At 72.0% G+C, this 56,558-nt stretch carries 52 protein-coding genes (1 of these 52 running past the window's edge); 15 read left to right on the top strand and 37 right to left on the bottom strand.

The genetic code is table 11. From position 1 onward, the window contains the following. Positions 1–1,049, bottom strand: partial view of a hypothetical protein gene (locus AB0398_RS19890; protein ID WP_366376778.1) — the 5' portion only. Its footprint begins 415 nt before the window's first position; the window shows 1,049 of its 1,464 coding nt (coding positions 1–1,049); the start codon lies at positions 1,047–1,049; its stop codon lies off the left edge, out of view. A 222-nt stretch (positions 1,050–1,271) separates the two neighbouring features. Between AB0398_RS19890 and AB0398_RS19885 the strand changes: the two genes are divergently transcribed. After that, positions 1,272–3,107: an endonuclease/exonuclease/phosphatase family protein gene (locus AB0398_RS19885; protein ID WP_366376776.1), complete on the top strand. Its 1,836-nt coding sequence runs from the start codon at positions 1,272–1,274 to the stop codon at positions 3,105–3,107. A gap of 15 nt (positions 3,108–3,122) precedes the next feature. Here AB0398_RS19885 and AB0398_RS19880 read toward each other — a convergent pair whose 3' ends face one another. Beyond that, positions 3,123–3,689 carry an antibiotic biosynthesis monooxygenase gene (locus AB0398_RS19880; RefSeq protein ID WP_366376774.1) on the bottom strand — a complete coding sequence of 189 codons (567 nt, stop codon included), beginning with the start codon at positions 3,687–3,689 and terminating at the stop codon, positions 3,123–3,125. 178 nt (positions 3,690–3,867) lie between these two features. Here AB0398_RS19880 and dapA point away from each other — a divergent pair, with 178 nt between their 5' ends. Then, complete coding sequence (gene dapA, locus AB0398_RS19875) at positions 3,868–4,761, top strand: 4-hydroxy-tetrahydrodipicolinate synthase (protein WP_366376772.1); 894 nt, start codon at positions 3,868–3,870, stop codon at positions 4,759–4,761. Here dapA and AB0398_RS19870 read toward each other — a convergent pair. From AB0398_RS19870 to AB0398_RS19855, 4 genes are all read right to left on the bottom strand, one after another. Then, a complete protein-coding gene (locus AB0398_RS19870) occupies positions 4,740–4,949 on the bottom strand; it encodes a hypothetical protein (protein ID WP_366376770.1) in 210 nt (69 codons plus the stop codon). The genes dapA and AB0398_RS19870 overlap by 22 nt on opposite strands. A 167-nt stretch (positions 4,950–5,116) precedes the next feature. Next, positions 5,117–6,100: a 2,3,4,5-tetrahydropyridine-2,6-dicarboxylate N-succinyltransferase gene (dapD, locus tag AB0398_RS19865; RefSeq protein WP_366376769.1), complete on the bottom strand. Its 984-nt coding sequence runs from the start codon at positions 6,098–6,100 to the stop codon at positions 5,117–5,119. Positions 6,101–6,144: 44 nt separating this feature from the next. Then, the gene (locus tag AB0398_RS19860) at positions 6,145–6,762 is read right to left on the bottom strand and encodes a TetR family transcriptional regulator (protein WP_366376767.1); all 618 of its coding nucleotides are present in this window, start codon (positions 6,760–6,762) and stop codon (positions 6,145–6,147) included. Continuing rightward, a complete protein-coding gene (locus tag AB0398_RS19855) occupies positions 6,762–7,082 on the bottom strand; it encodes a multidrug efflux SMR transporter (RefSeq protein ID WP_366376765.1) in 321 nt (106 codons plus the stop codon). Before AB0398_RS19855 ends, AB0398_RS19860 begins: the two co-directional genes overlap by 1 nt. Positions 7,083–7,166: 84 nt before the next feature. Between AB0398_RS19855 and AB0398_RS19850 the strand changes: the two genes are divergently transcribed. Further along, positions 7,167–8,210, top strand: a complete 1,044-nt coding sequence (locus AB0398_RS19850; protein ID WP_366376763.1) for an oxidoreductase — start codon at positions 7,167–7,169, stop codon at positions 8,208–8,210. Between the two features lie 29 nt (positions 8,211–8,239). Here AB0398_RS19850 and AB0398_RS19845 read toward each other — a convergent pair whose 3' ends face one another. From AB0398_RS19845 to AB0398_RS19805, 9 genes are all read right to left on the bottom strand, one after another. Next, positions 8,240–8,605 carry a VOC family protein gene (locus tag AB0398_RS19845; protein ID WP_366376761.1) on the bottom strand — a complete coding sequence of 122 codons (366 nt, stop codon included), beginning with the start codon at positions 8,603–8,605 and terminating at the stop codon, positions 8,240–8,242. Between the two features lie 62 nt (positions 8,606–8,667). Then, positions 8,668–9,006 carry a metal-sulfur cluster assembly factor gene (locus AB0398_RS19840; protein WP_366376759.1) on the bottom strand — a complete coding sequence of 113 codons (339 nt, stop codon included), beginning with the start codon at positions 9,004–9,006 and terminating at the stop codon, positions 8,668–8,670. Next, complete coding sequence (sufU, locus tag AB0398_RS19835) at positions 9,003–9,476, bottom strand: Fe-S cluster assembly sulfur transfer protein SufU (protein WP_366376757.1); 474 nt, start codon at positions 9,474–9,476, stop codon at positions 9,003–9,005. Before sufU ends, AB0398_RS19840 begins: the two co-directional genes overlap by 4 nt. A 9-nt stretch (positions 9,477–9,485) precedes the next feature. After that, entirely contained in the window at positions 9,486–10,754 is a 1,269-nt protein-coding gene (locus AB0398_RS19830) for a cysteine desulfurase (protein WP_366376755.1), read from the bottom strand. Beyond that, complete coding sequence (gene sufC, locus AB0398_RS19825) at positions 10,751–11,515, bottom strand: Fe-S cluster assembly ATPase SufC (protein WP_366376753.1); 765 nt, start codon at positions 11,513–11,515, stop codon at positions 10,751–10,753. Before sufC ends, AB0398_RS19830 begins: the two co-directional genes overlap by 4 nt. 7 nt (positions 11,516–11,522) lie before the next feature. Continuing rightward, on the bottom strand, positions 11,523–11,840 hold the full coding sequence (locus AB0398_RS19820; protein WP_030205123.1) for a bifunctional 3-phenylpropionate/cinnamic acid dioxygenase ferredoxin subunit: 318 nt from the start codon (positions 11,838–11,840) through the stop codon (positions 11,523–11,525). Further along, entirely contained in the window at positions 11,840–13,021 is a 1,182-nt protein-coding gene (gene sufD, locus AB0398_RS19815) for a Fe-S cluster assembly protein SufD (protein WP_366376751.1), read from the bottom strand. The genes AB0398_RS19820 and sufD overlap by 1 nt, the downstream gene beginning before the upstream one ends. Positions 13,022–13,083: 62 nt before the next feature. Then, positions 13,084–14,499 carry a Fe-S cluster assembly protein SufB gene (gene sufB / locus AB0398_RS19810; protein ID WP_053642064.1) on the bottom strand — a complete coding sequence of 472 codons (1,416 nt, stop codon included), beginning with the start codon at positions 14,497–14,499 and terminating at the stop codon, positions 13,084–13,086. Further along, positions 14,496–15,221, bottom strand: coding sequence for a metalloregulator ArsR/SmtB family transcription factor (locus tag AB0398_RS19805; protein WP_366376749.1), 726 nt, complete (start codon positions 15,219–15,221; stop codon positions 14,496–14,498). Before AB0398_RS19805 ends, sufB begins: the two co-directional genes overlap by 4 nt. A 180-nt stretch (positions 15,222–15,401) precedes the next feature. On the opposite strand from AB0398_RS19805, the gene AB0398_RS19800 reads away from it, so the two are divergent. From AB0398_RS19800 to AB0398_RS19790, 3 genes are all read left to right on the top strand, one after another. Beyond that, entirely contained in the window at positions 15,402–16,340 is a 939-nt protein-coding gene (locus AB0398_RS19800; protein WP_366376748.1) for an ABC transporter ATP-binding protein, read from the top strand. Between the two features lie 88 nt (positions 16,341–16,428). Beyond that, a complete protein-coding gene (locus tag AB0398_RS19795) occupies positions 16,429–17,193 on the top strand; it encodes an ABC transporter permease (protein WP_366376746.1) in 765 nt (254 codons plus the stop codon). Between the two features lie 73 nt (positions 17,194–17,266). Further along, positions 17,267–18,226, top strand: a complete 960-nt coding sequence (locus AB0398_RS19790; RefSeq protein WP_366376744.1) for a COX15/CtaA family protein — start codon at positions 17,267–17,269, stop codon at positions 18,224–18,226. Positions 18,227–18,326: 100 nt separating this feature from the next. Here the strand turns inward: AB0398_RS19790 and AB0398_RS19785 are convergent, their stop codons facing one another. Both AB0398_RS19785 and AB0398_RS19780 read right to left on the bottom strand, forming a co-directional pair. After that, the gene (locus AB0398_RS19785) at positions 18,327–18,671 is read right to left on the bottom strand and encodes a hypothetical protein (protein WP_366376742.1); all 345 of its coding nucleotides are present in this window, start codon (positions 18,669–18,671) and stop codon (positions 18,327–18,329) included. Between the two features lie 97 nt (positions 18,672–18,768). Continuing rightward, positions 18,769–19,716 (bottom strand): heme o synthase, encoded by a 948-nt coding sequence (locus AB0398_RS19780; RefSeq protein WP_366376740.1) that lies wholly within the window; start codon positions 19,714–19,716, stop codon positions 18,769–18,771. Between the two features lie 312 nt (positions 19,717–20,028). Between AB0398_RS19780 and tkt the strand changes: the two genes are divergently transcribed. From tkt to pgl, 5 genes are read left to right on the top strand one after another with little or no spacing between them, the layout of a single operon-like run. Then, on the top strand, positions 20,029–22,116 hold the full coding sequence (gene tkt, locus AB0398_RS19775; RefSeq protein ID WP_366376738.1) for a transketolase: 2,088 nt from the start codon (positions 20,029–20,031) through the stop codon (positions 22,114–22,116). Positions 22,117–22,153: 37 nt separating this feature from the next. Then, a complete protein-coding gene (tal, locus tag AB0398_RS19770) occupies positions 22,154–23,272 on the top strand; it encodes a transaldolase (protein ID WP_366376736.1) in 1,119 nt (372 codons plus the stop codon). 4 nt (positions 23,273–23,276) lie between these two features. Continuing rightward, positions 23,277–24,809, top strand: a complete 1,533-nt coding sequence (gene zwf / locus AB0398_RS19765; RefSeq protein WP_366376734.1) for a glucose-6-phosphate dehydrogenase — start codon at positions 23,277–23,279, stop codon at positions 24,807–24,809. Then, positions 24,806–25,894 (top strand): glucose-6-phosphate dehydrogenase assembly protein OpcA, encoded by a 1,089-nt coding sequence (gene opcA / locus AB0398_RS19760; protein WP_366376732.1) that lies wholly within the window; start codon positions 24,806–24,808, stop codon positions 25,892–25,894. Before zwf ends, opcA begins: the two co-directional genes overlap by 4 nt. Next, positions 25,891–26,673, top strand: coding sequence for a 6-phosphogluconolactonase (gene pgl, locus AB0398_RS19755; RefSeq protein WP_366376730.1), 783 nt, complete (start codon positions 25,891–25,893; stop codon positions 26,671–26,673). The genes opcA and pgl overlap by 4 nt, the downstream gene beginning before the upstream one ends. Positions 26,674–26,707: 34 nt before the next feature. Here the strand turns inward: pgl and AB0398_RS19750 are convergent, their stop codons facing one another. The 15 genes from AB0398_RS19750 to AB0398_RS19680 all read right to left on the bottom strand — a co-directional run bounded on the left by AB0398_RS19750 (position 26,708) and on the right by AB0398_RS19680 (position 44,536). Next, positions 26,708–28,249 (bottom strand): PH domain-containing protein, encoded by a 1,542-nt coding sequence (locus tag AB0398_RS19750; RefSeq protein WP_366376728.1) that lies wholly within the window; start codon positions 28,247–28,249, stop codon positions 26,708–26,710. Continuing rightward, complete coding sequence (locus AB0398_RS19745; protein WP_366376726.1) at positions 28,246–28,746, bottom strand: PH domain-containing protein; 501 nt, start codon at positions 28,744–28,746, stop codon at positions 28,246–28,248. Before AB0398_RS19745 ends, AB0398_RS19750 begins: the two co-directional genes overlap by 4 nt. A 5-nt stretch (positions 28,747–28,751) precedes the next feature. After that, positions 28,752–30,404, bottom strand: coding sequence for a glucose-6-phosphate isomerase (gene pgi / locus AB0398_RS19740; RefSeq protein WP_366376916.1), 1,653 nt, complete (start codon positions 30,402–30,404; stop codon positions 28,752–28,754). 198 nt (positions 30,405–30,602) lie between these two features. Next, positions 30,603–30,938: an RNA polymerase-binding protein RbpA gene (locus AB0398_RS19735; protein ID WP_003976875.1), complete on the bottom strand. Its 336-nt coding sequence runs from the start codon at positions 30,936–30,938 to the stop codon at positions 30,603–30,605. A 77-nt stretch (positions 30,939–31,015) separates the two neighbouring features. Beyond that, positions 31,016–31,246 (bottom strand): preprotein translocase subunit SecG, encoded by a 231-nt coding sequence (secG, locus tag AB0398_RS19730; RefSeq protein WP_030205174.1) that lies wholly within the window; start codon positions 31,244–31,246, stop codon positions 31,016–31,018. Positions 31,247–31,343: 97 nt separating this feature from the next. Continuing rightward, positions 31,344–32,120, bottom strand: a complete 777-nt coding sequence (gene tpiA, locus AB0398_RS19725) for a triose-phosphate isomerase (protein ID WP_366376724.1) — start codon at positions 32,118–32,120, stop codon at positions 31,344–31,346. Between the two features lie 7 nt (positions 32,121–32,127). Beyond that, entirely contained in the window at positions 32,128–33,339 is a 1,212-nt protein-coding gene (locus AB0398_RS19720) for a phosphoglycerate kinase (protein WP_366376723.1), read from the bottom strand. Between the two features lie 106 nt (positions 33,340–33,445). After that, a complete protein-coding gene (gene gap, locus AB0398_RS19715; protein WP_366376721.1) occupies positions 33,446–34,456 on the bottom strand; it encodes a type I glyceraldehyde-3-phosphate dehydrogenase in 1,011 nt (336 codons plus the stop codon). Positions 34,457–34,711: 255 nt separating this feature from the next. After that, positions 34,712–37,660: a M14 family zinc carboxypeptidase gene (locus tag AB0398_RS19710; protein ID WP_366376720.1), complete on the bottom strand. Its 2,949-nt coding sequence runs from the start codon at positions 37,658–37,660 to the stop codon at positions 34,712–34,714. Positions 37,661–37,899: 239 nt separating this feature from the next. Continuing rightward, positions 37,900–38,889, bottom strand: coding sequence for a DNA-binding protein WhiA (whiA, locus tag AB0398_RS19705; protein ID WP_366376718.1), 990 nt, complete (start codon positions 38,887–38,889; stop codon positions 37,900–37,902). Further along, entirely contained in the window at positions 38,880–39,905 is a 1,026-nt protein-coding gene (gene yvcK / locus AB0398_RS19700; RefSeq protein ID WP_366376716.1) for a uridine diphosphate-N-acetylglucosamine-binding protein YvcK, read from the bottom strand. Before yvcK ends, whiA begins: the two co-directional genes overlap by 10 nt. After that, a complete protein-coding gene (gene rapZ, locus AB0398_RS19695; RefSeq protein ID WP_366376715.1) occupies positions 39,902–40,810 on the bottom strand; it encodes an RNase adapter RapZ in 909 nt (302 codons plus the stop codon). Before rapZ ends, yvcK begins: the two co-directional genes overlap by 4 nt. Then, complete coding sequence (gene uvrC, locus AB0398_RS19690) at positions 40,807–42,912, bottom strand: excinuclease ABC subunit UvrC (protein WP_366376714.1); 2,106 nt, start codon at positions 42,910–42,912, stop codon at positions 40,807–40,809. Before uvrC ends, rapZ begins: the two co-directional genes overlap by 4 nt. Before the next feature lie 158 nt (positions 42,913–43,070). Continuing rightward, on the bottom strand, positions 43,071–43,952 hold the full coding sequence (locus AB0398_RS19685) for a hypothetical protein (RefSeq protein WP_366376712.1): 882 nt from the start codon (positions 43,950–43,952) through the stop codon (positions 43,071–43,073). Further along, on the bottom strand, positions 43,949–44,536 hold the full coding sequence (locus tag AB0398_RS19680) for a papain-like cysteine protease family protein (protein WP_366376710.1): 588 nt from the start codon (positions 44,534–44,536) through the stop codon (positions 43,949–43,951). Before AB0398_RS19680 ends, AB0398_RS19685 begins: the two co-directional genes overlap by 4 nt. 225 nt (positions 44,537–44,761) lie before the next feature. Here AB0398_RS19680 and AB0398_RS19675 point away from each other — a divergent pair, with 225 nt between their 5' ends. Continuing rightward, the gene (locus tag AB0398_RS19675) at positions 44,762–45,691 is read left to right on the top strand and encodes a hypothetical protein (RefSeq protein WP_366376708.1); all 930 of its coding nucleotides are present in this window, start codon (positions 44,762–44,764) and stop codon (positions 45,689–45,691) included. Positions 45,692–45,733: 42 nt separating this feature from the next. On the opposite strand, the gene AB0398_RS19670 is transcribed toward AB0398_RS19675, so the two are convergent. Both AB0398_RS19670 and uvrA read right to left on the bottom strand, forming a co-directional pair. Next, positions 45,734–46,159: a Rieske (2Fe-2S) protein gene (locus tag AB0398_RS19670; protein WP_366376706.1), complete on the bottom strand. Its 426-nt coding sequence runs from the start codon at positions 46,157–46,159 to the stop codon at positions 45,734–45,736. A gap of 231 nt (positions 46,160–46,390) precedes the next feature. Continuing rightward, a complete protein-coding gene (gene uvrA / locus AB0398_RS19665) occupies positions 46,391–49,432 on the bottom strand; it encodes an excinuclease ABC subunit UvrA (protein ID WP_366376704.1) in 3,042 nt (1,013 codons plus the stop codon). A gap of 165 nt (positions 49,433–49,597) precedes the next feature. Here uvrA and AB0398_RS19660 point away from each other — a divergent pair, with 165 nt between their 5' ends. From AB0398_RS19660 to AB0398_RS19650, 3 genes are all read left to right on the top strand, one after another. Continuing rightward, complete coding sequence (locus AB0398_RS19660) at positions 49,598–50,296, top strand: maleylpyruvate isomerase family mycothiol-dependent enzyme (protein ID WP_366376702.1); 699 nt, start codon at positions 49,598–49,600, stop codon at positions 50,294–50,296. A 9-nt stretch (positions 50,297–50,305) separates the two neighbouring features. Continuing rightward, positions 50,306–50,962: an MBL fold metallo-hydrolase gene (locus AB0398_RS19655; protein WP_366376700.1), complete on the top strand. Its 657-nt coding sequence runs from the start codon at positions 50,306–50,308 to the stop codon at positions 50,960–50,962. Positions 50,963–51,094: 132 nt separating this feature from the next. Continuing rightward, complete coding sequence (locus AB0398_RS19650; RefSeq protein WP_366376914.1) at positions 51,095–52,375, top strand: MFS transporter; 1,281 nt, start codon at positions 51,095–51,097, stop codon at positions 52,373–52,375. 83 nt (positions 52,376–52,458) lie between these two features. Here the strand turns inward: AB0398_RS19650 and AB0398_RS19645 are convergent, their stop codons facing one another. The 3 genes from AB0398_RS19645 to AB0398_RS19635 form a co-directional block, all read right to left on the bottom strand. After that, a complete protein-coding gene (locus AB0398_RS19645; RefSeq protein ID WP_366376698.1) occupies positions 52,459–53,466 on the bottom strand; it encodes a TerC family protein in 1,008 nt (335 codons plus the stop codon). A 231-nt stretch (positions 53,467–53,697) separates the two neighbouring features. Continuing rightward, a complete protein-coding gene (locus AB0398_RS19640; RefSeq protein ID WP_366376696.1) occupies positions 53,698–55,770 on the bottom strand; it encodes a TerD family protein in 2,073 nt (690 codons plus the stop codon). Between the two features lie 164 nt (positions 55,771–55,934). Next, positions 55,935–56,513, bottom strand: coding sequence for a TerD family protein (locus AB0398_RS19635; RefSeq protein WP_366376694.1), 579 nt, complete (start codon positions 56,511–56,513; stop codon positions 55,935–55,937). Positions 56,514–56,558 lie beyond the last annotated feature (45 nt).

The following is a 56,558-nucleotide window of genomic DNA, read 5'->3' as shown; positions in this document are numbered from 1 at the left end:
GCGTCGGAGCCCCGGGCGGCGTGCAGCAGTTCGCGGGCCGCGCCGAGGGCGTCGCGGCCGGCCAGCCAGACGGCGGTCTCCTCGCGGGCCGCGGCCTCCGGGTAGCCGGCGATGCCGTCGAGGAGGGCGTCGGCGCCCTTGTCGGCCAGGTCGCCGACGGCGGGCGCGTCGACGCCGGCCTCCAGCATCCGGGCCCGGACGCCGTAGAGGCCGAGCGGGGTGAGCCGGACCATGCCGTAGCGGGTGACGTCCTCGTCGTCGACGGAGACGGCGGGCTCCTCGCCCTCCTCGACCATCAGGGCCTCGTCGAGGGGCTGGTACTCGACGAGCCCGATCGGCTCGAACAGCCGGAACTGCTCGTCGAGCCGCATCATCGCGTCGGAGACGCGCTCCAGGACGTCGTCGGTGGGCTCGCCCATGTCGTCGGGGACGACCATCGACGCGGCGAGCGCGGGCAGCGGCACCGGGCCCTCGCCGGGCCCGCCCTCGCTGACGGTCAGCAGGTAGAGGTTGCCGAGCACGCCCTCCAGGAACTCGGCCTCGGCCTCGGGGTCCCAGTCGAGGGCGTCGACGTCGATCTCGCCGTCCTCCCCGATGAGTTCGTCGAGGTCGTCGAGGACGGGGGCGACGGCGTCCGCGAAGACGGTGTCGAAGCCGTCCAGCCAGAGCGCGAGGACGTCCCGGGGCGCACCGCCGGTGAGGAGCGCCAGGTTCTCGCCGGGCGCGGCCCGCCCGGGGACGTCCTCCTCCCCGGCCGCTCCGGCCGCCTCGCCGTCCTCGATCTCCACGAGGCCGGTGTCGACCGCGAGCCGCCAGGCGTCGCCCGCCCGGAACTCGCCCTCCTCGCCGGCGGGGAGGCCCAGGACCCCGGCCGCCGCCGGGAGCTGCTCGTCGACGAGTTCGCCGCCCGCGTCGACCCGGGTGTCGGGCCCGGCCCAGCGGGCGAGCCGTGCCGCGTCGGCGAGGAGGGGGGCGGCCAGGGCGTCCCGCGCCAGCTCCGCGTCCGCACGCAGCCGAACGGGGGGAAGGGTGGGGTGGTCCGCTGACATCTGGGGGCTCCTCGGCGCGTGCGGGGTGAGCGGGTGGAAGGGGCTCGGAGAGTGGTCTCGGAGAGCCGTCCCAGCGTAGACGCATCCGGGAGGGCGTCCGCCGGTTCACGGTTCCGTCAGCCTTCGTACACCCGTCGACCCTTGACAAGTGGGGTGCCCTGCCAAGAGATTGACGCGCGTAGATCCATCTGCCGTTCCTCCCAAGCACCCTCGGAGTCCCTGATGTCTTCCTCCATACCGAGAAGCGCGGCCGTCGCCGCCGTCGTGTCCGCCGCCCTGGCCGCCGGCCTGCTCGCCGGTTCGGCGAGCGCGTCCGCCGAGGAGGGCGCCGGCGTCCGCATCCACGACATCCAGGGCACGACCCGCGTCTCGCCCCTGGTCGGGCAGCAGGTCACCGGTGTCACGGGCGTCGTGACCGGCGTCCGCACCTACGGCTCGCGCGGCTTCTGGATCCAGGACACCGCCCCCGACGCGGACCCCGCCACCAGCGAGGGCCTCTTCGTCTTCACCAGCTCCGTCCCGACCGTCGCGGTCGGCGACGCGGTGAGCGTGAACGGCACGGTCACCGAGTACGTCCCCGGCGGCCTCGCCTCCGGCAACCAGTCGCTGACGCAGCTCTCCAAGCCCGTCGTCACCGTCGTCTCGCAGGGCAACCCGGTGCCGGCCCCGGTGACGATCTCGTCCTGGTCCGTCCCCGGCGCGTACGCCCCGGAGGGCGACCCGGCCGCGGACGGCTCGATCAACGGCCTGACCCTGAAGCCCCGGAAGTACGCCCTGGACTACTACGAGTCCCTGGAGGGCACCAACGTCCGGATCGGCACCTCGCGGGTGGTCGGCGCCACCGACCCGTACTCCGAGCTGTGGGTCACGGTGAAGCCGTGGGAGAACGCCAACCGGCGCGGCGGCACGGTCTACGGCTCGTACGAGGACCAGAACACCGGCCGTCTCCAGGTCCAGTCGCTGGTCCCGACCGCCCAGCAGCCGTTCCCGAAGGCGAACGTGGGCGACGTGCTCGCCGGCGCCACCGAGGGCCCGCTCGACTTCAACCAGTACGGCGGCTACACCCTGACCGCCCGCACCCTCGGCACGGTCGTGGACCGGGGCCTGGAGCGCGAGACCACGGACGGGCAGCGCAGGAACGAGCTGGCCGTGGCGACGTACAACGTCGAGAACCTCGACCCGGGCGACCCGCAGGAGAAGTTCGACGCGCTCGCCGAGGCGGTCGTGGAGAACCTCGCCTCGCCCGACGTCATCGCCCTGGAGGAGATCCAGGACGACAACGGCGCCAAGAACGACGGCACGGTGAGCGCCGCCCAGACGGTGAAGAAGTTCACCGACGCGATCGTGGCCGCCGGCGGCCCGGCGTACGACTGGCGCTCGGTCGACCCGGAGAACAACAAGGACGGCGGCGAGCCCGGCGGCAACATCCGTCAGGTCTTCCTCTTCAACCCGGCGCGGGTCTCCTTCACCGACCGCCCGGGCGGCGACGCCACCACCGCGACCGGCGTCACCGGCCGCAAGGGGCACGCGGCGCTGACCGTCTCCCCCGGCCGGATCGACCCGGCGAACGCGGCCTGGGCGGACAGCCGCAAGCCGCTGGCGGGCGAGTTCGTCTTCCGGGGCCGCACGGTCTTCGTGATCGCCAACCACTTCGGCTCGAAGGGCGGGGACGAGTCGATCGTCTCCCACCACCAGCCGCCGAACCGTTCCTCCGAGGCCAAGCGCCTGCTCCAGGCCCAGGCCGTCAACGGCTTCGTGAAGCAGCTCCTCGCGGTCGAGAAGCAGGCCGACGTACTGGTGGTCGGCGACATCAACGACTTCGAGTTCTCCGGCACCACGAAGGCGCTGACGGACGGCGGCGCGCTGTACCCGGCGGTGAAGTCGCTGCCGCGAAGCGAGCGCTACTCGTACGTGTACCAGGGCAACAGCCAGGTCCTCGACCAGATCCTGACCAGCCCGGGGATCCGCCACTTCGAGTACGACAGCGTCCACATCAACGCGGAGTTCGCCGACCAGGACAGCGACCACGACCCGCAGGTCCTGCGCTTCCGCCCGTAAGCACCCCGCAGGTCCCTACACGCCCGCGTCGAGGCTCAGCGCGGGCGTGTACCACCGGGCGCCGGCGGGCCCGGCGGGCGGGACGTCCTCCCACTCGGTGAGGACGAGCACGCGGTCGCCGTCGGCGGACCGGTGGACATGGGCCCCGATCCCGCCGACGGCGACCGCGCCCTCACCCTCGGACTCGACGACCGAGACGGCCCCGGGCAGCGCGTCCGGGCCGGTCGCGCCGGCCGGGCGGGGCGGCGCGTAGCGGTGCAGGACGACCCGCTCGATGCCGGGCACGGCCGCGTCGATCTCGGCGTTCCGGCCGTCGCGGTGGGTGCGGACGAAGTCCTCGTAGACCTCCTCGCCCGTCCACTGCGAGTAGTGCAGCAGCGTGTCCCCGTCCGTCCCGGCGTAGACGCTGTACGAGAGCAGCCCCGGGTCGGGCCACTCCCGGCCCTCCCAGGCCCTGCGGACGGCCTCGACGGCGGCCCGCTGCCGCTCGGGCGTGCCGACCCGCCAGGTGCTGACGAGGACGGCGCCGACTCCGGGGCGGTAGAGGTCGGGGCGGGCGTGGGGGTGCGCGACGGCGTGCATGGAAGGGTCTCCCGTTCTCGGAACTCCGTGTCGTGCGGAACGGCTCCACCGTCTTCCCTCAACCGGACTTGAGGTCAAGGGCGTCCAGGCACGGGTGCGCACCCTTCAGCGACCCTTACCTTTCCGGCCAAGAAGATCTAAGTGGACCTTCAGCGTCCGCCCCGCCCAGACTTCCGGCATGACCACCGCACCGCCTTTCGGCCGCGCGCTCTGCGCGATGATCACCCCGTTCGCCCCCGACGGCGCGCTCGACCTCGACGCGGCGGGCGCCCTCGCCGTCCGCCTCGTGGCGGAGGGCTGCGACGGCCTCGTCCTCAACGGCACCACCGGCGAGTCCCCGACCACCACCGACGCCGAGAAGACGGCGCTGGTCCGCGCCGTCCGGGAGGCCGTCGGCCCCGGCCCCTCGGTGCTCGCGGGCGTCGGCAGCGCCGACACCGCGCACACCGCCGCACTGGCCCGCGCGGCCGAGGAGGCGGGGGCGGACGGGCTGCTCGTCGTCACCCCGTACTACAGCCGCCCTCCGCAGGCGGCCGTCGAGGCGCACTTCCTGAAGGTGGCGGACGCGACGGGCCTGCCGGTGATGGTCTACGACATCCCCGTCCGCACCGGCACCCGCGTCGAGCCCGCCACCATGCGACGGCTCGCCGCGCACCCGCGGATCGTGGCGGTGAAGGACTGCGCGTACGACCTGCTGGGCTCGGCCCGGCTGATCGCGGAGACCGGGCTCGCGTACTACTCGGGCTGCGAGGAGCTGAACCTGCCGCTGTACGCGGTGGGCGGCGCCGGCTACGTCAGCACGGTGGCGAACGTGGCGCCCCGTCAGCTGCGCGCGGTCCTCGACGCCTTCGACGCGGGCGACACCGCCGGGGCGGCCCGGCTCAACGCCCGGCTGCTGCCGCTCGCCGAGCGGATGATGGCCTCGGGCCTGCCGGGCACGGTGACCGCCAAGGCCCTCCTCGGCGGCCCGGTGCGGGAGCCGCTGCTGCCCGCCGACCGGGAGACGGCCGACGGGCTGCGCGCGCTCCACGAAGCGCTGCTGGAGGCGGATCAGGCGGAGTCGGCGCTGTAGGTGCCGCCGAGGATCGCGGCGTGCTCCAGGACGTCCTCCAGCGGGTCGTCGATCTGCCCCGTGGAGATCAGGGAGACGTGCGGGCCGTTGTGCGAGTGGAGGTGCGTCTCGTCCGCCGCCGCCGTTCCGGCGGACAGCAGGACCGCCACCGCCGCGAACACCCCGGTGGCCGTGTGCCTCGTCCTCATGTCGACTCCTCGCCTCGTCTGCGTACGGGACGCTCCGCCCCGCCCTGATAACGCGGCGTGACCGGATCGGTTGCCGTGCGACGGGAGTTCCACGGCCCCGCGCGGAAAACGACCGACCGCCCCGCCGGCCGTCCGACGACGGGGCGAGGGCGGTCGCTCACGGGGCCTCAGTTGTGGCTGTGCAGGACCTCGTTGAGGCCGCCCCAGACCGCGTTGTTCGGGCGGGCCTCGACGGCGCCGGTGACCGAGTTGCGGCGGAAGAGGATGTTCGAGGCGCCGGAGAGGTCGCGGGCCTTCACGATCTCGCCGTCGGGCATCGTCACCCGGGTGCCGGCCGTGACGTACAGGCCGGCCTCGACGACGCACTCGTCGCCGAGCGCGATGCCGACGCCCGCCTCGGCGCCGATCAGGCAGCGCTCGCCGATGGAGATGACGACGTTGCCGCCGCCGGAGAGGGTGCCCATGGTGGAGGCGCCGCCGCCGATGTCGGAGCCGTCGCCGACGACGACGCCGGCGGAGATGCGGCCCTCGACCATCGAGGTGCCGAGGGTGCCGGCGTTGAAGTTGACGAAGCCCTCGTGCATGACGGTGGTGCCGGCGGCGAGGTGGGCGCCGAGGCGGACGCGGTCGGCGTCGGCGATCCGGACGCCGGCGGGCGCGACGTAGTCGGTCATGCGGGGGAACTTGTCGATCGAGGTCACCTGGAGGTGCAGGCCCTCGGCGCGCGCGTTGAGCCGGACCTTCTCGACGTCGTCGACGGCGACCGGGCCGAGCGAGGTCCAGGCGACGTTGGCGAGGAGGCCGAAGACGCCGTCCAGGCTCTGGCCGTGCGGCTTGACCAGGCGGTGGCTGAGCAGGTGCAGGCGCAGGTACGCGTCGTGGGCGTCGAGCGGCTTCTCGTCGAGCGAGGCGATGACGGTGCGGACGGCGACCACCTCGACGCCCCGGCGGGCGTCCACGCCGAGGGCCTTGGCGGCGCCCTCGCCGAGGGCGTTGACGGCCGCGTCGGGGTCGAGCCGCTCGGTGCCGGCGGGGCCGGGCGCGTCGGTCAGCTCGGGGGCGGGGAACCAGGTGTCGAGGACGGTGCCGTCGCCGGCGATGGTGGCGAGGCCGGCGGCGACGGCGCCGGTGGTGCGAGGAGCAGTGGTCATGACGGAAAACCTAACCGGCGGGTGCCCGCCCGGGCCAACCGGTCTCAGGTGTCGGTCCGGCGCGCCGTCGGTTCGGACGAGCCGTGACGAGGGGGTTTCGGCGCTTCGTCCGGCTCCCGGGGGTCCAGGATCCGGCCCAGCATCGCGCGCGTGTACTCCTCGTCGTACGCCCCGTCGGTGAGCAGCACCTGGAGGCAGACGCCGTCCACGAGGGCGACCAGGGCGCGGGCGGTGGCGGGGTCGGTGCGGGGCGCCAGGACGGCGGTGACGGCCTCGGTCCACTCGGCGGCGACCGGGCGCAGGGCGGGGCGGCGCAGGGCGGCGAGGTAGAGCTCGTACTCCAGCTCCACGCCGGTGCGTTCGCCGCCGAGCCACTCCCCCAGGAAGCGGGCGAGGACGGCGGCGAGGTCGGCGTCCGGGCCCGTGCGGGCGGCCCGCTCGCGCAGTCGGCACCCGAAGTTCTCGTTGGCCTTGCGGAGGGCCGCGACGAGGAGTTCGTCGAGGGAGGCGAAGTGGTACGTGGTGGAGCCCAGCGGCACGTCCGCCTCGGCGGCCACCGTGCGGTGGCTCAGTCCGGCGATGCCGGACCGTCCGACGACCCGGAGGGCGGCGTCCACGATCCGCTCGCGGCGGTCGGGGTCGTGGCGGCGGGGCCGGGCCATCAGTGGGCGCCGCCGAGGTTGAGGACGGCGACCCCGGCGACGATGAGGACGATCCCGGCGATCTTGGCGAGGCTGAGGCTCTCGCCGAGGAAGAGGACGCCGATGGCGGCGACGGCGGCGGTGCCGACGCCGGACCAGATGGCGTACGCGGTGCCGACCTGGAGCGTCTTGAGCGCCTGCGCCAGGAGCGCGAAGGCGATCAGGTAGCCGACGCCGGTGACGAGCGAGGGCCAGAGCCTGCTGAAGCCGTCACTGTACTTCATCGAGGTGGTGGCGAGGATCTCCGCCGCTATGGCACCCGCCAGCAGTCCGTAACCCATGCGTACGAGCGTACACATCGTTGCGCACGGGCGTACGCGCAATTCCGTACGGGCGTGCGAGGACCGACCGATACGGTGTCGCCCATGACCTATCCCACGGGGCCCTACGGCTACGGCCACACTCCTCCGCCTCAGGCGCCGGAGCCCGGCGTGATACCCCTGCGGCCGCTCTCCCTCAGCGAGATCCTGACGGGCGCCTTCAACACCTTCGGACGCCACTGGAAGCAGCTCGTCGGCGTCACCGCCGTCGCCTACGGGTTCGCCCTCCTGCTGACCGCCGCGGCGATCGGCGTCGGCTACCTGGCCGTCGCGGACCACGTGTCCGCCGTGCTCGACCTGCCGAGGGGCGAGGAACCGTCGCCGGACGACCTCCTGCCGATGCTGATCGCGTTCGGCTGCGTCTGGCTGGTCCTGGTGATCGGCGCGCTGGTCGCGAGCGCCGTGGTGTCGGCGGCGGTGCCCGTGGTCCTCCAGGAGGCGGTCCTGGGCGGCCGCGTCGCGTTCGGGACCGTGTGGGGGCGCGCGTGGGCGCGGATGCCCGCGGTCCTCGGCACGGTCGTCCTGACCGCGCTGTCCATGCTGGCGCCCCTCCTGCTCTTCGCCGTGCTGGCCGCCGGCCTGATGGCCCTGGTGATCGCCAACGACGCCGGCCCGGCCGCGTCGTTCCTTTTCCTCCCCCTCCTCCTGCTGGTCCTCCCGCTCGGCGCCTGGCTCTGGGTGAAGCTCTCCCTCGCCCCGACGGCGGCGGTGATCGAGCGCCAGGGCGCCGCGGCGTCCCTGCGGCGGTCCTGGCGCCTGGTCACCGGCTCGTGGTGGCGGACCTTCGGCGGCCTGCTGGTGGCCGGCCTGATCTCGGCCTTCGTCAGCGCGATCTTCCAGCAGCTACTCGGCACGCTGGTGAGCGTGCCCCTCGCCAGTGGTCCGACGCCGGAGACGGCCGAGGAGTTCGTCGCCCTGATCGTGCCGGCGGCGATCGTCATGGGCGTCGGGTCGCTCGTCGCCCAGGTGTTCTCCGCGATCTTCCCGCCGCTGGTGTCCGGGCTGCTCTACATCGACCAGAGGATCCGCCGGGAGAACCTGGCGCCGGTGCTCGCCCAGACCGCAGAGGCGCGGGCGTACGGCTCCTGACGGTCCCCGGCGGGACCCGGGCCCGCCGCTCAGTCCGTGAGCGACCGCTTCGGCCGCAGCACGCAGAACTCGTTGCCCTCGGGGTCCGCGAGGGTCACCCAGGTCGCGTCCTCGCCCTGCCCGACGTCGATCCGGGTGGCCCCGAGGGCGAGGATCCGCTCCACCTCGGCCGCCTGGTCGTCGGGCGTGAGGTCGATGTGCAGCCGGTTCTTGACGCTCTTGGACTCGGGCACGGGCAGGAAGCACATCCCGGGCAGGCTGTACTCGTCGGCCCCGATGACGACCTCGTGCCCGTCCTCGTAGAGGACCTTCCAGTCGAGGACCGCGGCCCAGAAGCGGGCCTGGGCGGAGAGGTCGTGGGCGTCGACGGCGAGGTGGTACATGCGAACGGCCATGCTCCCCAGTCTGTCAGGGGAGCACGGCCGTTCGTGCGAGGGGCTCGCTCAGGCGTTGGAGCTCAGACGTTGAAGCCGAGCGCGCGGAGCTGCTCGCGCCCGTCGTCCGTGATCTTGTCCGGGCCCCACGGCGGCATCCAGACCCAGTTGATCTTCAGCTCGCTGACGATGCCGTCCGTGGCGGACTTCGCCTGGTCCTCGATCACGTCGGTCAGCGGGCAGGCCGCCGACGTCAGGGTCATGTCCAGCGTCGCGATGTTCGCGTCGTCGATGTGGATCCCGTAGATCAGGCCCAGGTTGACGACGTCGATGCCCAGCTCGGGGTCGACGACGTCGTACAGCGCCTCACGGACTTCTTCCTCGGAGGCCGGCTTCATGGTGGCCCCGGCGTTCTCGGTCATGCCGACTTCCTCTCGGACTTCTGGTCGTCGTCCCCCAGCGCCTGGGCGGTCGCGTCCTTCCACGCCATCCAGCTGAGCAGCGCGCACTTCACGCGGGCGGGGTACTTGGAGACCCCGGCGAACGCGACCGCGTCCTCCAGGACCTCCTCCATCGCCTCGTCCGGCTCGATCCGGCCCTTGGACTGCATCAGCTCCAGGAAGGTGCCCTGGATCTTCCGCGCCTCGGCCAGCTCCTTGCCGACGAGCAGCTCGTTGAGGACGGAGGCCGAGGCCTGGCTGATGGAACAGCCCTGGCCCTCGTACGACACGTCCTCGATGCGCGAGCCGTCGTACTTCACGCGGAGCGTGATCTCGTCGCCGCACGTCGGGTTGACGTGGTGCACCTCGGCGTCGCCGTCCCGGAGACCGCGCCCGTGCGGGTGCTTGTAGTGGTCCAGGATGACGTCCTGGTACATCGAATCCAGCTTCACGAGCGTCTCCTAGCCGAAGAAGTTCCGTACGTGCTCCAGTCCCTCGACCAGGGCGTCGACCTCGGCCGGGGTGGAGTACAGATAGAACGACGCCCGCGTGGTCGCGGGAATTCCGTAGCGGAGGCAGACCGGCCGCGCGCAGTGGTGGCCGACCCGGACCGCGATGCCCTGCTCGTCGAGGACCTGGCCCACGTCGTGCGGGTGGATGTCGCCGAGCGTGAAGGAGATCGCCGCGCCGCGGTCCTCGGCCGTGGTGGGGCCGATGATCCGCAGGTCCGGAACCTCCTGGAGGCGCCGGACGGCGTACTCGGTGATCGCGTGCTCGTGGCGCGCGATGTTCTCCATGCCGATCGCGGACAGGTAGTCCACGGCCGCGCCGAGGCCGACGGCCTGCGCGATCGGGGGCGTGCCCGCCTCGAACTTGTGCGGGGCCGGCGCGTAGGTGGAGGAGTGCATCGAGACGGTCTCGATCATCTCGCCGCCGCCGAGGAAGGGCGGCAGGTCCTCCAGGAGCTCCTGCCGTCCCCACAGCACGCCGATGCCGGTCGGGCCGCACATCTTGTGGCCGGTGAAGGCCACGAAGTCGGCCTGGAGCGCCTGCACGTCCAGGACCATGTGCGGGGCCGCCTGGGAGGCGTCGATGCAGACGAGCGCACCGACCTCCTGGGCCCGGCGGATGATCGTCTCGACCGGGTTGAACGTGCCGAGCAGGTTCGAGACCAGGGTGAAGGAGACGATCTTGGTCTTCTCGGTGATGACCTCTTCGATGTTCGAGAGGTCGAGACGCCCGTCGTCGGTGAGGCCGAACCACTTCAGCTTCGCGCCCGTGCGCTGCGAGAGCAGCTGCCACGGCACGATGTTGGAGTGGTGCTCCATCTCCGTGATGGCGATCTCGGTCTCGTGGTCCACCCGGTAGGGCTCGTCGGCCCAGCCCAGCATGTTGGCCACGAGGTTGAGCGACTCGGAGGCGTTCTTGGTGAAGATCACCTCGTCGCGGCTCGGCGCGTTGATGAAGGCCGCGACCTTGTCACGGGCGCCTTCGTAGAGCGCCGTCGCCTCCTCGGCGACCGTGTAGACGCCGCGGTGGACGTTGGCGTTGTGGCGCTCGTAGTACGTGTTGAGCGCGTCGAGGACCTGGCGCGGCTTCTGCGAGGTCGCCGCGGAGTCGAGGTACACGATCTTCTTGCCGTCGTGGACCGTGCGATCCAGGAGCGGGAAGTCCTTGCGGATCGCCTCGGTGTCGAGGAGGCCGGAGAGCCCCTGATGGGCAGAAGTCACGCGGACGCGCCACCCTTCACGTACTTGTCGTAGCCCTCGTTCTCCAGCTGGTCGGCGAGCTCGGCGCCGCCGGACTCGGCGATGCGGCCGTTCGCGAAGACGTGCACGAAGTCGGGCTTGATGTAGCGCAGGATGCGCGTGTAGTGGGTGATCAGCAGGGTGCCGACCTCGCCGGTCTCGCGGACGCGGTTGACGCCCTCGGAGACGATGCGGAGCGCGTCGACGTCGAGGCCGGAGTCGGTCTCGTCGAGGATCGCGATCTTCGGCTTGAGGAGCTCCAGCTGGAGGATCTCGTGGCGCTTCTTCTCACCGCCGGAGAAGCCCTCGTTGACGTTGCGCTCGGCGAAGGCCGGGTCCATCTGGAGCTGCTCCATCGCGGACTTGACCTCCTTCACCCAGGTGCGCAGCTTGGGCGCCTCGCCGCGGACGGCGGTGGCGGAGGTGCGCAGGAAGTTGGAGACCGAGACGCCGGGGACCTCGACCGGGTACTGCATGGCCAGGAAGACGCCGGCGCGGGCGCGCTCGTCGACCGACATCTCCAGGACGTCCTCGCCGTCGAGGGTCACGGTGCCGCCGGTGATCGTGTACTTCGGGTGGCCGGCCAGCGAGTACGCCAGGGTCGACTTGCCGGAGCCGTTGGGGCCCATGACGGCGTGGGTCTCGCCCTGCTTGATGGTCAGGTCGACGCCCTTGAGGATCTCGCGGGGGCCGTTCTCCGCCTCGACGGAGACGTGCAGGTCGTGGATTTCAAGCGTAGCCATGGGTGACTCAGGACTCCTGGGTGACGGAGACGAGCACATCGTCCCCTTCGATCTTTACGGGGTATACGGGGACGGGGCGCGTCGCGGGAAGGCCCGAGGGCTTGCCCGTGCGCAGGTCGAAGCTGGAGCCGTGCAGCCAGCACTCGATGGCGCAGTCCTCGACCTCGCCCTCCGAGAGGGAGACGTTCGCGTGCGAGCAGATGTCGTTGATCGCGAACACCTCGCCCTCGGTGTGCACGACCGACACCGGCGTGCCGTCGACCTCGACCCGCTTCGGGGTGTCGGTCTCCAGCTCGCTCAGCGCGCAGACTCGGACGAAGGCCATCAGACGGAGGCCTCCAGCTCGGCCTCGATCTTGGCGATCAGACGCTCCTGGACGTCGGGCAGACCGATCTGCTGGACCAGCTCGGCGAAGAAGCCGCGGACGACGAGGCGGCGGGCCTCGGTCTCCGGGATGCCGCGGGCCATCAGGTAGAAGAGCTGCTCGTCGTCGAAGCGGCCGGTGGCCGAGGCGTGACCGGCGCCGGCGATCTCGCCGGTCTCGATCTCCAGGTTCGGCACGGAGTCGACCCGGGCGCCGTCCGTGAGGACCAGGTTCCGGTTCAGCTCGTACGTGTCGGTGCCCTCGGCGGCGGCCTGGATGAGCACGTCGCCGATCCAGACGGCGTGCGCGTCCTGGCCCTGCAGCGCGCCCTTGTAGGCCACGTTGGACTTGCAGTGCGGGGTGTTGTGGTCGACCAGGAGGCGGTGCTCCTGGTGCTGGCCCGCGTCGGTGAAGTACAGGCCGAAGAGCTCGGCCTCGCCGCCGGGGGCCGCGTACGCCACGCGCGGGTGGATGCGGACGACGTCGCCGCCGAAGGTGACGACGACCGACTTGAAGGAGGCGTCGCGGCCGACCAGCGCGTTGTGCTGGGCGACGTGGACGGCCTTCTCGTCCCAGTCCTGGACGGAGACGACGGTGAGCTTCGCGCCGTCGCCGAGGACGTAGTCCACGTTGGCGGCGAGGACGGCGTCACCGGTGTGGTCGATGACCACGACGGCCTCGGCGAAGGCGCCGAGCTCGATCACCTGGTGGCCGAAGGCGGTCCCGCCCTGGCCGTGCACGGCGATGCGGATCGGCTCGGTGAGGACGGCGTCCTTGGCGACGGTGACGACCGAGGCCTTCTCGAACGAGGAGTACGCCTGGGCGGCGACCCGGTCGACGGGCTTGCCGGCCCGGCCGAGGCGCTCGTCGTCACGGCCGACGGTCTCCACGGTGACGCCCTCGGGGGCCTCGATGTCGACCTTGACGCCCTCGCCGGTGGCGACGGCGGTGCCGTCGTGCAGACCGCGCAGGCGCTCCAGCGGGGTGAACCGCCACTCCTCCTCGCGGCCGTGCGGGACGGGGAAGTCCGCGACGTCGAAGGACGGGGGCGCGCTCATGCGCGTGGCGACGGTGGACTCGGCGGCCACCGCGATCGAGCCGGCAGTGGTCGAACCTGCCGGGATGTACTGAGCCTCAGCCATGGCTGTCGTCTTGCTCTCTTCCTGCGTACGGGGAAACGGTCGCTGCGGGTGGGCGGAGGGCCTTAGCCGACCGAGCCCTCCATCTGCAGCTCGATCAGCCGGTTGAGCTCCAGGGCGTACTCCATCGGGAGCTCCTTGGCGATGGGCTCGACGAAGCCGCGGACGATCATCGCCATGGCCTCGAACTCGGTGAGGCCGCGGCTCATCAGGTAGAAGAGCTGGTCCTCGGAGACCTTGGAGACGGTGGCCTCGTGGCCCATGGAGACGTCGTCCTCGCGCACGTCCACGTAGGGGTACGTGTCGGAGCGGGAGATGGTGTCGACGAGCAGCGCGTCGCAGAGCACGTTGGACTTGGCGCCCGGGGCACCCTCGCCGATCTCGATGAGACCGCGGTAGGAGGTGCGGCCGCCGCCCCGCGCCACCGACTTGGAGACGATGTTCGAGGAGGTGTTCGGGGCCATGTGGACCATCTTGGCGCCGGCGTCCTGGTGCTGGCCCTCGCCCGCGAAGGCGATGGACAGGGTCTCGCCCTTGGCGTGCTCGCCCATGAGGTAGACGGCCGGGTACTTCATGGTGACCTTGGAGCCGATGTTGCCGTCGACCCACTCCATGGTGGCGCCCTCGTAGGCGACGGCGCGCTTGGTCACCAGGTTGTAGACGTTGTTCGACCAGTTCTGGATGGTCGTGTAGCGGCAGCGGCCGCCCTTCTTCACGATGATCTCGACCACGGCGCTGTGCAGCGAGTCCGAGGAGTAGATCGGGGCGGTGCAGCCCTCGACGTAGTGGACGTAGGCGTCCTCGTCGACGATGATCAGCGTCCGCTCGAACTGGCCCATGTTCTCCGTGTTGATGCGGAAGTAGGCCTGGAGCGGGATCTCGACGTGCACGCCCTTCGGCACGTAGATGAAGGAGCCGCCGGACCACACGGCCGTGTTCAGCGAGGCGAACTTGTTGTCGCCGACCGGGATGACGGTGCCGAAGTACTCCTTGAAGAGCTCCTCGTGCTCCTTCAGGGCGGTGTCGGTGTCGACGAAGATGACGCCCTGCTCCTCCAGGTCCTCGCGGATCTGGTGGTAGACGACCTCGGACTCGTACTGGGCGGCGACGCCGGCGACGAGGCGCTGCTTCTCCGCCTCCGGGATGCCGAGCTTGTCGTACGTGTTCTTGATGTCCTCGGGCAGTTCCTCCCAGGAAGCGGCCTGCTTCTCGGTGGAGCGCACGAAGTACTTGATGTTGTCGAAGTCGATGCCGGAGAGGTCGGAGCCCCAGGTCGGCATGGGCTTCTTGCCGAAGAGACGCAGACCCTTGAGACGCAGCTTCAGCATCCACTCGGGCTCGTTCTTCTTCGAGGAGATGTCGCGGACGACGTCCTCGTTCAGTCCGCGCTTGGCGGTGGAGCCGGCGGCGTCGGAGTCGGCCCAGCCGTACTCGTACCGACCCAGGCCCTCGAGCTCGGGGTGGCTGATCTCGGTGGTCATGCGGGGTTCCTCCCGGCCGTGCTTGCGGATGCTGATTCGGTGGTCTGTGGAGCGCCGTGCGGGATGAACGTGGTGCAGACGCCGTCACCATGGGCGATGGTGGCCAGGCGCTGGACGTGCGTTCCCAGGAGGCGGGAGAAGAATTCCGTCTCCGCCTCGCACAGCTGGGGGTACTGCTCGGCGACGTGGGCGACCGGGCAGTGGTGCTGGCAGAGCTGCTCGCCGACCGGCGCGTTCCGCGCAGTGGCAGCGTACCCGTCCGCCGTGAGGGCCTTGGCGAGCGCCTCGGTCCGCCGCGCGGGCTCGGCCGCCTCGACGGCCTCGCGGTACGCGCCGCCCTGGCTCTCGATCCGGTCCCGGGCGAAGGCGGCGACGGCCTCCTCGCCCCCGGCGTTGCGCTCGATCCAGCGGAGCGCCTCGACGGCGAGCGAGTCGTACGACTGGTCGAAGGCGTCCCGGCCGCAGTCGGTCAGCGCGAAGACCTTCGCGGGGCGGCCCCGGCCGCGGTTGCCGTAGACGCGCTTCTCGCGCGCCTCGACCACGTTCTCCGCGACCAGCGAGTCGAGGTGGCGGCGGACGGCCGCCTGGGTGAGGCGGAGCCGTTCGGCCAGGTCGGCGACGGTCGACGGCCCGTGGTCCAGGATCGACCGCGCGACCCGGTTGCGCGTGGAACGCTCCCGGGTCGCGAGTTCCTCCACCGGAGCCGCTCCCACGTTTTTCACAACACCATTGTTGCGTAATTAATCGGGGAGTGACAAGCCGGGCCCGACACGCGGACGGTGCCGTACGTCACTCAGGTAAGGCTTACCTGACCTGCGACGATGATCATTCATGGGATGAATTCGACCACTCTTCGGGACCCGCGCCCGAAGGACCCCGGGTCGCTCTCTAGACTTCCCGGCATGCACGGGAAGCCCACGAGTGAGTCCGTCGTCCAGGTCCGCGGCCTGGTCAAGCGGTACGGAGACAAGACCGCCGTCGACGGCCTGGACCTCGACGTACGGGCCGGCACCGTCACCGCCGTCCTCGGCCCCAACGGGGCCGGCAAGACCACCACGATCGAGACCTGCGAGGGCTACCGCAGGCCCGACGGCGGCACCGTCCGGGTCCTCGGCCTCGACCCGGTCGCCGACGCGGCCGCCCTGCGCCCCCGGATCGGCGTCATGCTCCAGTCCGGCGGCGTCTACTCCGGCGCCCGCGCCGACGAGATGCTCCGGCACATGGCGAAGCTGCACGCCCACCCGCTGGACGTGGACGCCCTGATCGAGCGCCTCGGCCTCGACTCCTGCGGCCGCACGACCTACCGGCGCCTCTCCGGCGGCCAGCAGCAGCGCCTCGCGCTCGCCATGGCCGTCGTCGGCCGCCCCGAGCTCGTCTTCCTCGACGAGCCCACCGCCGGGCTCGACCCGCAGGCCCGCCGCGCCACCTGGGACCTAGTCCGCGAGCTGCGCGCCGACGGGGTGACCACGGTCCTCACCACCCACTTCATGCAGGAGGCGGAGGAGCTGGCCGACGACGTCGCCATCGTCGACGCCGGTCGGATCGCCGCCCAGGGCAGCCCCGAGGAGCTGTGCCGCGGCGGCGCCGAGAACACCCTGCGCTTCACCGGCCGCTCCGGGCTCGACCTGGGCTCCCTGCTCAAGGCCCTCCCGGACGGCACCGCCGCGGCGGAGACGCTCCCGGGCACGTACCGGATCACCGGCGACGTCGACCCGCAGCTCCTCGCCACGGTCACCAGCTGGTGCGCCCAGCACGGTGTGATGCCGGACGGCATCGCGGTCGAGCGCCACACCCTCGAAGACGTCTTTCTGGAGCTCACGGGCAAGGAGCTGAGGTCATGAAGCCGGCCATCGACGAGATCTGCCGGGGGTCCGGGGGTCGCCCCCCGGGTCGGCACAGCCTCGAACTCACGGGCAAGGAACTGCGGTCATGAGCACGGGCACCCACTCCCCCCGGCCCGGCGCCGCCCCCGTCGGGCGGATGATCGCCGCGCAGACCGCCCTGGAGACCAGGATGCTGCTGCGCAACGGCGAGCAGCTGCTCCTGACGGTGATCATCCCCTCGCTGCTCCTGGTGCTGTTCTCCACCGTCGACGTCGTCGACACCGGGGCCGGGAAGCCCGTCGACTTCCTCACGCCCGGCGTCCTCGCGCTCGCCGTGATGTCCACCGCCTTCACCGGCCAGGCCATCGCGACCGGTTTCGAGCGCCGGTACGGGGTGCTCAAGCGGCTGGGGGCCTCGCCGCTCCCCCGCTGGGCCCTGATGACCGCCAAGACGCTCTCCGTCCTGGTCACCGAGGTCCTCCAGATCGCGCTCCTGACGGCGATCGCGCTCGCGCTCGGCTGGTCCCCGCAGGGGAACCCGCTCTCGGTGCTGCTGCTCCTGGTCCTCGGCACGGCCGCCTTCTCCGGCCTCGGCCTGCTGATGGCCGGCACGCTCAGGGCCGAGGCGACCCTGGCCGCCGCCAACCTGGTCTTCCTGCTGCTCCTGGTGGGCGGCGGGGTGATCGTGCCCCTGGAGAAGTTCGGCGCCGCGGGCGACGTGCTCGCCCTGCTGCCGATCGCGGCCCTCTCGGACGGCCTGCGGGACGTCCTCCAGGGCGGGGCGACGATGCCATGGGGCGACGCGCTGGTCCTCGCGGTCTGGGCGGTCCTGGGGCTCGGGGCGGCGGGGAAGTTCTTCCGCTGGGAGTAACCGTAAGGTTCCGTTCGGCCACATACGCCCCCCTCGTGAAAGCGCGCACAAGCGCCGTCCTACGATAGGGCCCGTGCTGAACCCCCTCGCCCTCATCGCCCGGCGCTGGACCCCGTCCCCCCGGACGCTCCGGCGCGCCGCACTCTCCGCCGTCGTGATGAGCGTGCTCATCATCGTCACCGGCGGCGCGGTCCGGCTGACCGGTTCCGGTCTCGGCTGCGACACCTGGCCCAAGTGCACGGACGACAGCCTCTTCGCCACGCCCGCGCAGGGCCTCCACGGCGCCATCGAGTTCGGCAACCGGCTGCTGACGTACGTCCTGTCGGCGGCCGTCGGCTGGGCCATCATCGCCGTGCGCTCGGTCAAGCCGCGCCGGCGCGGCCTCACCCGGCTCGCCTGGGTCCAGTTCTGGATCGTGCTGAGCAACGCCGTCCTCGGCGGCATCACGGTGTGGATGGGCCTCAACCCGTGGACGGTCGCCGGCCACTTCCTCGCCGCGAACGCGCTGCTCTCGGTCGCCGTCGTCACCTGGCACCGGACCGCCGAGGGCGACACCGCCCCCCGCCCGCGCGTGCCGCGCCCGGTCCGCAGGCTGTCCTGGGCGATCACGATCACCTCGGGCCTGCTGATCGCGCTCGGGACCACCGTGACCGGCGCCGGCAAGCACGCCGGCGACAGCAGCGACGTCCCGCGCATGCCGTGGGACTGGACGAACGCCGCGCACCTGCACGCGATCGCCGCCTGGATCGTCTGCGCGCTCGCGGTCGCGATGTGGCTGGTCCTGCGCGCGGTGGACGCCCCGGACGACACCCGGGCCCGCGCCCGCGACCTGCTGATCGTGCTGCTCGCCCAGGGCGGCATCGGCTACGTCCAGTACTTCACCGGGGTCCCCGAGCTCCTGGTCGCCGCCCACATGCTCGGCTCCGCGCTGATGTGGATCGCGGTCGTGCGGCTCGCCCTGAGCATGCGCGAGCGCCCGCCGAGCACACCGGCGATCCCGGCCCAGGCCGACCCGGAGCTCGCGAAGGCCTGAGGCCCCGCCCGCTCCCGTACGCGCGCACGTACACGTACGCAGAAGGGCCCACCGGTTCCCGCGAGCCGGTGGGCCCTTTCGCGTGTGCGCCCGCGCCGCTTCAGCGGTCGGAGGGGCCGCCGATCTGGATGCCCGCCATCCGGGTCCACTCGTACGGACCGGTGACGACCTTCGCGGCGAACTCGCCGTCGAACTCCTCGTGGAGCGTCAGCCCGGCCTTCTCGGCGGCCCGCTCCGCGAGCGCGTACGTCGGGGCGACCAGGTCGCCCCAGAGGCCGTCCGCGCCGACGAGGACGATCCGGGTGCCCGCCTGGCCGATGTGCTCCAGGTGTCCCTCGGAGCCGCCGTGCTCCTCGGAGAAGGCCTGGATCTGCTTGGTGAGCCGGGCGACCCTGCGCTCGTCCTTCTTCGTGCCTGCCGTCGTGTCTGCCGTCGTGTCTGCCATGGCAAGGATGCTACCGACGGGTAGATCGAACGGCGACGGCCGGGCCGCGTGGCGTTTCCCACGCGGCCCGGCCGTCGCCGAGCGGTTCTGACGGAGGTCAGCGGAGGAAGGGGTCCACCGCGACCGCCACGAAGAGCAGCGAGACGTAGGTGATGGACCAGTGGAAGAGCCGCATCTCCTTGAGCTTGGCGCCCGTCGCGCCGTCCTTGGCGCGGTTCAGGAGCCCGTGCGCCTCCCAGAGCCACCAGCCGCCGGTGACCAGGGCCACGGCGGTGTAGAACCAGCCCGTGTAGCCCAGCGGGGTGAGCAGCAGCGAGACGGCGACCATGACCCAGCTGTAGGCCACGATCTGCTTGGCGACGACCTTGTTGGAGGCGACCACCGGGAGCATGGGCACGCCCACGCGCGCGTAGTCCTCCTTCACCTTCATCGACAGCGGCCAGTAGTGCGGCGGCGTCCAGAAGAAGATGACCATGAAGAGGATGACGGCGGCCCAGGACATCGAGTTCGTGACCGAGGACCAGCCGATGAGCACGGGCATGCAGCCGGCGATGCCGCCCCAGACGATGTTCTGCGCGGTCCGCCGCTTCAGGATCATCGTGTAGACGACCACGTAGAAGAGGAGCGCGCCGAGCGAGAGCCAGGCGGAGAGCCAGTTGACCAGCAGGCCGAACCAGAGGGTGGAGACCACCGCGAGGGTGAGGCCGAAGACCAGGCCCTCGCGCGGCGACACCATGCCGGTGACCAGCGGACGCTGCGACGTGCGGTCCATCAGGGCGTCGATGTCGCGGTCGATGTACATGTTCAGCGCGTTCGCGCCGCCCGCCGACAGGTAGCCGCCGAAGCAGGTGGCGAGCACCAGCCAGAGGTTCGGCACGCCCTGCTCGGCGAGGAACATCACCGGGACGGTCGTGATGAGCAGCAGCTCGATGATCCGCGGCTTGGTCAGCGCCACGAATGCCTTGACGCGGGCCCCGAACGGCCGATGGCCCCCCGGGCTGGGAGTCAAGACGACCCCTGCGGGTCGGGACTCGACGGCCGTCACGCACACCCCTGACAGAGAAATCCCAGCAAGCTCCCCGGATGAAAGCGGGGTGAAGCTTGCGCGTACCACGCCACTCTAGACGTTGCCCAGACGCCGATCTTCGCGGGGGTGGGGTCGTGTTGAAGGGGTACGTCCCAAGGGGTGGACGCGGTTCGGGAGGCGAAGTGCCACGGCCACCGGCAGTCTTGCCATGTGCGCTCATTTGAGGGGCATGAGCACGAAAAGAGGGCCGTCCGACGGGGGTAGGCTCGACACCGCCGGTACACCCTCAGTCACCGGCTTCAGACATGTGGAGAGGAGCCCTGACCCAGGGTGAGCACTAAGCCGACCACCACAGACCTCGAGTGGACCGAATTGGACCAGCGGGCCGTAGACACCGCCCGCGTCCTGGCCGCGGACGCCGTACAGAAGGTCGGCAACGGCCATCCCGGTACGGCGATGAGCCTGGCGCCCGTCGCGTACACCCTCTTCCAGAAGGTGATGCGCCACGACCCGGCCGACCCCGAGTGGGTCGGGCGCGACCGGTTCGTCCTCTCCGCCGGCCACTCGTCCCTGACCCTCTACACCCAGCTCTACCTGGGTGGCTTCGGTCTCGAACTGGACGACCTGAAGGCCTTCCGCACCTGGGGTTCGAAGACCCCGGGCCACCCGGAGTACGGCCACACCGCCGCCGTCGAGACCACCACGGGCCCGCTGGGCCAGGGCGTCGCCAACGCCGTGGGCATGGCGATGGCCGCCCGCTTCGAGCGCGGCCTGTTCGACCCGGAGGCCCCGGCCGGCACCTCGCCGTTCGACCACCACGTCTACGCGATCGCCGGTGACGGCTGCCTCCAGGAGGGCATCTCCGCCGAGGCGTCCTCGCTGGCCGGCCACCAGAAGCTCGGCAACCTGATCCTGCTGTGGGACGACAACCACATCTCGATCGAGGGCGACACCGAGACGGCCGTCTCCGAGGACACACTGAAGCGGTACGAGGCGTACGGCTGGCACGTGCAGCGCGTCGAGCCGCAGGAGAACGGCGACCTGGACCCGGCCGGTCTGTACGCGGCGATCAGGGCCGCCGAGGCCGAGACCGGGCGCCCGTCGTTCATCGCGATGCGCTCGATCATCGCCTGGCCCGCGCCGAACGCACAGAACACCGAGGCCGCCCACGGCTCGGCGCTCGGCGACGACGAGGTCGCGGCCACCAAGCGCGTCCTGGGCTTCGACCCGGAGAAGACCTTCGAGGTCTCCGACGAGGTCATCGGGCACACCCGCGCCCTCGGCGAGCGCGGCCGCGAGGCGCGCGCGCAGTGGGAGAAGCAGCTCTCGGAGTGGCGTGCGGCCAACCCGGAGCGCGCGGCGGAGTTCGACCGCATCGAGGCCAACGAGCTGCCCGCGGGCTGGGCGGAGAAGCTCCCGGTCTTCGAGCCGGGCAAGGGCGTCGCCACCCGTGCCGCCTCGGGCCAGGTCCTCAAGGCGCTCGGCGCGGTCATCCCGGAGCTGTGGGGCGGCTCGGCCGACCTCGCCGGCTCGAACAACACGACGATCGACAAGGACTCGTCGTTCCTGCCCGAGGGCAACCCGCTGCCGGAGGCCGACAAGTACGGCCGCACGATCCACTTCGGCATCCGCGAGCACGCCATGGCCGCGGAGATGAACGGCATCGCGCTGCACGGCAACACGCGCATCTACGGCGGCACCTTCCTGGTGTTCTCCGACTACATGCGCAACGCGGTGCGCCTCTCGGCCCTGATGCACCTGCCGGTCACCTACGTCTGGACCCACGACTCGATCGGCCTGGGCGAGGACGGCCCGACGCACCAGCCGGTGGAGCACCTGGCCTCGCTGCGCGCGATCCCGGGTCTGAACCTGGTCCGTCCGGCCGACGCCAACGAGACCGCCCTCGCCTGGCGCGAGATCATGCAGCGCCACACCAAGGTCTACGGCAAGGGCGCCCCGCACGGTCTGGCGCTCACCCGCCAGGGCGTGCCGACGTACGCGCCGAACGAGGACACGGTCAAGGGCGGCTACGTGCTGTTCGACGCCGAAGGCGGCGAGGCGGAGGTCGTGCTGATCGCGACCGGCTCCGAGGTCCACCTGGCCGTCGAGGCCCGCGAGCAGCTCCAGGCCGCCGGCACGCCCACCCGTGTGGTGTCGATGCCGTCGGTGGAGTGGTTCGAGGAGCAGGACCAGGCGTACAAGGACTCCGTCCTGCCGCCGTCGGTCCGCGCCCGGGTCGCGGTCGAGGCCGGCATCGGCCTGACCTGGCACAAGTACGTCGGTGACGCCGGCCGGATCGTCTCCCTGGAGCACTTCGGCGCCTCGGCGGACGCGAAGGTTCTCTTCCGCGAGTTCGGTTTCACGCCCGAGGCGGTCGTCGCCGCCGCGCGGGAATCGATCGACGCCGCCGCGCGCTGACCCCGATACGTACGACTTAATTGGAGATGCAACTCTCATGACAGACGCACTCAAGCGCCTCTCCGACGAAGGCGTCGCGATCTGGCTGGACGACCTCTCGCGCCAGCGGATCACCTCCGGCAACCTGGCGGAGCTGATCGACCAGAGCCACGTGGTCGGGGTCACCACCAACCCGTCGATCTTCCAGAAGGCGATCTCCGAGGGCCACGGCTACGACCAGCAGCTCTCCGACCTCGCCGCCCGCCGGGTGACGGTCGAGGAGGCGATCCGGATGATCACGACGGCGGACGTCCGCGACGCCGCCGACATCCTGCGTCCCGTCTTCGACGCGACCGACGGCCAGGACGGCCGGGTCTCCATCGAGGTCGACCCCCGTCTGGCGCACGACACCAAGGCGACGGTCGCCGAGGCCAAGCAGCTCGCGTGGCTGGTGGACCGGCCCAACGCGCTGATCAAGATCCCGGCCACCGAGGCGGGTCTGCCGGCGATCACCGAGGTCATCGGCCTCGGCATCAGCGTCAACGTGACGCTGATCTTCTCCCTGGAGCGCTACCGCCTGGTCATGGACGCCTACCTGGCGGGTCTGGAGAAGGCCCGCGAGCGCGGCCTGGACCTGGCCAAGATCCACTCGGTGGCCTCCTTCTTCGTCTCCCGCGTGGACACGGAGATCGACAAGCGCCTGGACGGCATCGGCACCGACGAGGCCGAGGCGCTCAAGGGCAAGTCCGCCCTCGCCAACGCCCGTCTGGCCTACGAGGCGTACGAGGAGGTCTTCTCCGGCGAGCGCTGGGAGGCCCTCGACAAGGCGCACGCCAACAAGCAGCGCCCGCTGTGGGCCTCGACCGGCGTGAAGGACCCGGCGTACAAGGACACCCTGTACGTGGTGGACCTGGTCGCCCCCGGCACGGTCAACACCATGCCCGAGGCCACCCTGGAGGCCACCGCCGACCACGGCGAGGTCGCCGGCGACACCATCCGGGGCACGTACGACGACTCCCGCGCGGTCCTGGAGGCCGTCGCGAAGCTGGGCATCGGCTACGACGAGGTCGTCCAGCTCCTGGAGGACGAGGGCGTCGAGAAGTTCGAGGCGTCCTGGAACGACCTGCTCAAGTCCACCGAGGCGGAGCTGAAGCGCCTCGCACCTTCGGAGGCGTAACACCTTGAGCGCAGCACACGGAGCCAACCCGCTCCGTGACGCCGCAGACCGACGGCTCCCGCGCATCGCGGGGCCGTCGGGTCTGGTGATCTTCGGCGTCACGGGCGATTTGTCCCGAAAGAAGCTGATGCCCGCCGTCTACGACCTGGCCAACCGCGGCCTGCTGCCGCCGGGCTTCTCGCTCGTCGGCTTCGCCCGGCGCGAGTGGCAGGACGAGGACTTCGCGCAGGAGGTCTACGAGGCCGTCAAGCAGCACGCGCGCACCCCCTTCCGCGAGGAGGTATGGCAGCAGCTCATCCAGGGCATGCGGTTCGTCCAGGGCGACTTCGACGACGACGAGGCCTTCGAGCAGCTGAAGACCACCGTCGAGGAGCTCGACAAGGCCCAGGGCACCGGCGGCAACTTCGCCTTCTACCTGTCGGTCCCGCCGAAGTTCTTCCCCAAGGTCGTCCAGCAGCTCAAGAAGCACGGGCTCGCCGACCAGAAGGACGGCTCCTGGCGCCGCGCGGTCATCGAGAAGCCCTTCGGGCACGACCTGGCCTCCGCCAAGGAGCTCAACGAGGTCGTCCACGAGGTCTTCCCGCCGCACGAGGTCTTCCGGATCGACCACTACCTCGGCAAGGAGACCGTCCAGAACATCCTGGCGCTCCGCTTCGCCAACACCCTCTTCGAGCCGATCTGGAACCGGTCGTACGTCGACCACGTGCAGATCACCATGGCCGAGGACATCGGCATCGGCGGCCGCGCCGGCTACTACGACGGCATCGGCGCCGCCCGTGACGTCATCCAGAACCACCTGCTCCAGCTGCTCGCGCTGACCGCGATGGAGGAGCCCGCCTCCTTCGACGCCGACGCGCTGGCCGCCGAGAAGACCAAGGTCCTCGGCGCGGTGAAGGTGCCCAGGGACCTGGGCGCCTCCACGGTCCGCGGCCAGTACGCGGCCGGGTGGCAGGGCGGCGAGAAGGCCGTCGGCTACCTCCAGGAAGACGGCATCGACCCCCAGTCGAAGACCGACACCTACGCGGCCGTGAAGCTGGAGATCGACAACCGCCGCTGGGCGGGCGTCCCCTTCTACCTGCGCACCGGCAAGCGCCTGGGCCGCCGCGTCACCGAGATCGCGGTCGTCTTCCAGCGCGCCCCGCACTCCCCCTTCGACCACACCGCGACTGAGGAGCTCGGCCGCAACGCCATCGTCATCCGGGTGCAGCCGGACGAGGGCGTGACGGTGCGGTTCGGCTCCAAGGTGCCCGGCACCCAGATGGAGATCCGGGACGTGTCGATGGACTTCGCGTACGGCGAGTCCTTCACCGAGTCCAGCCCGGAGGCGTACGAGCGGCTCATCCTCGACGTCCTGCTCGGCGACTCGAACCTTTTTCCGCGCGTGGAGGAGGTCGAGCTGTCCTGGAAGATCCTCGACCCGATCGAGAGGTTCTGGGACGAGCACGGCAAGCCCGCGCAGTACCAGTCCGGGACCTGGGGTCCGGTCGAGGCGGACGAGATGCTCGCACGAGACGGCAGGAGCTGGCGCCGGCCATGAAGACCGACCTGACGGACACCACGTCCTCCAAGATCAACAAGGCGCTGGTGCTCGGGCGGCGGGCGATCGGCGCACCGGCCGTCGGCATGGTGCTCACCCTCGTCATCGTCACCGACGAGGAGAACGCCTACGACGCGCTGAAGGCGGCCAACGAGGCGTCCCGCGAGCACCCCTCGCGGACCCTCGTCGTCATCAAGAGGGTCTCGCGCTCGCCGCGGGACCGCGCCAAGGCGCGGCTCGACGCCGAGGTCCGCCTCGGCGCCGACGCCAGCGCCGGCGAGACGGTGGTGCTCCGGCTGTACGGCGAGGTCGTCGACCACGCCCAGTCGGTGGTGCTGCCGCTGCTGCTCCCCGACGCCCCGGTCGTCGTCTGGTGGCCGGTGGACGCGCCGACCGACCCGGCGAAGGACCCGCTGGGCGCGCTCGCCCAGCGCCGGGTGACCGACACGTACTCCTCCGAGCAGCCCATCGAGGAGCTGACGGCGCGGGCGGAGACCTACACCCCGGGCGACACGGACCTGTCCTGGACCCGGATCACCCCGTGGCGTTCGATGCTGGCCGCCGCGCTCGACCAGGTCGCGTGCGAGGTCAGCGCCGCCGAGGTGGAGGGCGAGGAGTTCAACCCGAGCGTGGAACTGCTCGCCATGTGGGTGGCGGACCGGCTGAAGGTGCCGGTGCGGCGCTCGAAGTCGGCGGGGCCCGGCCTCACCTCCGTACGCCTGGAGACCGACTGCGGGCCGATCGTGCTCGACCGGCCGGACGGCTCGCTCGCCACGCTCTCCATCGAGGGGCAGCCGGACCGCGGGGTGGCGCTCAAGCGCCGCGAGACGGCCGAGCTGATCGCGGAGGAGCTGCGCCGGCTCGACCCGGACGACACCTACGCGGCGGCGCTGAAGTTCGGCGTCGAGCGGCTCGACGAGCGGGCGGCGGTCACCGCGCCTGAGCCGGAGGAGGAGGTCGAGGTCTCCGTGGAGACAGAGACCTCCGAGACCGCTTCCGAGGCCTCCCCCACGGAGGAGAAGGCCGCTCCCGCCGCCAAGTCCGCCGCGAAGAAGGCCCCGGCCAGGAAGGCGGCGGCCAAGTGAGCGCCCCGCAGCTCGTCGTCCACCGCGACAAGGAGCTGATGGCGCAGGCCGCCGCCGCCCGGCTGATCACCCGGATCGTGGACGCCCAGGCCTCCCGGGGCTCCGCCTCGGTGGTGCTGACCGGCGGGCGCAACGGCAACGGGCTGCTCGCGGCGCTCGGTTCGGCGCCCGCGCGGGACGCGGTCGACTGGTCGCGGCTCGACCTGTGGTGGGGCGACGAGCGGTACCTGCCCGACGGGGATCCGGAGCGGAACGTCACCCAGGCCCGCGAGGCGCTGCTCGACCGGGTGCCGCTGGACCCCGCGCGGGTGCACGCCATGCCCGCCTCGGACGGACCGTATGGCGACGACGTCGAGGCCGCCGCCGCTGCCTACGCGGAGGAGCTGGCCGCCGCGGCCGGTCCCGTCGGCCACAGCGGCGTGCCGGCCTTCGACGTGCTGATGCTCGGCGTCGGCCCGGACACGCACGTGGCCTCGCTCTTCCCCGAGCTGCCCGCCGTGCGCGAGACCGAGCGGACGGTGGTCGGGGTGCGCGGCGCGCCGAAGCCGCCGCCGGTCCGGATCTCGCTGACGCTCCCGGCGATCCGGGCGGCGCAGGAGGTCTGGCTGCTCGCGGCCGGTGAGGACAAGGCGAAGGCGGCGGCGATCGCGCTGTCCGGCGCGGGCGAGGTGCAGGCCCCGGCGGCCGGCGCCCGCGGCCGCGCGCGCACGCTGTGGCTGCTCGACTCGGCGGCGGCCTCGGAGCTGCCGCGGAGCCTGTATCCGCCGGCCACGGCCTGATCCTCCCCAGATCGGCGTCGATCGGAGGCCCGGTTCACCCCTCGGTGGACCGGGCCTCCGGCGTCTCCGGGGTGTCCACGGGCTCCAGGAAGGGCGTGAGGAGACCCGGTACGGCCTCGGCGGCGAAGCTCAGGCCCTGGCTCCGGCCGGCGTCGAGGATCTCGTACGCGCCCGATCCGGCCGCCGTCGTGGCGGCGAGGGTGAGGAGGCCGGCGCGGCGCTGGAAGTACGACTGCTTGACGGTCCAGCCGATGACGCCGGAGCGCTGGAGGGCGACCGTGGCCCGCCGGACCGTACCCGAACGGGTCACCAGGTACGCCCCGCTGACGCCGTGTCCGAGGTTGCGGTGGGCGTCGAGGGCGAGGAGCAGGGCGAGCGGGGTGAGGACGACGGTCCAGCCGGCCGCCACGTACAGCAGGACCGGGGTGAGCAGGAGGCCGAGGACGGCGAGGAGCGCGGCGGGGGCCAGGGCGCTCCACAGGGCCCAGCGGATCCGCCGGTTCCGGGCGGCCCGGGGGTGGGCGGCGAGCGGCGCCCCGGTGGGGGGTTCGGGCTCGCGCAGGACCTGGGCGGCGACCCGGTCGGCGAACGGCCGGGGGACGGCCGGCACCAGGTTCTTGAGGTCGCCGTGCTTGTCCTCGTCCTTCTCGGCGAGGCCGGTGGCGACGGCGTCGACGCGGGCCGCCCCGAAGAGGCGCACGCCGAGCGGTTCGACGAGCTCGACGCCGCGCAGCCGCCGCTCCTCGATGGAGACCGAGCGGGCGGTGAGGAGGCCCCGGGTGACGCGCAGGGTGCCGCCGGGCTCGCGCTCCAGGCGGTGGTTCCACCACATCTCGACCCAGAGGCCGAGGGCGCCGACGGCCCCGACGGCGAGGGCGACGAGCACCAGCCAGAGGATCATCCAGGGGATGGCGACGGAGTCGAAGCGCTCCCCTATCCAGTCGATGACCTCGCCCTGGGCGCCGAACCACTCGCTGACCTGCATGACCGCTCCGGCGGCGGCGCCGCCGAGGGCGGGGGCGACGAAGGAGACGGGGGCGTAGCGGATCCAGCGCGGGTCGAGGGAGGCGAGGGCGCCGTCGTGGCGGGGGTCGCCGGATCCGGTGGCGCGGGTGAGGAGGGCGCGGCGGAGCCGTTCGCCCTCGGCGCGGGCGACCAGGTCGAGTTCGAGGGCGGCGTCGCCGCCGCTGTGCTCGCCGGTCCCGATGCGGACCTTGACCAGGCCGAGGACGCGCTGGAGGGGGTTGGCGGTGAGGTCGACGCTGCGGATGCGCTCGCGGGCCAGGGACCGGCGCTTGAGGTGGAGCAGGCCGGTGTGGAGGTCGACCCGCTCGGGGCCGACGCGGTAGCGGGTGCGGCGCAGGCGGACGGAGTCGGCGCCGGTGCCGCCGATGACCAGGAGCAGGGCGCCGGCGAGGACCCAGGCGAGGGCCTGCCAGAGGGGCCGGGAGCCGGCGAGGCCGAGGGCGACGGGGAGCCCGGCGCCGCCGGCCACCCCGCACAGGACGGCGGCGGTGGCGAGCAGGGTGCGCGGATCGAGCCGCCGCCACTCCGCCTCGGGGGCCGGCTCGTTCACGTGGCGTCCCCGGGTGTGGCCTGGGTGACGGCGGTCAGCCGTTCGGCCAGGTCGGCGGCCCGTTCGTGGTCCAGGCCCTCGATCCGGATCGCGCCCTCGGAGGAGGCCGTGGTCACGGTGACGGTGGCGAGCCGGAAGTACTGCTCCAGGGGCCCGCGCGAGGTGTCGACGGTCTGGATCCGGGACATCGGGGCGATCCGCCACTCCTGCCAGAGGGCCCCGGTGCGCACGTAGACGGCCTCGTCGGTGACCTCCCAGCGGTGCACCCGGAACCACCAGGCGGGGAGGAACGCGGTGCAGGCCAGGCCCGCGGCCGCCACGGCACCGGCCGCGACGAGCAGCCAGGCCCTGGCGGGTCCGATCAGCGCGCCGAGGACGGCGAGGACCGCCACCGGCAGGACGGTGGTCACCAGGAGCTGGGTCCGCCACCAGGCGACGGCCCGTCCGTCCACGGCGTTCCTCGGCGGCCTCAGCCGCACCGCGTTCTCCCCCCGCACCGCTTCTACCGTCCGCGCAGCGAACGGTAGACGGTGACCAGCCCTGCGGTGGAGCCGTCGAGCTCCTCCGCGCCCTCCCCGGTCGTCAGGACCGGTTCGATCCGCTTGGCGAGGACCTTGCCGAGCTCGACGCCCCACTGGTCGAAGGAGTCGATGTTCCAGATCGCGCCCTGGACGAAGACCTTGTGCTCGTAGAGCGCGACCAGCTGTCCGAGGACGGACGGGGTGAGCGCGTCGGCGAGGATCGTGGTGGTGGGGTGGTCGCCCCGGAAGGTCTTGTGGGGGACGAGCTCCTCGGGGACGCCCTCGGCCCGTACCTCCTCGGGCGTCTTGCCGAAGGCCAGCGCCTGCGTCTGGGCGAAGAAGTTGGCCATGAGCAGGTCGTGCTGGGCGACGAGGCCGGGCTCCAGGTCGTCGACGGGCCGGGCGAAGCCGATGAAGTCGGCCGGGATCAGCTTGGTGCCCTGGTGGATCAACTGGTAGTACGCGTGCTGGCCGTTGGTGCCGGGGGTGCCCCAGACCACGGGCCCGGTCTGCCAGTCGACCCGGTTCCCCTCGCGGTCCACCGACTTGCCGTTGGACTCCATGTCGAGCTGCTGGAGGTAGGCGGTGAACTTCGACAGGTAGTGGGAGTACGGCAGGACGGCGTGCGACTGGGCGTCGAAGAAGTTGCCGTACCAGACGCCGAGGAGGCCGAGGAGGAGCGGCGCGTTCTCCTCGGGCGGGGCGGTGCGGAAGTGCTCGTCGACGAGGTGGAAGCCGTCGAGCATCTCGCGGAAGCGCTCCGGGCCGATGGCGATCATCAGGGAGAGGCCGATGGCGGAGTCGTAGGAGTAGCGGCCGCCGACCCAGTCCCAGAACTCGAACATGTTGGCGGTGTCGATGCCGAACTCCTCGACCTTCTCGGCGTTGGTCGAGAGGGCGACGAAGTGCTTGGCCACGGCCTCCTGGCCGGCGCCGAGGCCGGCCAGGAGCCAGTCGCGGGCGGAGGTGGCGTTGGTGATGGTCTCGATGGTGGTGAAGGTCTTCGACGCGACGACGAACAGCGTCTCGGCGGGGTCGAGGTCGTGGACGGCCTCGTGGAGGTCGGCGCCGTCGACGTTGGAGACGAAACGGAGCGTCAGGTCCCGCCGGGTGTAGGCGCGCAGGACCTCGTGGGCCATGGCGGGGCCGAGATCGGAGCCGCCGATGCCGATGTTCACGACGTTCTTGACGGGCCTGCCGGTGTGGCCGGTCCACTCGCCCGCGCGGACCTCGTCGGCGAAGGCGCCCATCCGGTCGAGGACGGCGTGGACGCCGGGGACGACGTTCTCCCCGTCGACCTCGATCACGGCGTCGCGGGGGGCGCGCAGCGCGGTGTGGAGGACCGCCCGGTCCTCGGTGGTGTTGATCTTCTCGCCGCGGAACATGGCGTCGCGCAGCTCGGCCACGCCGGTGGCGGCGGCCAGCTCCCGCAGCAGCGTCAGCGTCTCGTCGGTGACGAGGTGCTTGGAGTAGTCCAGGTAGAGGTCGCCGACCCTCAGGGTGAGGTCGGTGCCGCGCGTCGGGTCGGCGGCGAACAGCTCGCGCAGATGGGGCTCGCCCAGCTGCTCGCGGTGCTTGCCGAGGGCCGCCCACTCGGGCAGCCGGTTGAGCCTCGTACGTCCTTCGCCAGTCATCTCGGACATCGCCCTCTTCTTCTTCGTACGTATCTGCCCCGCTGCCCCTCCAACCTAATTGATCAGGGGGACCGGCGGCGCGACGACGAGCGCGAGGACGGTCGCGGCGGGGGACGCGGGGTCCGGGACGACGGAACGGGCCCGGCCCGCGAATCGAGTTCGCGGGCCGGGCCCGTTCGTCACACCGTCACGCCCTGCTCAGATCTCGCCGCGGAGCTTGGCGAGGGCCTCGGCGAGGATCGCCTCGCCGTCCGCGTCGCTGCGCCGCTCGCGCACGTACGCGAGATGGGTCTTGTACGGCTCCGTGCGCGGCGGGTCCGGCGGATTGTCCCGGTCCTGTCCGGCCGGGAAGCCGCAGCGCGGGCAGTCCCAGGTCTCCGGGACCTGTGCGTCGCTGGCGAAGCTCGGCTGCGTCTCGTGCCCGTTCGAGCACCAGAAGGAGATGCGGAGGCGCGGCGCCGACTCGCCCCGCTCGGCCTCGCCCATCGGCCCCGCTCCGACCCGGCTTCCCCGAATCGCGTTGCCACTTGCCACGGTCGTAACTCCCTGCGTGATGGTGCTCGAAGATGCCCCAGTCTACGTAAGGCCCAACGCGCGTCCAGTGATTGGAGTTACCCGTCCAACTTCATCAGCAGACCGAGCACCACAATGCAGGCGAACCAGAGCAGACCGACCACGACGGTGATGCGGTCCAGGTTGCGCTCGGCGACCGAGGAGCCGCCGACGGAGGACTGCATGCCGCCACCGAACATGTCGGAGAGGCCGCCACCCTTCCCCTTGTGCATCAGCACGAGCAGCATCAGCAGCGCGCTGAAGACGATCAGGGCGATCGAGAACCCCATAACCACGGCTGGACCAACTTCCTCGGACTTATACGGACGGGGGCCGGGCGCCTGCCCGACCCCCGCAAGGGTACGACGTAACTCCGCTACCGCATACTCACTGGTCGCGGAAGCGGACGATCTTGACGAACTCGTCGGCGTCCAGTGCCGCGCCGCCCACCAGGGCGCCGTCGACGTCCGGCTGGGCCATGATCGCGGCGACGTTCCCGGACTTCACCGAGCCGCCGTACTGGATGCGGACCTTGTCGGCCAGCTCCTGGGAGTACAGCTCGGCGAGGCGGCCGCGGATCGCCCCGCAGACCTCCTGGGCGTCCTCGGGGGTGGCGACCTCGCCGGTGCCGATGGCCCACACCGGCTCGTACGCGATCACGATCGTCTCGGCCTGCTCGGCCGGGACGTCCTTGAGGCCGCCGTCGAGCTGGGCGAGGGTGTGCTCGACCTGCCGGCCGGCCTTGCGGACGTCGAGGCCCTCGCCGACGCAGAGGATCGGGGTGATGCCGTGCTTGAAGGCGGCCTTCACCTTGGCGTTGCAGACCTCGTCGTCCTCGGCGTGGTACTGGCGGCGCTCGGAGTGGCCGACGGCCACGAAGGCGGCCTTGAGCTTGGCCAGCATCAGGCCCGAGATCTCGCCGGTGTAGGCGCCGGAGTCGTGCGCCGAGATGTCCTGGGCGCCGTACTCGATCTTGAGCTTGTCGCCGTCGACCAGGGTCTGGACGGACCGCAGGTCGGTGAAGGGGACCAGGACGGCGACCTCGACCGCGTCGTAGTCCTTGTCGGTGAGGGCGAAGGCGAGCTTCTGGACGTGGGCGATGGCCTCCAGGTGGTTGAGGTTCATCTTCCAGTTGCCCGCCATCAGCGGGGTGCGGGTGGTCATAAGGGGGTCAGTCCTCCAGTGCGGCGAGGCCGGGAAGCGTCTTGCCCTCGAGGTATTCGAGGGAGGCGCCGCCGCCGGTCGAGATGTGTCCGAACGCGTTCTCGTCGAAGCCCAGGATGCGGACCGCGGCGGCGGAGTCGCCGCCGCCGACCACGGTGAAGGCCGGGGAGTCGACGAGCGCCTGGGCGACGGCCTTGGTGCCCTCGGCGTAGTCGGGGTGCTCGAAGACGCCCATCGGCCCGTTCCAGAAGACGGTGGCCGCGTCGGCGAGCTTCGAGGCGTAGAGCTTACGGGTCTCGGGGCCGATGTCGAGGCCCTCCTCGTCCGCCGGGATGGCGTCCGCGGCGACCGTGGTGGGGTTCGCGGGGGCCTTGGTCTTCAGGTCCGGGAACTCGGACGAGACCAGGACGTCGACGGGGAGCACGAACTCCACGCCGCGCTCCTTCGCCCGCGCCAGGTACTCCTGGACCGCCGGGACCTGGTCCTCCTGGAGCAGCGAGATGCCGACCTCGTGGCCCTGGGCCTTGAGGAAGGTGTACGCCATGCCGCCGCCGATGAGGATGCGGTCGGCCTTCTCCAGGAGGTGGTCGATCACGCCGAGCTTGTCGGAGACCTTGGCACCGCCGAGGGCGACCACGTACGGCCGCCGGACGTCGTCCGTCAGCTTCTTCAGGACGCCGACCTCGGTGGCGATGAGGTAGCCGGCGGCGTGCGGGAGGCGCGCCGGGAGGTCGTAGACCGAGGCGTGCTTGCGGTGCACGGCGCCGAAGCCGTCGCCGACGTAGAGGTCGGCGAGGGCGGCGAGGCGGTCCGCGAAGGCGCCGCGCTCGGCGTCGTCCTTGGAGGTCTCGCCGGGGTTGAAGCGGAGGTTCTCCAGGACGGCGACCTGGCCGTTCCCGAGGCCCGCGACGGTTCCGGTGGCGGAGTCGCCGACCGTGTCGGTCGCGAACGCCACGTCGGCGCCGAGCAGTTCGCCGAGGCGGGCGGCGGCCGGGGCGAGCGAGAACGCCGGGTCCGGGGCGCCCTTGGGGCGGCCCAGGTGCGAGGCGACCACGACGCGGGCGCCGGCGCCGGCGAGCGCCTCGACCGTGGGGACGACGGCGCGGATGCGTCCGTCGTCGGTGATGGTGGTGCCGTCGAGCGGCACGTTGAGGTCGGCGCGGACGAACACCCGCTTGCCTTCGACGCCCTCGTGGAGAAGCTCGTCGATCGTCTTCATCTGTTAACTGACTCCTTGGTACGCGGTGGAGCACACGAACAGGGCTCGTACAGCGCGGCGTTGCGCTGCCCGAGCCCTGCTCACCGTCGAGAACCCGCTCTGAAGGTCAGAGCTGGCCGCCGACGAAGACGGTGAGGTCGACGAGACGGTTGGAGTAGCCCCACTCGTTGTCGTACCAGCCGAGGATCTTGACCGAGTTGCCGTCCTGGACCATCGTCAGGGAGGCGTCGAAGGTGCAGGACGCCGGGTCGCCCACGATGTCGGAGGAGACGATCGGGTCCTCGGTGTAGAAGAGGAAGCCCTTGAGGTCGCCGTCGTCGGCGGCCTTCTTGAACGCGGCGTTGACCTCGTCCCTGGTGACCTCGCGGTCCAGGGTGACGACCAGGTCGGTGGCGGAGCCGGTCGGGACCGGGACGCGCATGGCGATGCCGTCGAGCTTGCCCTTGAGCTGCGGGAGGACCAGGGCAGTGGCCTTGGCGGCACCGGTCGTGGTCGGGATGATGTTCTCCGCGGCGGCGCGGGCGCGGCGCAGGTCCTTGTGCGGGAAGTCCAGGATCCGCTGGTCGTTGGTGTACGCGTGGACCGTGGTCATCAGGCCCTTGACGATGCCGAAGTTCTCGTCGAGGACCTTCGCCATCGGCGCCACGCAGTTGGTGGTGCAGGAGGCGTTCGAGATGACGTCGTGCCGCGCCGGGTCGTACTTGTCCTGGTTGACGCCCATCACGATGGTGATGTCCTCGTCCTTGGCCGGAGCCGAGATGAGGACCTTCTTGGCGCCGCCCGCGAGGTGCTTCTCGGCGTCGGCCTTCTTGGTGAAGATGCCGGTCGACTCGATGACGATGTCGACGCCGAGCTCGCCCCAGGGGAGGTCGGCCGGGTCGCGCTCGGACAGCACCTTGATGGTGTGGCCGTCGACGGTGATGGTGTCCTCGGTGTGGGTGACCTCGGCCTTGAGGCGTCCCAGGATGGTGTCGTACTTCAGCAGGTGGGCCGTGGTCGCGGTGTCACCCAGGTCGTTGACAGCCACGATCTCGATGTCGGCACCCTGCTCAAGGAGGGCGCGGAAGTAGTTCCGGCCGATGCGGCCAAAGCCGTTGATGCCTACGCGGATCGTCACGAACCGATCTCCTCGTTAGGTACGCCGGTGTGTTCGACGCCGGCGAGATTTTTGTTTTTGGGATGTCCCCGACCGCTTACGACCCTACCTCCCCGGGGCCGCCGGAGTGACATCGAGCGCATCCGTGCGAGCCCGGAAAGTGAGGGAAAACGGCCGACGACCCTCACCTACCGACGGGTAAGGGCCGCCTTGGGACGTTTGTCCCCACTACTCTCCGTTAAACGGTCGGGGTGCTCCCCTCAGCGGTGGAGGGCCTCACCGGTGGAGGGTCTTGAGGGCGCGGCCCAGGAGCCGCGCCCGCTCCGCCGTGCCGGGCACGTGCTCCAGGCCGAAGCCGAGGAGGACGGTGTCCCGGGTGGTGACCGCCGCCCGCGAGTGGAAGAGCGCGCCGGAGCGCGTCCAGTCGGAGCCGTTGCCGGGGCTGCCGGCCGGGGCGCCGGGCGTGGACCAGGCGCCGAGGGAGGTCTCGAAGCCCTCGGCCTCGGTGGTGGTCCCGGTGACGAGCCGGACGTCGTCGACGAAGGCGCCCGTCTCGCCCGTACCGGGGTCGGAGACGTACGAGAGGGAGAGCTCGACCTTCTTGCCCGCCCAGGCGCTCAGGTCGACGGAGGCCTGCCGCCAGCCGTTGGAGGGGCCGGTGAAGGCGTGCCAGGAGCCGGTGGTCCCGGTGGCGGCGCAGCCGTCCTCGCCGACGGTGAGGTAGTGGGCGAGGAAGGGATGACCGCGGACGTAGTAGCCCTCGCCGCAGTCGGCGGGGGGCTCGGCGGAGGTGCCGCCGTTGGTGTCGGGCAGGGTGGTCCAGTCGTCCTGCCCGACGGTGTGGGCCTCGACGACGAGGTTGTCGTAGCCGGGCTCGGTGTCGTGGCTGACCTGGAAGTCCAGGCGGGGCTTCGCGCCCGCCGGGACGCCGGTGAGGTCGACGGTCCTGGCGAGCCGGGCCCAGGTGTCGTCGGCGTGCTTCACCGCCGCGAAGGTCGTGCCCTCGGCGGGCTCGAAGGGGGTGCGGACGCCCGGGTAGTCGCCGGCGGCGGCGCTGCTCGCGAACTGCGGGAAGTCCTTCGGCTTCAGGGTGTCGGAGGTGACGGTGTACGCGCCCGCGTCGTCCAGCGGGTTCCCGGCGGCGGCGCCGAGGGTCGTCCGCACGCCTCCGAAGGCGCCCTCTCCGGCGAAGGCGGACGGGCCCTTGAGGCCGGCGCGGTGGTGGGCGCCGAGGTAGTACTGGGCGAAGTCGTTGGTCTCGGCGAGGCCGACCCGGGTGAGTCCGCCGGACTTCTCGCCCGCGTTGACCAGCTTGCCGCCCTCGTTGAGGTAGGAGCGGACGGCGAGTTCCGCGGCCCCGGAGGGGCGTTCGGCGCCGGTGTACCAGACGACGGCGTCGAAGTGGGAGAGGACGCCGAGGGCGTCCGGGGCGCCCTGGACGGCGACGTCCCAGACGGCGGCCTTCCGTCCGCCGTCGGCGAGCGCCTTCACGTAGGCGGCGGTGTGGCGTCCGGCGGTGGTGCCGCCCTCGTCGGCGAGGACGAGCACGTCGCCGCGCGCCCGTTCGGCCACCTCGTAGGTGAAGGGGGCGGAGGCGGTGGTCCGGCCCTCGCGGGTGCGGGCGGTGAAGCGGACCTCGACGGAGTCGCCGGGCCGGGCGCCCCCGACCTCGGCGCGGTACTCGTCGAAGTAGAGGTTGTCCTCGCCGCCGTAGGTCTCGCCGCCCTTCCAGGCGCGGAGCTCCTCGCGGTGGACGCGACCGCCGTTGATCCGGTATTCGAGCGTCTTGCCGCGCAGCGACTTGCGGGCGGTGACGGCGACCTCCTGCTCCCCGCCCCGGGCGTAGGAGGTGGCGAAGGCCTTCGGGGTGAAGTCGGGGGCGTCGGCGCCGACCGGGGAGACGGGCCGGTCCGGGTGGGCGGAGGACTCGGCGACGGCGAGCGCGAAGGGCACGTTCTTGGCGAACTCGGCCCGGATCAGCTTCTCGTCGTCCGGGAAGGTGAAGACGGAGGCGCAGTCGGCCGGGTTCCAGGCGTCGTTCGGGTCGACCCGGGAGGCGGTGGCGCAGGTGGACATCTCCGGGGTGAACATCTGCATGCCGTTGACGTTGGCGGCGTGTCCGTCGGCCTCGCCGTTGGTGGTGTACAGCTCGGAGGAGACCTGCGGCCGGTAGCCGGGCACGGCGGAGTTCTCCGGGGTGCCCGCGAGGGCCTTGAGGGCCACGTCGTCGGGGGTGTCGGTGGCGACCTGCCAGCCGACGCCGTACAGCAGGAGCTGGGCGGCGGAGTGGTAGTTGATGCCGTACGCGAAGCCGATGCGCTTCTGGAAGGCGTCGATCGCCCTGGTCTCGGGCTCCGACATGGGGCCCTTGCCGCGGAAGGTCTCGTCGGCCGGGTCGGGGGACGAGCCCTCGTTGTCGTAGCCCCACTTGTAGGCGAAGTTGCGGTTGAGGTCGACGCCGTCGCCGGGGGTGATCCTGCCGTCGCCGTCGTTGTCGCGGAGGTTCTTGCGCCACTGGCGGTTGGCGGGGTCGGCGTGGGTGTGGTCGTAGCCGTCCGGGTTGGCGGAGAGCACGAACCACAGTTCGGTGGTGTCGACGATCCGGGTGATCCGCTCGTCCCGGCCGTAGCCGTCGAGGTAGTGGTGCATCAGCCGCCGGGTCATCTCGGGGGTGATCCACTCGCGCGCGTGCTGGTTGGACATGTAGAGCGTGGCGGGCTTCGACCCGTCCTTGGCCCGCTGGGCGCCCTTGCTGATCTTGAGGGCGAGGATGTCCTGGCCCTTGAGGGTCTTGCCGATCGAGACGACCTTGGTGAGCCCGGGATGGGTCCGGGCGGTGTCCAGGATCTCCTGCTTGAGGCCGGTGGGGCCGCCGTACGGGCGGAAGACGCCGTCCCCGGCGGCGGCGATCCGCTTCTCGGCCCCGTCCGACAGGGCGTGCTCGGCGAGTTCGACGCCCTGGCCGCGGAGCTGTCCGGCCTGGGCGCCGGTGAGGAAGAGCTCGACCGTGGCGCTGCCCTTCGCGGGCACCCGCTCGGTCAGCTCGTGGGCGTCGGCGCCGGCTTCGAGGAGGAGCGGAACCTGCTCCTGGGTGACCTCGGCGTGCCATACGGAGAGGGCGTCGGCGTTCCGGTCGTCGGGCCGCGCTCCGGCGACGGGTGCCGCCGCCACTCCTGCGATCAGCAGTGAAGCCGCGGCGAGGATCGATCCCGCTCTGCGTCTCATGGGCTCCCCTTGGTGTCGTCCGTCTCGAAGGTGAACAGATCTCGCGGGTGGAGCAGGTCTCTCCGGTGGAGCAGGTCTCACGGATGGACAGACGACAGACTCATGGGCGCCCGGAGGGGCGTCAAGGGTGCCTCCCGGCGCGTCGCGCACCCGGGAAAAAGAACTGCCGGTGCGTCAGAAACGCACCGGCAGCGAAGAGTTGACCGGAAATCGACCAGGGGCCGAAGAGCGGTCCGGCCTCAGCCGACCAGGCTGTCGTCCAGTTCCTCGGTCAGATTGGACTCGGTCCCGGGGATGCCCAGGTCCTGCGCCCGCTTGTCGGCCATGGCGAGCAGCCGGCGGATCCGGCCGGCCACCGCGTCCTTGGTCAGCGGCGGGTCGGCGAGCGCGCCCAGCTCCTCCAGGGAGGCCTGCTTGTGGTCCATGCGGAGCCGGCCGGCGGCGGCGAGGTGCTCGGGCACCTCCTCGCCGAGGATCTCCAGGGCGCGCTGCACCCGGGCCCCGGCGGCGACCGCGGCGCGGGCCGAGCGGCGCAGGTTGGCGTCGTCGAAGTTGGCCAGGCGGTTGGCGGTGGCGCGGACCTCGCGCCGCATCCGCCGCTCCTCCCAGGCGAGCACCGACTCGTGCGCGCCGAGCCGGGTCAGCAGGGCGCCGATCGCGTCGCCGTCGCGGACGACGACCCGGTCCACGCCCCGCACCTCGCGGGCCTTCGCCGCGATGGAGAGCCGGCGGGCGGCGCCGACCAGGGCGAGGGCGGCCTCGGGGCCCGGGCAGGTGACCTCCAGGGAGGAGGACCGGCCGGGCTCGGTCAGCGAACCGTGCGCGAGGAAGGCCCCGCGCCAGGCGGCCTCCGCGTCACAGGTCGCACCGGAGACCACCTGCGGGGGGAGGCCCCGGATGGGGCGGCCCCGGCCGTCGACCAGACCCGTCTGGCGGGCGAGCTGGTCGCCCCCCGCCACCACCCGCACCACGAAGCGCGAGCCGCGCCGCAGCCCGCCGGGAGCCATCACGATCAGCTCGGAACTGTGTCCGAAAATCTCCAGGATGTCCCGCTTGAGGCGGCGGGCCGCCATCGCGGTGTCGAGCTCCGCCTCGATCACGATGCGGCCGCTCACCAGGTGCAGCCCGCCCGCGAACCGCAGGATCGACGAGACCTCTGCCTTCCTGCAGCAGGTCCGGGTGACGGGAAGCCGGGAGATCTCGTCCTTCACCGCTGCCGTCATCGCCATGGGCCGATCCTTCCATGCATCCGAAAAATACGGTCGTACGCGGCGGCCAGCAGCTCCGGGTCGTGCTTCGCGGAGCCGTCGGGCCGGGCCACCGGCGCCAGCTCGACCGCGGCGCCGAACCGTTTGGCGGCGTCGGCGAGGGAGTCGCGGTCGGGCACGGCGGCCTCGTCGGCCAGCACCACGTCCAGGGCGAGTTTAGGGGCGTGTCGGCCCAAAACCTCCAAATGACGCTGCGGGGAGAAGCCGTCGGTTTCTCCGGGCTGCGGCGCGAGGTTCAGGGAGAGCACCTTCCGGGCCTTGCTCTCGACCAGTGCGTCGAGGAGATCGGGGACCAGGAGGTGCGGGATCACCGAGGAGAACCAGGAGCCGGGGCCCAGGACGACCCAGTCGGCGTCCAGGACGGCGGCGACCGCCTCGGGGACGGCCGGCGGGTCGTTCGGCACGAGGTGCACGGACTGCACCTCGCCGGGGGTGAGCGCCACGGTCGCCTGGCCGCACACGGTGTCCACGTCGTCCGGCCGCTCCGGGTCGTGGCCCTTGACCAGGGCCTGGAGCTCCAGGGGCACGGCGGACATGGGCAGCACCCGGCCCTGGGCGCCGAGCAGCAGGCCGACCAGGTCCAGGGCCTGCACGGGGTCGCCGAGCTGCTCCCAGAGGGCGACGATCAGCAGGTTGCCGACGGCGTGCCCGTTGATCTCGCCCTTGGACTGGAAGCGGTGCTGGATGACCCGGGCCCAGGTCTGGCCCCAGTCGTCGTCGCCGCAGAGCGCGGCGAGCGCCTTCCGCAGGTCGCCGGGGGGCAGCACGCCCAGCTCCTCCCGGAGCCGGCCGCTGGAGCCGCCGTCGTCGGCGACGGTGACGACGGCGGTGAGGTCGCCGGTGATCCGGCGGAGCGCGGCGAGGGAGGCCGAGAGGCCCATGCCCCCGCCCAGCGCGACGACCTTGGGCTGGGCACCGCGTCTGCGGAGCGTGCGACGCACCGTGAGGGTGGAGGCACGCCGACGGTACGGCTTCACTCTCGCCCCATGTCCCGGTGCACGACGACGGTCTCGACCCCTTCGGCGGCGAGGCGGGCGGCGAGGCGCTCGGCGGTGGCCACCGAGCGGTGCTTGCCGCCCGTGCAGCCGACGGCGATCGTCACGTACCGCTTGCCCTCGCGGCGGTAGCCCGCGGCGATCAGCTGGAGCAGCTCGGTGTAGCGGTCCAGGAACTCCTTGGCGCCGGGCTGGTTGTAGACGTAGTTCGACACCTCCTCGTTGAGGCCGGTGAAGGGGCGCAGCTCGGGGACCCAGTGCGGGTTCGGCAGGAAGCGCATGTCCACGACGAGGTCGGCGTCGACGGGCAGGCCGTACTTGAAGCCGAAGGACATCACGGTGGCCCGCAGCTCGGGCTCCTCGTCGCCGGCGAACTGGGCGTCCATCTTGGCGCGCAGCTCGTGGACGTTGAGGCTGGAGGTGTCGATCACCAGGTCGGCGTCGCCGCGCAGCTCGCGCAGCAAATCGCGCTCGGCGGCGATGCCGTCGGTGATGCGGCCGTCGCCCTGGAGCGGGTGGGGCCTGCGGACCGACTCGAAGCGCCGGACGAGGGCCTCGTCGGAGGACTCCAGGAAGACGATCCGGCGGGTGACCTGCTTGGCGTCCAGGTCGGCGAGGGACTCCCGCAGGTTGTCGAAGAACTGCCGGCCGCGGACGTCGACGACGACGGCGATCCGGGCGACGTTGCCCTGGGAGCGGGCGCCGAGCTCCACCATGGTGGGGATCAGCGCGGGCGGCAGGTTGTCCACGACGAACCAGCCGAGGTCCTCCAGACACTTCGCCGCGGTGGACCGGCCGGCCCCGGACATGCCGGAGATGATCACCAGCTCGGGAATGGCCGCCTCGGCGCCGCTGTCGCCGGGGATCTCCTTGGTGCCCGTACTCACGTGTCCTGCTCCGTCTTCTCGGTGGTGCTCGTCGTGCCGTGTACGCGCGGCCGTGCCGTGACGTCCGCGTCGTCCTCCATGATCTCCCCTGTCGCCGTGTTCACGGCGGGGGCGGCCGGGGCCGCCTGTGCGGGAGCCGTGTCGTCCTCCATGATCTCCCCCGTCGCCGTGTTCACGGCGGGGGCGCCGGGAGCCGCCCCGGCCAGGGCCGCGACGACCGCCTCCGCGGTCTTCCGGCCCATGCCGGGGACCTCGCAGATCTGCTCGATTGTCGCCTGCCGGAGCCGCTTCACCGAGCCGAAATGCTTGATCAGGGTCTGCTTCCGGGTCTCCCCGAGGCCGGGGACGGCGTCGAGGGGCCCGGTCCTGATGCGTTTCGTCCGCTTGGACCGCTGGTAGCGGATGGCGAAGTCGTGAGCCGTGTCACGCACCCGCTGGAGAAGGTACAGGCCTTCGCTGGAGCGGGGCAGCACCACGGGATCGTCGTCGCCGGGCAGCCAGACCTCCTCCAGGCGCTTGGCGAGGCCGCAGACCGCGATGTCGTCGATGCCGAGCTCGTCGAGGGCGCGCCGCGCGGCGGCGACCTGGGGCTGTCCGCCGTCGACCACGACGAGCTGCGGCGGGTAGGCGAACCGCTTGGGCCGCCCGTCGTCCTCGGGGTCCTCGGCCGGGACCTCGCCGTCCACCCACTCCCCCGTCCTCTCCTTCTCGGCGAGGTAGCGCTTGAAGCGACGGCCGATCACCTCGTGCATGGAGCGGACGTCGTCCTGCCCTTCGAAGCCCTTGATCTGGAAGCGGCGGTACTCGCTCTTGCGGGGCAGTCCGTCCTCGAAGACGACCATGGAGGCGACGACGTCCTCGCCCTGGAGGTGCGAGATGTCGAAGCACTCGATCCGCAGCGGCGCCGAGTCCAGGTCCAGGGCCTCGGCGATCTCCTCCAGGGCCCGGGAGCGGGTGGTGAGGTCGCTGGCCCGCTTGGTCTTGTGGAGCACGAGCGCCTGCTGGGCGTTGCGCGCGACGGTCTCCATCAGGTCCTTCTTGTCGCCGCGCTGGGGCACCCGCAGCGAGACGAGGGAGCCGCGGCGGCCGGAGAGCCAGGCGGAGACGGCCTCGGCGTCCTCGGGGAGCGCGGGGACCAGGACCTCCTTGGGGACCGTCTCGCCGCTCTCCTCGCCGTACAGCTGCTGGAGGGCGTGCTCGACGAGCCCGGCGGTGTCGACGGCCTCGACCTTGTCGGTGACCCAGCCGCGCTGGCCGCGGACGCGTCCGCCGCGCACGTGGAAGATCTGGACGGCGGCCTCCAGTTCGTCCTCGGCGAGGGCGATCAGGTCGGCGTCGGTGGCGTCGGCGAGGACGACAGCGTTCTTCTCCATGGCCCGGCGCAGGACCGCGATGTCGTCGCGGAGCCGGGCGGCCCTCTCGTACTCCATGTCCTCGGCCGCGATCGTCATCTGCTTCTCCAGACGGCGGATGTACGTGCCGGTGCGGCCGGCCATGAAGTCGCTGAACTCCTCGGCGAGTTCGCGGTGCTCCTCGGGGGTGACCCGGCCGACGCAGGGCGCCGAGCACTTGCCGATGTAGCCGAGGAGGCAGGGCCGGCCGGCCGAGGAGGCGTTCCGGAAGACGCCCGCCGAGCAGGTGCGGACGGGGAAGACCCGCAGCATGAGGTCGACGGTCTCGCGGATCGCCCACGCGTGCGCGTACGGCCCGAAGTAGCGCACGCCCTTCTTCTTGTGGCCGCGCATGACCTGGACGCGCGGGAACTCCTCGTTCATGGTCACGGCGAGGTACGGGTAGCTCTTGTCGTCCCGGTACTTGACGTTGAACCGGGGGTCGAACTCCTTGATCCAGGAGTACTCCAGCTGGAGCGCCTCGACCTCGGTGGACACCACGGTCCACTCGACGGAGGCGGCCGTGGTCACCATGGTGGCCGTGCGCGGGTGCAGGCTCGTGAGCGGCTGGAAGTAGTTGGCGAGGCGCTGGCGCAGGGACTTCGCCTTGCCCACGTAGATCACCCGGCGGTGCTCGTCGCGGAACTTGTAGACCCCCGGGGAGTCGGGGATCTGACCCGGCTTGGGGCGGTAGCTGGAGGGGTCTGCCATGGTCCCCACCCTACTGGCGGGGACCGACACTCCGGCCGGGCGCGCACGTGCGTCCGGCTCCGTGCGGACGGGGTGGGGACCCGCCCGCACGGGGCCCGCCCCGGCCGGAACCGGGGCGGGCCCGCGACGGAGCCGGGGCGGGCCCGGGCGGGGCCAGGTCAGGCCGCCGGGCCGCTCCCGGCCGCCCGGCGGCGGCGTATCGCGGTCGTGGCCGCCAGGGCGAGGCCCAGGGCGGTGCCGACGCCGGCCACGGTGGCGGCGGTCTCCCCGGAGGCCTCGGTACGGGGCCCGGGGGCGGCCTGGGGGCCGGGAGCCGCCTGGGGTGCGGCCCCCCGGGCCGCGGCCTCCTGCGGCCCGTACCCGCCCGCCGCGCCCTTCTTCGCGTAGGCGGAGCCGGGGAGCTTGTCGCCGTACGCCCGTGCGACCCGCTCGCGGTACGCGGCGAGGCTCGTCCCGTTCTTCCCGACGGCCCGCACCGCGTCCTCGTCCAGCGGGAGCACCTTCGCGCCCTTCTGGACGTACCAGGCGTCGATCTGGGGTTCGCGGAAGACGAGGCCGCCGGGCAGCAGGCGCCCGCCCCGCTCCGCGTACCGGATCTCGTCGTCGCCGGTGGCGATGTTCACCACCTGCCAGCCGTCGGCCCCCCGGACCGTCCACAGGGAGGCCTTCCGCCCGTCCGGGGCGACGGCCCGGCTGGCGCGGAACTCGACGCGGGCGACCGGGGCCCCGGCCTTCCCGGCGACGAAGTCCGGGGAGAGGATCCGGACCGGGACGGAGGCGCCCTCGATCCGCGGGGCGCCCGCCGGACGGGCGGCGTCCGCGGCGGCCGCCCCGGCTCCCTTCCCGTCCCGGGCGAAGAACCGGGACAGGGTCTCCAGGGTCCCCGGCGCGCCGGCGGCCCGCTCGGGGGTGGGGGCGGACGGCAGGCTCTCGGCGGCGGACGCGGGGAACGTGCCGAGGGCGACGAGGGCGGCGGCGGTCAGGAGGCCGGCGGCGGTGGCACGCGCGCGTGCCGTGGTCGCGGTGATCACGGTGGTCACGCCCCGATCCGGTAGAGCGAGTGGGTCCAGGAGAAGGAGCCGTTGTCGACGTACCAGGCGTGCGAGGCCCAGTTGTAGCGGTCGCTGGAGGGCCAGGGGTCGCCCCAGTAGACCCAGCTGCTCGCGTCGTCGTAGCCGTAGATCACGTGCATGTGCCCGCCGCCGCTCGACCACTGGATCCGGGTCTCGATCGGCCGGTCGGCGTTGATCTCGGTCTGCACCGTGGGGTAGCGCAGCCAGCCGGTCACGTACGAGCCGGGGCGGACGCCGGCCCAGCTCAGACCGGTCTGGACGTTGCCGAGGGTGGCCTGGTTGTTGGGGCAGTCGTAGCCCTGCTGGCGGTTGAAGGCGGCGTTGCAGAACTGGTTCTGGCTGTAGCCGCGGCCGAACCAGGTGGCGATGGTGTTGCCGGCCGCCGCCCAGCACCAGTTGCTCTTCTGCTGGGCCTGCATGGCGATGTTCAGGCGCTTGGCGGCGAGGGCGGAGGCGTCCTCACCGGCCGGCGCGGCGGACGCCGAGGTGGTGGGGACGAGGAAGAGGGCGGCTGCGGCGAGTGCCGCGAGGTTCAGCTTTCTTCTGCGCATCGCGTTCCTCCCGGGTGGGGTGGGGGTGTGGAGGAGCGCGTCCGGACGCTGGTCAGGAGCATCTGCCGTTGTCCGGTCCGGGTCAACACGCTTCAATGCGGGATGACATCGGACTGTGAACGGTGTGACCCGGGTGTGAACGGACGCCCTCGGCCCACCTGCCCGCCCGTCCCCGGCGGTGCGACGGTCCGCTCCCCCACCGTGAACGTTCACCGAGGAGTCCTCGTGAGCCACACCGAGGCCGATCTTGCGCAGTTGCTGCACACCGGTCCCTTCCATCTGGCGCTGCGCACCGCGCTCGCCGTGCGCGGGCTGCCGCTCCAGCGGGTCCAGCACCATCTGGCGCACCGGGGCGTGAGGGTCGGGGTGACGAGTCTGAGCTACTGGCAGCAGGGCGCCCGCCGTCCGCAGCGGCCGGAGTCCCTGAAGGCCGTCCGGGCCCTGGAGGAGGTGCTCCAGCTCCCGGGCAACTCACTCCTGCGCCTGCTGTCGGAGGACACGGCCGCCCGGTCCGAGGTGGAGCGCCCGGCGGGCCGCTCGTACCGCTCGCTGGTGGAGGCGTCCGGCTCGGTGGAGGAGCTGCTCGCGGAGATGGAGTGCCCGACGGACGGGGGGCTGCACACGGTCGGGCACCACGAGCGGGTGCGGATCGGGGCCGGGCGGGAGCTGGTGGGGCGCGAGTCCCAGCACGTGGTGCGGGCGCACCGGGACGGAGTGGACCGCTATCTGGCCATCCACCACGGGGACCCGGGCTGCGACCCGTCGCGGGTGGTGGTGCGGGCGGTGGAGAACTGCCGGACCGGGCGGGTGCGGTGGCACGCGGGGACGGGGGTGCTGGTCGCGGAGCTGCTCTTCGACGCGCGGCTGCGCGCCGGGGACACGTACCTCTTCTCGTACGGCTTCGAGGACGGTACGGCGGGGGCGAGCGGGGAGTACGTGCGCGGGTTCAGCTTCGCGGGTGGGCAGTACGTGCTCCAGGTGCGCTTCGACGAGGCGGCGCTTCCGGTGCGGTGCCGGAGGTTCGCGCAGGTCTCGGCGGGGGCGCCGCGCGGCGGCCGCGCGGAGCTGACCCTGAGCGGCCGGCACCGCACGGTGCACCTGGTGGAGCAGGGGGTGCGCCCGGGGATCCTGGGGGTCGACTGGGACTGGTCCTGAACCGTCCGTGTGTCAGGCCTCGGGTCCTGAACCGTCCGTGTGTCAGGCCTCGGGTCCGGCGACGAGCTCGCCGCCCTCGACGCGGACCGGGACCTCGGGGAGCGGGACGGTGGCCGGGCCCCGGAGCGCCTTGCCGGTCGTGACGTCGAAGCGGCTGCCGTGGCAGGGGCAGTTGCCCTCGTTCTCCTCGACCTTGTCGAGCACGCAGCCCGCGTGGGTGCACTGGGCGCTGAAGGCCTTGTACTGGCCCTCGGCGGGGCAGCTCACCACGAGGCGCTGCTCGCGGTAGAGCTTGGAGCCGCCGACCGGGACCGCGTCCGGGGAGCCGAGGGAGACCGGGGCGGTCGGGGTCGGGACCTCGGCGTGGCCGAGCTTGGACTCGGTGGAGCAGGCGGCGACCCCCAGCCCGGCGGCACCGGCGAGGGCGGCGCCTTTCAGTACGGTGCGGCGGCTGGACTGGCCGGACATGAGCGCTCCACGGTGAGATCGGGGACAAGACACCCCAGCGGTGACCGAACCGACGATACCGGCGCGCTCCGCGCACGGGTCGCGGGGGCCGTGGGCCACACGCACGAGGACATGCGGATACGGCGATGCCCCCGGCGCGGACCCCCGCCGGTGTGACGGCGGGGGTCCGCGCCGGGGGCGCACCGGCCCGGCAGGGCCCCCGGGCGGGGCCCTGCCGGGTGACGGTCCGGGTCAGGCCTTGCGGGCCCGGGTCGCCGTCTTCTTGGCGGCGGCCTTGGTCGCGGTCGCCTTGGTGGCGGCCGTCTTCGTGGCGGCCGTCTTCTTCGCCGGGGCGGCCTTCGCGGTGGCGGCCTTCTTCGCCGTCGCCGTCTTCTTCGCCGCCGCCTTCTTCGTGCCGCGCGCCGCCGGGACCGCCGCGTCGCTGATCCGGTCGGCGCCGAGGATCTCGCGGAGGAACTTGCCGGTGTGGCTCGTCGGGACCGAGGCGACCTCCTCCGGCGTGCCCTCGGCGACCACCAGGCCGCCGCCGCTGCCGCCCTCCGGGCCCATGTCGACGACCCAGTCCGCGGTCTTGATGACGTCGAGGTTGTGCTCGATGACGATCACCGAGTTCCCCTTGTCGACCAGGCCGGAGAGGACCTTGATCAGCTTCGAGATGTCCTCGAAGTGCAGACCGGTGGTCGGCTCGTCCAGGACGTAGACCGTGCGGCCCGTCGAGCGCTTCTGGAGCTCGGAGGCGAGCTTCACGCGCTGGGCCTCGCCGCCGGAGAGCGTCGGCGCGGACTGCCCGAGGCGGACGTAGCCGAGGCCGACCTCGTTGAGCGTGCGCAGGTGACGGGCGATGGTCGGGACGGCCTCGAAGAAGTCGAGGGCCTCCTCGATCGGCATGTTCAGGACTTCGGCGATGGACTTGCCCTTGTAGTGGACCTCCAGGGTCTCCCGGTTGTACCGGTCGCCGTGGCAGACCTCGCACGGGACGTAGACGTCCGGGAGGAAGTTCATCTCGATCTTGATCGTGCCGTCGCCGGAGCAGTTCTCGCAGCGGCCGCCCTTGACGTTGAAGGAGAAGCGGCCGGGCAGGTAGCCCCGGACCTTGGCCTCCATCGTCTCGGCGAAGAGCTTGCGGACGTGGTCGAAGACGCCGGTGTAGGTCGCCGGGTTCGACCGGGGGGTGCGGCCGATCGGGGACTGGTCGACGTGCACGACCTTGTCGACGAGGTCGTCGCCGTCCACGCGCGTGTGCCGGCCGGGCACCGACTTGGCGCCGTTCAGCTCGCGCGCCAGGTGGGTGTAGAGGATGTCGTTGACCAGGGTCGACTTGCCGGAGCCGGAGACGCCGGTGACGGCGGTGAGGACGCCGAGCGGGAAGGAGACGTCGATGTCCCGCAGGTTGTTCTCGCGGGCCCCGTGCACGGTGAGCCTGCGCTCGGGGTCCACCGGCCGGCGGACGTCCGGGGTGGTGATCGCCCGGCGGCCGGACAGGTACTGCCCGGTCATCGACTCCTCGTTGGCGAGGAGTTCCTTCAGGGAGCCGGAGTGGACGACCTTGCCGCCGTGCTCGCCGGCGCCGGGGCCGATGTCCACGACCCAGTCGGCCACCTTGATGGTGTCCTCGTCGTGCTCGACCACGATGAGCGTGTTGCCCATGTCCCGGAGCCGCACCAGGGTCTCGATCAGCCGGTGGTTGTCGCGCTGGTGGAGGCCGATGGAGGGCTCGTCGAGCACGTAGAGCACGCCGACCAGGCCGGAGCCGATCTGGGTGGCGAGCCGGATGCGCTGGGCCTCGCCGCCGGAGAGCGTCCCGGCGGCCCGGTTGAGCGAGAGGTAGTCGAGGCCGACGTCGACGAGGAAGCGCAGCCGCTCGTTGACCTCCTTGAGGACCCTCTCGGCGATCTTCTTGTCCCGGGCGCTGAGGGTGAGCCGGGAGAGGAACTCGGCGCAGTCGCTGATGGACATCGCGGAGACCTCGGCGATGGACTTGTCCATGACCGTGACCGCGAGGACGATCGGCTTCAGCCGGGTGCCCTCGCAGGTGGGACACGGCACCTCGCGCATGTAGCCCTCGAAGCGCTCGCGGCTGGAGTCGCTCTCGGCCTCGGTGTGGCGCCGCTTGACGAAGGAGACGGCCCCCTCGAAGGCCGGGGTGGTGTACGCCCGCTCCCGCCCGTACCGGTTCCGGTAGCGGACCTCGACCTGGGTCTTGTGGCCGTGCATCAGCGCCTTCTTGGCGCGCTGCGGCAGGCCCGCGTACGGGATGTCCGTGCGGAAGCCGAGGGCCTGGGAGAGGCCGCCGATGAGCCGGCCGAAGTACTCCTTGGTGTGGCCGTGCGACCAGGGGTGGATGGCGCCCTCGTCGAGGGACTTGTCCTCGTCGGGGACGATCAGCTCCGGGTCGACCTCCATGCGGGTGCCGATGCCGGTGCAGTCCGGGCAGGCGCCGAAGGGCGAGTTGAAGGAGAAGGAGCGCGGCTCCAGCTCCTCGAAGGAGAGGTCGTCGTACGGGCAGTAGAGGTGCTCCGAGTACATCTTCTCGCGCTCGGGGTCGTCCTCGGGGAGGTCGACGAAGTCGAGCACGACCATGCCGCCGGAGAGTCCGAGCGCGGTCTCGACGGAGTCGGTGAGCCGGCGCTTGGCGCTGTCCTTGACGGTGAGGCGGTCGACGACCACCTCGATGGTGTGCTTCTCCTGCTTCTTCAGCGTCGGCGGCTCGCTGAGCTGCACGGTCGCGCCGTCGACCCGGGCCCGGCTGTAGCCCTTGGTCTGGAGGTCGGCGAAGAGGTCGGCGAACTCGCCCTTGCGCTCGCGCACGAGCGGGGAGAGCACCTGGAAGCGGCTGCCCTCGGGCAGCTCCAGGACCCTGTCGACGATGGCCTGCGGCGACTGGCGCGAGATGGGGCGGTGGCACTCGGGACAGTGCGGCTTGCCGATGCGCGCGAAGAGCAGGCGGAGGTAGTCGTAGACCTCCGTGATGGTGCCGACCGTCGAGCGCGGGTTGCGCGAGGTCGACTTCTGGTCGATGGAGACGGCGGGCGACAGACCTTCGATGAAGTCGACGTCCGGCTTGTCCATCTGGCCGAGGAACTGCCGGGCGTACGAGGAGAGCGACTCGACGTACCGGCGCTGCCCCTCGGCGAAGATCGTGTCGAACGCGAGGGAGGACTTGCCCGACCCCGAGAGCCCGGTGAAGACGATGAGGGAGTCACGCGGGAGATCGAGGGAGACGTTCTTGAGGTTGTGCTCGCGAGCGCCACGGACGATGAGACGGTCGGCCACGCCGGTCCGCACCTTTCTTGAGAGAGCGGATGTGCCTACACACCAACAACCGGGGACGCCGGATGCTTCCATCGAGCGTATAGCACGTACATTCGATTACCGGTCTTCCGGAGACCTCTTCACCCGAACGAGTGGTCCGGCCCGGTCGGCGCTAGGGTCGGCGCCATGATCGACCACGAGCGTGACCTTGTTTCCGTACAAGAGGCGACCGATCGGCTCCTGGAGGCCGCCGCCTCCTGGGACAACGCCGCGACGGCCGAGCCGTCACGGCTTCCCGGCTGGACCCGCGGCCATGTCCTCGCCCACCTCGCCCGCAACGCCGACGCCCTGGTGAACGTCTTCGAGGGACGGCCCATGTACCCGGACGCCGCCACCCGCGAGGCCGACATCGAGCGCGACGCGTACCGTCCGCTCGACGTGCAGCTCGCCGACGTGCGCGAGAGCGCCGACCGGCTGCGGGCGGTGTGCGAGAAGCCCGCCGACTGGGGCCGGACGGTCGAGCTGCGCAACGGCGTCACCGACAGCGCGGCCCGGGTCCCCTTCCGCCGCTGGGTGGAGGTGGAGCTGCACCACGTCGACCTGGGCGCCGGCTACGACCTGGAGGACCTGCCGGAGGAGTTCGTCCTGCGGGAGATCGAGTTCCTGGCCGACCGCTGGTCGGGGCGCCCGGAGGTGCCCCCGGTGACCCTCCGCCTCGATCCCGAGGAGGGCCCCGCCTGGCGCACCGGCGGCACCGGGGGAACCCCGGTGGTCCTCGCCGGCACCGGGCCCGACCTGCTCGGCTGGCTGTCCGGCCGCGGCGACAAGGGTGCCCGTCTCGTCGTCCTCTCCGGCGACGGCCTCCCGGACCTGCCCCCGCTATAGGCTGAGCGCATGACGTACAGCGGAGTGGTGAGGGTCGGCGGCCCTGCGGACGTGCACGAGCTGGCGGACCTGATGATCTCGAAGGTCGCGGTCGGTCCGATGGACAACAACGCGTACCTGCTGCGCTGCCGGGCCACCGGCGAGCAGCTGCTGATCGACGCGGCGAACGACGCCGGGACGCTGCTCACGCTGATCGGTGACGACGGCGTCGGCGCCGTCGTCACCACCCACCGGCACGGCGACCACTGGCAGGCCCTGGCCGAGGTGGTCGCCGCGACCGGCGCGCGCACCTACGCGGGCGCGTACGACGCGGAGGGCATCCCGGTCGCGACCGACGTGCCCGTCGAGGACGGCGACACGATCCGGGTGGGCCGGATCGGGCTGACCGCGCGCCGGCTCGTCGGCCACACCCCGGGCTCGATCGCCCTCGTCTACGACGACCCGCACGGCCACCCCCACGTCTTCACCGGCGACTGCCTCTTCCCCGGCGGCGTGGGCAACACCCACAAGGACCCGGAGGCCTTCGCGAGCCTCCTCCACGACGTGGAGACCAAGCTCTTCGAGGCCCTCCCGGACGAGTCCTGGGTCTACCCGGGCCACGGCAAGGACACGACGCTCGGTGACGAGCGCCCCCACCTCGCGGAGTGGCGCGAGCGCGGCTGGTGACCCGAGGGCGGACGGAGGGCGCGCGCCCCACCAGCGGCGCGCTCCCGCACGCCCCCGTAGCGGGGACGGCCGGCGGGTAGATCGCGGGACATGCACCGCCGTCACTCTCCGTCGCCACCCACCGGCCCTTCGATGGGCCGGATCGCCGCCGCCTCCCTGGTCGGCACCGCCATCGAGTTCTTCGACTTCTACGTCTACGGGACCGCCGCAGCCCTCGTCCTGGGGCCGCTCTTCTTCCCGACCTTCTCCCCGCTCGCCGGGACCCTGGCCGCCTTCGGCACCTTCGCCGTCGGCTTCGTGGCCCGGCCGCTGGGCTCGGTCCTCTTCGGCCACGTCGGCGACCGGTACGGCCGGCGCCCGGTCCTCTTCGCCTCGCTGCTCCTGACCGGCTGCGCCACGGTCGCGGTCGGCTGCCTCCCCACGTACGCGACGCTCGGCATCGCCGCCCCCGTGCTGCTGCTCCTGCTCCGCTTCCTCCAGGGGCTCGGCCTGGGCGGCGAGTGGGGCGGGGCGGTACTGCTCACCGCCGAGCATGCGCCGGAGCACCGGCGCGCGCTGTGGGCGAGCTTCCCGCAGATCGGCCCGGCGGTCGGCTTCCTCCTGGCGAACGGGGTGATGCTGGGGCTCACGGCCGGACTGAGCGACGCGGAGTTCCGCTCCTGGGGCTGGCGGGTGCCGTTCTGGGCCGCGGGACTGCTCGCAGCGGGCGGGCTGCTGCTGCGCTCCTCGCTCGCGGAGACCCCGCAGTTCGAGGAGCTGTCCGCGTCCGGGCGGCGCGCGGGCGCCCCGCTGACCGAGGTGGTCCGGGACCACTGGCGGCTGGTGCTGCTGACGGCGGGGGCCCTCGCCGTCGGGTACGCCGTCTTCTACGCGGTCTCCACCTGGGCCCTGGCCTACGGCACCGGGCGGCTCGGCCTGAGCGGCCCGGTGATGCTGGGTTGCGTCATGGCGGCGGTGGCGGTGATGGGCGCGGCCACCCCGTTCGCGGCGCTGCTCGCCGACCGCTGGGGCCGCCGGACGCTCTGCCTGGCCGGGTGCGCGGGCTGCGCGCTCTGGATGTTCCCGATGGTGGCGCTGCTGCACACCGCGCGGCCTCCGCTGATGTTCCTCGGCTTCCTGGGCGCGCTGCTGGCCTTCATCACCATGTTCGCGGTGGTCTCCGCGTACCTGCCGGAGCTGTACGAGCCCCGGGTCCGCTGCACGGGCGCGGCCGTGGGCTACAACCTCGCGGGCGTCCTCGGCGGCGCCCTGACCCCCCTCGCGGCCACCGCGCTCTCCGAGGGCGGCTCCGGCCCGCCGTGGGGCGTGGCGGCGTATCTGACCCTGGTGGCCCTGGTCAGCCTGGGCTGCTTCGCGCTCCTCCCGGAGACCCTCCCGGCCCGCACTGCGGTGAAGGAGCCCGCGCCCGTCTAGAACCCGTCCGGGACGGGAGCGCGGAAACGGCGAAGGCCGGCCGGGGAGGGGGTCCCGGGCCGGCCGTCGCCGTGTGTGCCGCGTCAGGCGCCGATGCTGTCCTTCTCGGTGCCGTCGGCGTCGGCCACGCTCTGGGCGGCTTCCCGCTCGGCCTGCCGCTTGGAGGCGATCAGGCTGGTGACCGTGGTGATGATCAGAACACCGCAGATGACCGCGAGGGAGACCGGGATGGAGATCTCCGGGACGTGCACCCCGGACTCGTGCAGGGCGTGCAGCACCAGCTTGACGCCGATGAAGCCGAGGATCACCGACAGGCCGTAGCTGAGGTGGACCAGCTTCTTGAGCAGGCCGCCGATCAGGAAGTACAGCTGCCGCAGGCCCATGAGGGCGAAGGCGTTGGCGGTGAAGACGATGTACGGGTCCTGGGTGAGGCCGAAGATCGCCGGGATGGAGTCGAGGGCGAAGAGGATGTCGGTGGTGCCGATGGCGAGCATGACCACCATCAGCGGGGTCATCACCCGCTTGCCGTTGGCCCGGATGAAGAGCTTGGTGCCGTGGTAGCGGTCGGCGACGCCGAACTTCTTCTCGACGCTCTTGAGGAGCCTGTTCTCCTCGAACTCGTCCTCCTCCTCGTCGGAGCGCGCCTCCTGGATGAGCTTCCAGGCGGTGTAGATCAGGAACGCGCCGAAGATGTAGAAGACCCAGGAGAAGCTCGCGATGATCGCGGCGCCGGCGGCGATGAAGATCGCGCGGAGTACCAGGGCGATCAGGACGCCGATCAGCAGCACGCGCTGCTGGAGGTGTGACGGCACCGAGAACTTCGCCATGATCAGGACGAAGACGAAGAGGTTGTCGACACTGAGCGACTTCTCGGTGATGTATCCGGCGAAGAACTCTCCGGACGCCTGGGCGTTGCCGAAGAAGAGCAGGCCGACCCCGAAGAGTGCGGCGAGCACGATCCAGACGATCGTCCAGATTCCGGCTTCCTTGACCGACACGTCATGGGGCTTGCGCCCGATGAAGAAGTCGGCACCGATCAGGGCACCCAGACCGAGAATGGTCAGGACCCACATGGTCGTTGAAACGTCCATTGCGCCTCCGGCGTCGTACGGCTACTGATCAGCGTCGTCGCTGCCGGAGGTCTCTTCCACCCGGGGGCGGGCTGACCGCCGCCGGGCCGACGCCCCGGGATCGGATCACTGGGATCCGTCCGTACTGACGGGCACGCCGCGCTTGGGGAGTACTCCCCTCCGCGTGAAGAACATTACCCGAAACACCAAGAGAAGGTAAAGGCGAGGCTAAAGGATCATCAAAACGCCAGCTCAGAACCGCTTCCCCCGGCGGGCGTCCGCCACCTGGGCGAGGACCTGCCGCAGCACCCCGCTGCCCGGCGGGAGCACCGGCGGCTCGTACGACCAGGCGTGTCCCACCCACGGGTCGGCGAGGTGGTCGTCGGGCACGGGGGTGAGCCGCAGCAGTGAGCGCCACAGGGGGTCGAGCAGCGGCCCGTACGCGGCCGCGTCCGCCCGGTCCGCCACCATCAGCAGGTGGACGCCGACCGAGGGGCCCTCGTCGGCGAGGTACCGCAGCCGGGTGACCGCCCGGTCGTCGAAGCCGTGCGGGAAGTCGTGCACGATCAGGAGCTGCCGGGCCGTGTCCAGGCCGGGCGGCAGCGCGTCGGTCGCACCGCCGCGCAGCGCCATCTGGAGCAGGTCGACCCGCTCGGTGAGCTGCTCCAGGACCGCCGAGACGCCGGCCGCGCCCCGGGCCGGCGGGGCGGCGAGGACGCCCGAGTCCACGAGCGGCGCGAGGGAGGCGGCGCCCGCTCCGGCCGCGTCGAGGACGTGGACGGAGAAGCCGTCCGCCGGGTGCGCCGCGAGCAGCCGGGCCGCGTGCGCGACCGCGCTGTCCAGGGCGAGCCGCCGCAGCTCGGTCTCGTCGAGGAGACCGGCCGCCTCCGAGTGGCCCCGGCCGCTGTCCACCCACAGCCCCCGCTCCAGCGGCAGCCGGACGAGCATGGGGATCCGCAGCTCGGCCCGCTCGGGCAGGTGGAGGTCGCCGAGCCGGACGGCCATCGGCTCCTCGGCCGGGACCCGGTAGGCGTGCCAGACGGGGTTGTCCCAGCGGGCGTAGGCGGGCGGCAGGGCCGGCTCGACCACCTCGGACTCGGCCGCGAGCTGGGCGAGGTCCCGGTCGAGGACCGCCCGGGCCCGCTCCACCAGCTCGTCGTGCCGGGCCCTGGCGGTCGCCCGGGCGGCGTCGTTCGCGCCCCCGTTCCGCGCGCGGTAGTCGGAGAGGGTCTGGTCCAGCTCACGGTCGAGCCGGGACTCCGCGAAGTCGCAGGCGCTGCGGTAGGCGGCGGCGGCGCGGGCCAGGTCCTCGAACATCCCCCACACCTGGTTGTACAGGCGCTCGTCCATGGACCAGCCGGAGGCGTCCCCGGCGACCGGCGCGGGCGGAGCCTGGGGCGGGGCCTGCGGCGGCTCCGGCGCGGCGGCGGGCCTGCGGCGCGGGTGGGAGTAGTCGATGGGGCCACCCGGGGCGCGCGTGTCCGTGCCCCGCGGCGGGGTCACCGGCACGGTCGGCGTCGGGTCGGAGACGACCGGCGGGAGGGGCGGGGGCGGAGGCGTGGGGTCCGAGGCCGCCGGGGAGGCGGGGGCCGGGACGACCGGGGTGGCCAGGGGCGTGGGGTGGTCCGAGCCGGTCGGGGCCACCGGGGCCGGGACGGCCGGGAGGGTGGCGGGGTCCGGGGCCGCCGGGAGCGCGGAGTCCGGGGCCGGGGGCGCCGACCGGGGCACCCGCTCCGGCTCGGGGGCGCGCGGCCGGGGGGCGGTGGCCGCGGGGGCGGGCTCCGGGGCGGCCGCCGCCAGGATCGCCGCGGCCGCGTCGGCGGACCGCTCCAGGCCCTGGTCGCCGAGGAGGGCGGCGAGCCCTCCGTCGTACCCCTGGCCCATGGCGCGGACCTTCCAGGCGCCCTGGCGGCGGTACAGCTCTAGGGCGACGACGGCGGACTCGCTGTCGAGCCCCGTGAGGGTGTAGCTGGCGATCTCGTCGCCGCCGGGTCCCGCGACGGCGACGAAGGGGGCGGCGACGGCCCCGAAGCGGGTGGCTCCGCCGTGTCCGGGCAGCGCCAGGAAGACCGAGATCCGGTGGACGGTCCCGGGCATCGCCGCCAGGTCGACGGAGAGGCGGTGGTCGGCCGCGGCGGCCCGGGAGACGTCGACGCCGGGGAGCGAGGGCGCGCCGGGGTGGGCGATCCACTCCGCGCCGGGGACCCTGCCCGCCTCGTCGCCGAGGGTGGCTCCGGCGAGGACCGGATGACCGGCCGACACCCGGATCTCCAGTCGGGTGTCGGGCAGGGGGTGGTTCTGCCCCCGGACCAGCTCGGCCGTCATCGACTCTGTCCCCTCGGTGCTTCCCGGCGCGGATTCGCGTGTTCCGGTGCGGTTCAAACGGGTCGTTCGCGGGCCGTCCGGATCAGGGCGCCGGACGGGTCATGCGGGACAGCTCCCGGCGGCGGCTGCCTCCGGGAGCTGTGGGTGCGGGGCGCGCGGGCCGCCTACAGGTGCGGCAGGATCGCCGGCATCAGGTCCTGGAAGGTGCGGCCGTTGGCCGGGTTGCCCAGGGCCGTCATCTGCCAGCCGGAGCCGGCCCGGTGCACCTTCGCCATGATCTGGGCGGTGTAGCGGCCGCCGCCATCGAGGGTGTAGCGCGCCAGCTCCTGCCCGTTCGTCTCGTCGACGAGCCGGCAGAAGGCGTTCTGCACCTCCTGGAACGTCTGGCCGGTGAAGGAGTTCACCGTGAAGACGATCTGGTCGATGTGGACCGGGATCCGCTCCAGGTCGACGAGGATCGCCTCGTCGTCGCCGCCCTGGCCGGCACCGCCCACCAGGTTGTCGCCGGTGTGCTTGACCGAGCCGTCGTCGCTGACCAGGTGCCGGAAGAAGACCACGTCGACCGGCTGCTTGTCGGCGAAGAGGACGGCCGAGGCGTCCAGGTCGATCTCGCGGGTGCGCGAGCCGAACAGACCGCGGCGCGGCGCCGCCTGCCAGCCGAGCCCCATCCGCACCTGGGTGAGGCTGCCCCCGCCCTGCTTCTCCAGGCTGATGGCCTGACCCTTGGTCATGTTCACGGTCACGCGCGTGCCCCTCTCGTTGCGTTCCCCGCGCCCGCGGTCCGGTGC

This window comes from Streptomyces sp. NPDC086147, from assembly GCF_040702165.1.
Taxonomy (GTDB): Bacteria; Actinomycetota; Actinomycetes; order Streptomycetales; family Streptomycetaceae; genus Streptomyces.
The sequence above is the reverse complement of the archived record's forward strand: the minus strand, read 5'-3'. Positions and strand labels throughout refer to the sequence as shown.

Bases quoted from the DNA above. Each gene is read 5' to 3' on its own strand.
- whiA (WP_366376718.1), bottom strand. From the start codon at position 38,889: ATGGCGATGACGGCAGCGGTGAAGGACGAGATCTCCCGGCTTCCCGTC.
- sufC (WP_366376753.1), bottom strand. From the start codon at position 11,515: ATGGCTACGCTTGAAATCCACGACCTGCACGTCTCCGTCGAGGCGGAG.
- AB0398_RS19800 (WP_366376748.1), top strand. From the start codon at position 15,402: ATGCACGGGAAGCCCACGAGTGAGTCCGTCGTCCAGGTCCGCGGCCTG.
- AB0398_RS19720 (WP_366376723.1), bottom strand. From the start codon at position 33,339: ATGAAGACGATCGACGAGCTTCTCCACGAGGGCGTCGAAGGCAAGCGG.
- AB0398_RS19680 (WP_366376710.1), bottom strand. From the start codon at position 44,536: ATGCGCAGAAGAAAGCTGAACCTCGCGGCACTCGCCGCAGCCGCCCTC.
- AB0398_RS19795 (WP_366376746.1), top strand. From the start codon at position 16,429: ATGAGCACGGGCACCCACTCCCCCCGGCCCGGCGCCGCCCCCGTCGGG.
- AB0398_RS19645 (WP_366376698.1), bottom strand. From the start codon at position 53,466: ATGGACGTTTCAACGACCATGTGGGTCCTGACCATTCTCGGTCTGGGT.
- AB0398_RS19655 (WP_366376700.1), top strand. From the start codon at position 50,306: ATGACGTACAGCGGAGTGGTGAGGGTCGGCGGCCCTGCGGACGTGCAC.
- sufB (WP_053642064.1), bottom strand. From the start codon at position 14,499: ATGACCACCGAGATCAGCCACCCCGAGCTCGAGGGCCTGGGTCGGTAC.
- AB0398_RS19860 (WP_366376767.1), bottom strand. From the start codon at position 6,762: ATGGCCCGGCCCCGCCGCCACGACCCCGACCGCCGCGAGCGGATCGTG.
- AB0398_RS19855 (WP_366376765.1), bottom strand. From the start codon at position 7,082: ATGGGTTACGGACTGCTGGCGGGTGCCATAGCGGCGGAGATCCTCGCC.
- AB0398_RS19670 (WP_366376706.1), bottom strand. From the start codon at position 46,159: ATGTCCGGCCAGTCCAGCCGCCGCACCGTACTGAAAGGCGCCGCCCTC.
- tpiA (WP_366376724.1), bottom strand. From the start codon at position 32,120: ATGACCACCCGCACCCCGCTGATGGCGGGCAACTGGAAGATGAACCTC.
- AB0398_RS19640 (WP_366376696.1), bottom strand. From the start codon at position 55,770: ATGACGGCCGAGCTGGTCCGGGGGCAGAACCACCCCCTGCCCGACACC.
- AB0398_RS19840 (WP_366376759.1), bottom strand. From the start codon at position 9,006: ATGACCGAGAACGCCGGGGCCACCATGAAGCCGGCCTCCGAGGAAGAA.
- tal (WP_366376736.1), top strand. From the start codon at position 22,154: ATGACAGACGCACTCAAGCGCCTCTCCGACGAAGGCGTCGCGATCTGG.
- AB0398_RS19885 (WP_366376776.1), top strand. From the start codon at position 1,272: ATGTCTTCCTCCATACCGAGAAGCGCGGCCGTCGCCGCCGTCGTGTCC.
- AB0398_RS19845 (WP_366376761.1), bottom strand. From the start codon at position 8,605: ATGGCCGTTCGCATGTACCACCTCGCCGTCGACGCCCACGACCTCTCC.
- pgi (WP_366376916.1), bottom strand. From the start codon at position 30,404: ATGACTGGCGAAGGACGTACGAGGCTCAACCGGCTGCCCGAGTGGGCG.
- AB0398_RS19870 (WP_366376770.1), bottom strand. From the start codon at position 4,949: ATGAGGACGAGGCACACGGCCACCGGGGTGTTCGCGGCGGTGGCGGTC.
- AB0398_RS19850 (WP_366376763.1), top strand. From the start codon at position 7,167: ATGACCTATCCCACGGGGCCCTACGGCTACGGCCACACTCCTCCGCCT.
- dapA (WP_366376772.1), top strand. From the start codon at position 3,868: ATGACCACCGCACCGCCTTTCGGCCGCGCGCTCTGCGCGATGATCACC.
- AB0398_RS19660 (WP_366376702.1), top strand. From the start codon at position 49,598: ATGATCGACCACGAGCGTGACCTTGTTTCCGTACAAGAGGCGACCGAT.
- AB0398_RS19785 (WP_366376742.1), bottom strand. From the start codon at position 18,671: ATGGCAGACACGACGGCAGACACGACGGCAGGCACGAAGAAGGACGAG.
- AB0398_RS19820 (WP_030205123.1), bottom strand. From the start codon at position 11,840: ATGGCCTTCGTCCGAGTCTGCGCGCTGAGCGAGCTGGAGACCGACACC.
- sufD (WP_366376751.1), bottom strand. From the start codon at position 13,021: ATGGCTGAGGCTCAGTACATCCCGGCAGGTTCGACCACTGCCGGCTCG.
- AB0398_RS19880 (WP_366376774.1), bottom strand. From the start codon at position 3,689: ATGCACGCCGTCGCGCACCCCCACGCCCGCCCCGACCTCTACCGCCCC.
- AB0398_RS19710 (WP_366376720.1), bottom strand. From the start codon at position 37,660: ATGAGACGCAGAGCGGGATCGATCCTCGCCGCGGCTTCACTGCTGATC.
- dapD (WP_366376769.1), bottom strand. From the start codon at position 6,100: ATGACCACTGCTCCTCGCACCACCGGCGCCGTCGCCGCCGGCCTCGCC.
- uvrC (WP_366376714.1), bottom strand. From the start codon at position 42,912: ATGGCAGACCCCTCCAGCTACCGCCCCAAGCCGGGTCAGATCCCCGAC.
- secG (WP_030205174.1), bottom strand. From the start codon at position 31,246: ATGGGGTTCTCGATCGCCCTGATCGTCTTCAGCGCGCTGCTGATGCTG.
- opcA (WP_366376732.1), top strand. From the start codon at position 24,806: ATGAAGACCGACCTGACGGACACCACGTCCTCCAAGATCAACAAGGCG.
- AB0398_RS19650 (WP_366376914.1), top strand. From the start codon at position 51,095: ATGGGCCGGATCGCCGCCGCCTCCCTGGTCGGCACCGCCATCGAGTTC.